39 protein-coding genes and 1 pseudogene are annotated in these 44,213 nt (G+C 44.2%); 11 read left to right on the forward strand and 29 right to left on the reverse strand.

Features of this window, described 5'->3' with window-relative positions; all coding sequences use genetic code 11:
* Window positions 1-271: 271 nt before the first annotated feature.
* From E2L07_RS11705 to E2L07_RS11715, 3 genes are all read right to left on the reverse strand, one after another.
* Complete coding sequence (locus E2L07_RS11705; protein WP_134229640.1) at window positions 272-1,633, reverse strand: sigma-54-dependent transcriptional regulator; 1,362 nt, start codon at window positions 1,631-1,633, stop codon at window positions 272-274.
* Entirely contained in the window at window positions 1,611-3,614 is a 2,004-nt protein-coding gene (locus tag E2L07_RS11710) for a transporter substrate-binding domain-containing protein (RefSeq protein ID WP_134229641.1), read from the reverse strand. The genes E2L07_RS11705 and E2L07_RS11710 overlap by 23 nt, the downstream gene beginning before the upstream one ends.
* Window positions 3,615-3,793: 179 nt before the next feature.
* Window positions 3,794-4,366, reverse strand: a complete 573-nt coding sequence (locus tag E2L07_RS11715; protein WP_053430628.1) for a hypothetical protein — start codon at window positions 4,364-4,366, stop codon at window positions 3,794-3,796.
* A gap of 88 nt (window positions 4,367-4,454) precedes the next feature.
* On the opposite strand from E2L07_RS11715, the gene E2L07_RS11720 reads away from it, so the two are divergent.
* The gene (locus tag E2L07_RS11720; RefSeq protein ID WP_053430627.1) at window positions 4,455-6,233 is read left to right on the forward strand and encodes a B12-binding domain-containing radical SAM protein; all 1,779 of its coding nucleotides are present in this window, start codon (window positions 4,455-4,457) and stop codon (window positions 6,231-6,233) included.
* A 16-nt stretch (window positions 6,234-6,249) separates the two neighbouring features.
* Window positions 6,250-6,705: pseudogene (locus tag E2L07_RS21245) on the forward strand (nitroreductase family protein); the annotation flags it as partial.
* Between the two features lie 272 nt (window positions 6,706-6,977).
* Here E2L07_RS21245 and meaB read toward each other — a convergent pair.
* From meaB to E2L07_RS11750, 5 genes are all read right to left on the reverse strand, one after another.
* Entirely contained in the window at window positions 6,978-8,000 is a 1,023-nt protein-coding gene (gene meaB, locus E2L07_RS11730) for a methylmalonyl Co-A mutase-associated GTPase MeaB (protein ID WP_010899100.1), read from the reverse strand.
* Window positions 8,001-8,061: 61 nt separating this feature from the next.
* Window positions 8,062-10,188 carry a methylmalonyl-CoA mutase gene (gene scpA, locus E2L07_RS11735; RefSeq protein ID WP_053431941.1) on the reverse strand — a complete coding sequence of 709 codons (2,127 nt, stop codon included), beginning with the start codon at window positions 10,186-10,188 and terminating at the stop codon, window positions 8,062-8,064.
* A gap of 10 nt (window positions 10,189-10,198) precedes the next feature.
* Complete coding sequence (locus E2L07_RS11740; RefSeq protein WP_166740066.1) at window positions 10,199-12,244, reverse strand: methylmalonyl-CoA mutase family protein; 2,046 nt, start codon at window positions 12,242-12,244, stop codon at window positions 10,199-10,201.
* 52 nt (window positions 12,245-12,296) lie between these two features.
* A complete protein-coding gene (locus E2L07_RS11745) occupies window positions 12,297-13,847 on the reverse strand; it encodes an acyl-CoA carboxylase subunit beta (protein WP_134229643.1) in 1,551 nt (516 codons plus the stop codon).
* Between the two features lies 1 nt (window position 13,848).
* The gene (locus E2L07_RS11750) at window positions 13,849-14,499 is read right to left on the reverse strand and encodes a TetR/AcrR family transcriptional regulator (RefSeq protein WP_208402046.1); all 651 of its coding nucleotides are present in this window, start codon (window positions 14,497-14,499) and stop codon (window positions 13,849-13,851) included.
* Between the two features lie 260 nt (window positions 14,500-14,759).
* Between E2L07_RS11750 and E2L07_RS20815 the strand changes: the two genes are divergently transcribed.
* Window positions 14,760-14,933: a hypothetical protein gene (locus E2L07_RS20815; protein WP_166740067.1), complete on the forward strand. Its 174-nt coding sequence runs from the start codon at window positions 14,760-14,762 to the stop codon at window positions 14,931-14,933.
* Between the two features lie 68 nt (window positions 14,934-15,001).
* Here the strand turns inward: E2L07_RS20815 and E2L07_RS11755 are convergent, their stop codons facing one another.
* The 3 genes from E2L07_RS11755 to E2L07_RS11765 form a co-directional block, all read right to left on the reverse strand.
* Entirely contained in the window at window positions 15,002-15,295 is a 294-nt protein-coding gene (locus E2L07_RS11755; protein WP_166740068.1) for an IDEAL domain-containing protein, read from the reverse strand.
* 290 nt (window positions 15,296-15,585) lie between these two features.
* Complete coding sequence (locus E2L07_RS11760) at window positions 15,586-16,359, reverse strand: (2Fe-2S)-binding protein (RefSeq protein WP_134229646.1); 774 nt, start codon at window positions 16,357-16,359, stop codon at window positions 15,586-15,588.
* A gap of 6 nt (window positions 16,360-16,365) precedes the next feature.
* Window positions 16,366-16,587, reverse strand: coding sequence for a hypothetical protein (locus E2L07_RS11765; RefSeq protein ID WP_134229647.1), 222 nt, complete (start codon window positions 16,585-16,587; stop codon window positions 16,366-16,368).
* Window positions 16,588-16,706: 119 nt separating this feature from the next.
* Here E2L07_RS11765 and E2L07_RS11770 point away from each other — a divergent pair, with 119 nt between their 5' ends.
* On the forward strand, window positions 16,707-17,066 hold the full coding sequence (locus E2L07_RS11770; protein WP_134229648.1) for a YhjD family protein: 360 nt from the start codon (window positions 16,707-16,709) through the stop codon (window positions 17,064-17,066).
* 118 nt (window positions 17,067-17,184) lie between these two features.
* Here the strand turns inward: E2L07_RS11770 and E2L07_RS11775 are convergent, their stop codons facing one another.
* From E2L07_RS11775 to E2L07_RS11805, 7 genes are all read right to left on the reverse strand, one after another.
* Entirely contained in the window at window positions 17,185-18,351 is a 1,167-nt protein-coding gene (locus E2L07_RS11775; protein WP_134229649.1) for a cation:proton antiporter, read from the reverse strand.
* 5 nt (window positions 18,352-18,356) lie between these two features.
* Window positions 18,357-18,845 (reverse strand): cation:proton antiporter regulatory subunit, encoded by a 489-nt coding sequence (locus E2L07_RS11780; RefSeq protein ID WP_134229650.1) that lies wholly within the window; start codon window positions 18,843-18,845, stop codon window positions 18,357-18,359.
* A gap of 209 nt (window positions 18,846-19,054) precedes the next feature.
* Entirely contained in the window at window positions 19,055-19,417 is a 363-nt protein-coding gene (locus E2L07_RS11785) for a response regulator (RefSeq protein ID WP_010899113.1), read from the reverse strand.
* 23 nt (window positions 19,418-19,440) lie between these two features.
* The gene (locus tag E2L07_RS11790) at window positions 19,441-19,908 is read right to left on the reverse strand and encodes a chemotaxis protein CheW (RefSeq protein ID WP_010899114.1); all 468 of its coding nucleotides are present in this window, start codon (window positions 19,906-19,908) and stop codon (window positions 19,441-19,443) included.
* Window positions 19,909-19,923: 15 nt separating this feature from the next.
* Window positions 19,924-21,972, reverse strand: coding sequence for a chemotaxis protein CheW (locus E2L07_RS11795; protein ID WP_010899115.1), 2,049 nt, complete (start codon window positions 21,970-21,972; stop codon window positions 19,924-19,926).
* A 159-nt stretch (window positions 21,973-22,131) separates the two neighbouring features.
* Complete coding sequence (locus E2L07_RS11800) at window positions 22,132-23,763, reverse strand: putative bifunctional diguanylate cyclase/phosphodiesterase (RefSeq protein ID WP_010899116.1); 1,632 nt, start codon at window positions 23,761-23,763, stop codon at window positions 22,132-22,134.
* Window positions 23,764-23,801: 38 nt separating this feature from the next.
* Window positions 23,802-24,632: an HAD family hydrolase gene (locus E2L07_RS11805; RefSeq protein WP_010899117.1), complete on the reverse strand. Its 831-nt coding sequence runs from the start codon at window positions 24,630-24,632 to the stop codon at window positions 23,802-23,804.
* 257 nt (window positions 24,633-24,889) lie between these two features.
* Between E2L07_RS11805 and phnD the strand changes: the two genes are divergently transcribed.
* The 5 genes from phnD to E2L07_RS11830 all read left to right on the forward strand — a co-directional run bounded on the left by phnD (window position 24,890) and on the right by E2L07_RS11830 (window position 28,745).
* Window positions 24,890-25,831 carry a phosphate/phosphite/phosphonate ABC transporter substrate-binding protein gene (phnD, locus tag E2L07_RS11810; protein ID WP_010899118.1) on the forward strand — a complete coding sequence of 314 codons (942 nt, stop codon included), beginning with the start codon at window positions 24,890-24,892 and terminating at the stop codon, window positions 25,829-25,831.
* 118 nt (window positions 25,832-25,949) lie between these two features.
* Entirely contained in the window at window positions 25,950-26,726 is a 777-nt protein-coding gene (gene phnC, locus E2L07_RS11815; RefSeq protein ID WP_053430617.1) for a phosphonate ABC transporter ATP-binding protein, read from the forward strand.
* On the forward strand, window positions 26,719-27,510 hold the full coding sequence (gene phnE, locus E2L07_RS11820) for a phosphonate ABC transporter, permease protein PhnE (RefSeq protein ID WP_134229651.1): 792 nt from the start codon (window positions 26,719-26,721) through the stop codon (window positions 27,508-27,510). The genes phnC and phnE (E2L07_RS11820) overlap by 8 nt, the downstream gene beginning before the upstream one ends.
* The gene (gene phnE / locus E2L07_RS11825; RefSeq protein ID WP_053430615.1) at window positions 27,510-28,310 is read left to right on the forward strand and encodes a phosphonate ABC transporter, permease protein PhnE; all 801 of its coding nucleotides are present in this window, start codon (window positions 27,510-27,512) and stop codon (window positions 28,308-28,310) included. The genes phnE (E2L07_RS11820) and phnE (E2L07_RS11825) overlap by 1 nt, the downstream gene beginning before the upstream one ends.
* A 78-nt stretch (window positions 28,311-28,388) precedes the next feature.
* Window positions 28,389-28,745 (forward strand): SH3 domain-containing protein, encoded by a 357-nt coding sequence (locus tag E2L07_RS11830; RefSeq protein WP_134229652.1) that lies wholly within the window; start codon window positions 28,389-28,391, stop codon window positions 28,743-28,745.
* A 245-nt stretch (window positions 28,746-28,990) separates the two neighbouring features.
* On the opposite strand, the gene E2L07_RS11835 is transcribed toward E2L07_RS11830, so the two are convergent.
* The 8 genes from E2L07_RS11835 to E2L07_RS11870 all read right to left on the reverse strand — a co-directional run bounded on the left by E2L07_RS11835 (window position 28,991) and on the right by E2L07_RS11870 (window position 39,194).
* Window positions 28,991-32,380: a UvrD-helicase domain-containing protein gene (locus E2L07_RS11835; protein ID WP_134229653.1), complete on the reverse strand. Its 3,390-nt coding sequence runs from the start codon at window positions 32,378-32,380 to the stop codon at window positions 28,991-28,993.
* Complete coding sequence (locus E2L07_RS11840) at window positions 32,371-35,238, reverse strand: PD-(D/E)XK nuclease family protein (protein WP_166740069.1); 2,868 nt, start codon at window positions 35,236-35,238, stop codon at window positions 32,371-32,373. Before E2L07_RS11840 ends, E2L07_RS11835 begins: the two co-directional genes overlap by 10 nt.
* Window positions 35,231-35,698: a GNAT family N-acetyltransferase gene (locus E2L07_RS11845; RefSeq protein WP_053430611.1), complete on the reverse strand. Its 468-nt coding sequence runs from the start codon at window positions 35,696-35,698 to the stop codon at window positions 35,231-35,233. Before E2L07_RS11845 ends, E2L07_RS11840 begins: the two co-directional genes overlap by 8 nt.
* Before the next feature lie 146 nt (window positions 35,699-35,844).
* On the reverse strand, window positions 35,845-36,219 hold the full coding sequence (locus E2L07_RS11850; protein WP_010899127.1) for a YisL family protein: 375 nt from the start codon (window positions 36,217-36,219) through the stop codon (window positions 35,845-35,847).
* Window positions 36,220-36,352: 133 nt separating this feature from the next.
* Window positions 36,353-37,255 carry an arginase gene (rocF, locus tag E2L07_RS11855; protein WP_053430610.1) on the reverse strand — a complete coding sequence of 301 codons (903 nt, stop codon included), beginning with the start codon at window positions 37,253-37,255 and terminating at the stop codon, window positions 36,353-36,355.
* A 406-nt stretch (window positions 37,256-37,661) separates the two neighbouring features.
* Window positions 37,662-38,045, reverse strand: a complete 384-nt coding sequence (gene crcB, locus E2L07_RS11860) for a fluoride efflux transporter CrcB (RefSeq protein WP_010899130.1) — start codon at window positions 38,043-38,045, stop codon at window positions 37,662-37,664.
* The gene (locus E2L07_RS11865) at window positions 38,042-38,446 is read right to left on the reverse strand and encodes a fluoride efflux transporter FluC (protein WP_053430609.1); all 405 of its coding nucleotides are present in this window, start codon (window positions 38,444-38,446) and stop codon (window positions 38,042-38,044) included. The genes crcB and E2L07_RS11865 overlap by 4 nt, the downstream gene beginning before the upstream one ends.
* A 265-nt stretch (window positions 38,447-38,711) precedes the next feature.
* A complete protein-coding gene (locus E2L07_RS11870; protein ID WP_053430608.1) occupies window positions 38,712-39,194 on the reverse strand; it encodes a YusW family protein in 483 nt (160 codons plus the stop codon).
* Window positions 39,195-39,330: 136 nt separating this feature from the next.
* Between E2L07_RS11870 and E2L07_RS11875 the strand changes: the two genes are divergently transcribed.
* Window positions 39,331-39,777: a YusW family protein gene (locus tag E2L07_RS11875; RefSeq protein ID WP_053430607.1), complete on the forward strand. Its 447-nt coding sequence runs from the start codon at window positions 39,331-39,333 to the stop codon at window positions 39,775-39,777.
* A gap of 131 nt (window positions 39,778-39,908) precedes the next feature.
* Window positions 39,909-41,639, forward strand: a complete 1,731-nt coding sequence (locus tag E2L07_RS11880; RefSeq protein ID WP_053430606.1) for a methyl-accepting chemotaxis protein — start codon at window positions 39,909-39,911, stop codon at window positions 41,637-41,639.
* 19 nt (window positions 41,640-41,658) lie between these two features.
* Here the strand turns inward: E2L07_RS11880 and phoU are convergent, their stop codons facing one another.
* Genes phoU through pstA form a run of 3 tightly spaced genes read right to left on the reverse strand, consistent with a single transcriptional unit; the run spans window position 41,659 to window position 44,064 of the window.
* On the reverse strand, window positions 41,659-42,303 hold the full coding sequence (gene phoU, locus E2L07_RS11885) for a phosphate signaling complex protein PhoU (protein WP_041821728.1): 645 nt from the start codon (window positions 42,301-42,303) through the stop codon (window positions 41,659-41,661).
* 20 nt (window positions 42,304-42,323) lie between these two features.
* Window positions 42,324-43,160: a phosphate ABC transporter ATP-binding protein PstB gene (pstB, locus tag E2L07_RS11890; protein WP_010899135.1), complete on the reverse strand. Its 837-nt coding sequence runs from the start codon at window positions 43,158-43,160 to the stop codon at window positions 42,324-42,326.
* 19 nt (window positions 43,161-43,179) lie between these two features.
* Window positions 43,180-44,064, reverse strand: coding sequence for a phosphate ABC transporter permease PstA (gene pstA / locus E2L07_RS11895; protein WP_053430604.1), 885 nt, complete (start codon window positions 44,062-44,064; stop codon window positions 43,180-43,182).
* Between the last annotated feature and the right edge of the window lie 149 nt (window positions 44,065-44,213).

Consider the following 44,213-nt stretch of genomic DNA (forward strand, 5'->3'; position numbering starts at 1 on the left):
TCGCCCTTGATTGACCTCTGAATAAACCATTGGCGTGTTTGTCAAGAGCGATAGCGCGGCCTTTCCACCTAATAAATGGTAGGTAGTATGAACCGTGCTAGTTTTTCATAGAACTTTTGACACTACCTATGTTAGTCACTTTTTATAAATGCAATTTCTATGCCAACTTTAAAAAGCTCGTTTTTGTATGCGCTTTCAATTCGATCGGAACTGTTTGCCTGTTGAAAAACGGCAAAAAATGCCGCACCTGCAATTTTTGCCGTTTTCGTGATTAGTTTTTACCGACAAGATACTGTTTTAATTTATCCCTTAATCCCCGCTCACTAATGCCGAGCATTTCCGCTGTTTTCTTACGGTGATTGTCGTTGTGCTTCAAGGTTGCCAAAATGAAGTCTTTCTCTAATTCTTTTAGCGGGCGACCGATATAATCATCGAGTGAGCCTTTTTGTTTGGCGAATCCTTCCCCTTTTTCACGTATGAACATAGGCAAGTCCTCAAGCTCAATATACTCGCCATCTGCAATTACCATTGAACTTTCCACAATGTTAGATAGCTCGCGAATATTGCCAGGGTATTGATAGGCTAGTAACTCCCGTTGAGCATCAGACCGAAACCCTTTCATGCTTTTTCCTAACTCCTGATTAAATGTATGAAGAAAGTGTTGCAGCAAATACGGAAGGTCCTCTTGCCTTTCACGCAATGGCGGCAAATGGATATGGATGACGTGTAAACGAAAGTATAAATCCTCGCGAAACGTCCCTTCCTTTACTTGTTCCTGTAACGACTTGTTGGTTGCCGCAATCACACGTACGTCAAGCTTTTCCGTTTTGTTTGAACCGAGCTTGGTTACTTCTTTTTTCTGCAACACTCGAAGTAGCTTCGCCTGGAGTGCTAACGGCATGTCACCGATTTCATCAAGAAAAATCGTTCCTCGATTGGCGAGTTGAAATTTTCCTTCCTTTCTTGTCGCAGCCCCAGTGAAGGCCCCTTTCTCATAGCCGAAAAGCTCGCTCTCTAACAAGTGTTCCGGAATCGCTGCACAATTCACAACTTCAAAGTGTTCCTGTTTTCGTTTGCCTGAAAAGTGAATCGCCCGAGCGACGAGTTCCTTTCCTGTGCCACTTTCACCTGTAATTAAGACGCTTGAGTCAACATTTTTTACTTTTTCAATAAGATGAAACATTTGGGTCATCGCTTCACTTTTTCCGATCATACCTTCATAGCCGTACTTCTTTTCAAGCTCTTGGCTTAAATAAGCAACTTGTTCGTTCAGCTTTTTGTAATGTAATGCTTGCTCTAAAACCGAGAACAATTCTTCCATGTGGATTGGCTTTGTTAAATACGAATAGGCCCCTAATCGAATCGCCTTGACCGAATTGGCAATCGTTCCATAAGCCGTAATCATAATGACAATCGTCTCCGGCTTTTTCCTTTTAATTTCCTGAAGTACTTCAAGGCCATCGACTTTACCAATCTTTAAATCAAGAAGAACAACATCGATAGGTTCTTGCTCGATGATATGCAATCCTTTGTCTACCTCGGTTGTCGCCTCTGTCTCATAGTCATCCTCTAACGCAAACTGCAAAGAAGAACAGATGGAAGGTTCATCATCAATTATGAGAATTCGTTTCATCGGTTGTTCCCTCCCTTATCATTGGAAAATAAAGGCTTATCGTCGTACCAATCCTTGCAGTAGTTCTAATCACAAGCCTGCCCCCATTTTCCTGTACATACTGGTTGGCAATCGCAAGTCCTAATCCTGTTCCTTTTGCCTTCGTCGTAAAAAACGGCTCAAGGGCTTGCTTCTGTTCTACTTCTGTCATGCCAACACCTTCATCCTTAACTTCAAGAATATACTCCTGTTTCAACTGGTACACGCGGATGGATAGCCGTAAGCCTTCTTCATTTTTCTCCTCCATCGCGTCCAAGCTATTAATCATTAAGTTCATAACGACTTGTTTCAGCTGGTTAGGATCCGCCTTTACGAGAAAGGGTCCTTCGATCGCTCCGTCCATCGTAAAACCCCGATTGGTCACGGTTCGATCAAAAAGCAGCATACACTCTCGGGCGAGCTCTGCGAGATCGATCATCTCCCTAGAAGGTTGCTTCGGTTTTGCATAATCAATGAGCCCTTCAATCAACGTGCTAACCCGCTCAATTTCTTGTGGAACATAAGTGGAAATCTCCTTTTGGAATCGTTCGTTACAAAGCTTTTTCGGGATTAACTCGACAAATGTTTTAATCGAGGTGAGGGGATTTCGCACTTCATGGGCGATCCCTGCCACCACACGGATGAGAGCACGGCTTTTTTCTTGTTCGAATATTTGCATCCGCAGCTGCCGTTCTTCCGATATATCTTCAAACGTAACAATAGTTCCCGTTACGTTCCCTTCGACGTCAAATACTGGATATACATAATAGCGCAGGTAGATGGTGCGTCCATCAGCTCGCTCCCATTTGGTTTCCTCCCCTAAAAACCGTTGTTTTTCTGTAAATACCGTTTGTACTTTTCCGATTAATAGTTTTTTCAAAAGAGAAACTTTTCCAAAGTGAAGGCCAACGGTCTCTCTCGTAGTCCCTACAATCGCAGCCGCTTTCGGGTTAAAAGAAGTAATGATCCCTTCACGGTTAACCGTGGCAATCCCCCGCGGACTGCTATTTAAAATTTGGCGCTGAAACTCGTTGCTATTGCGTGTTTCCTCTATTTGTTTTTCTAACGTTCGATTCAACTCATGGAGGACAACGGTTTTTTTTGCTACTTCTTTTTGGAGCTGGCGATTCCAACGAATCCCTAGAAAAAACAAAATGAGCGCAATAAGCAATAGAACCCCAATAATTTGAATCGCTAGCCACAGCCTCTCGGTGACAAGCTGTTCTCCGTTAAACCAATGTCGATAAAGAGTGCTATACGTCCCATCGCTTTTCAACTCTCGTAATCCGTCATTGATGTCCATTAAAAGTGGGTAGTTTTCTTTTTGTACGGCTATCGTATAATCGAGAGGGAGCAAATAGTTTCCAGCTACACGATACTTATGAGACAGACCTTTTTGCTCCAGCAAATAGTTCGCCGTCAACACACTCCCAATAAACGCCTCAGCTCGATCGTTTTGCAACAGCTCAATCCCTGCTTCTTGATGACTTGTCACATGATAACGAATGCCGCGAATATTTCGTAAAAACTCGTACTCTAACGTATCTGCTTGCAGGGCAGTTACTTTGTTCGCCAAGTCTGGTAATCCTTGAATCTCCTCATTATTGGTCGCCACAATTAAGCCGATCGATGTTCCGAGAATTGAATCTGTAAATTCAAGTCGGTTCGCGTACGACTCTTTAAAAGGCAGGGAAAGAAAAATGTCCACTTTCCCTTGATCAATTGCTTCTATAGCCTGTCGCTGAGTCATTGGCACATAGTGAGCGTCCCATCCTTTCCTCTCAGCAACCTCAGAAAAGATATCAATAACAAACCCGTACGGTCCGTCACCTCCTTCCGCATGCAACGGGGGGAGATGAGGATCATAGGCCACCTTCACTTGCCGCTCAGCTAACGCGGGGGCGGGAAGCATCACGAACATAAAGACAAGCTTGATCATCAGGTAAAGCGGAAATCGTCTCATAGCTGTAACCCCTTACAAGTAGTCTCTTTTTTTCATCGTAGAGGAAAAGCAGCAAAATGCCAACCCTTCTAGTTTTTCCATTACAAGCTTGTTGGCTAATTGAACGTGTTGATGAGAGGGCCTTTCCCTTTTTCTATTGAAAAAAGCAAGACGCGATGCTTCACGTCTTGCCTCTCCTTCTATTGATTCAGGTTAGCTTCGTGGCCGGGAAGCCTGTCGTTGATCATTTCCTCCATTGCCGATAAGGATGGTGGTTCTTCCTCGAGAACATCCGTAACAACAGGCTGAACAACGGCTTCATAATATGCTTGAAACGGAAAAAAATGTGTACCTTCTGAGTGAAGCTCCATCGCTCGCTCATAGATTTCGGGATAATGGGTTACTTGCCAGTGAATGCGCATAGTCCCTAGTTCATTCGTTTCTATCGATTCATAATATCCGTGACGAAATAGATTCGCCACTACTAACGGACGCTCGGTTGACAAATAACGAGCAGTAGCGTCTTCCACTTCCCACGCTTTATCAGCAGTAAACAACACATCGCCTTCATATACTCGCTCGACAAAAGCCTCCGATGTGGCAATAACGAGCAAAATCGTTACAACAGCGGCTAGAAAGCCTGCCATGTTTTCCTTCCGCTTATCCCCTTTCTTCAAAAACTTGCTCATGATGACACTTAGCAAAAAAGAAACCCCGATCGTAAACAAAATGCTTACCATCATAAAGAGCCATGTAGGCATAATGATCGTCATGTGGCGTCACTCTCTCATTAATTCTGAAACTCCCTCTGAATATGGTATCATATTTTACGGAAGCAATTAAAGAATTGAGGGATTAACGATGAAAACCGTCGTGACGACTTTAAATGCAAAATACATCCATACGTGTTTAGCGCTTCGTTGTTTAAAAGCGTACGCCGAACCAGAGTTTCCTATTGAAATGGTTGAATATACAATTAAAGATCCTGCCATGAACATCGTTGCTGATCTTCATCAACGAAAGCCTGATGTCATCGGGTTTAGCTGTTACATTTGGAACATCCAAGAGACGATTCAAGTTATTGAAATGCTTAAAAAAGTCATGCCTTCCGTGAAGATCGTTCTTGGTGGTCCTGAGGTTTCATACGACACCCGAGAATGGATGGAGCGCCTCCATGCAGTCGATTTCATCGTGGTCGGCGAAGGGGAAGAAACGTTTAAACATCTGCTAGAGGAAATGAACACCACCGCAAAGTATCATCTCGTCTTTGGCTTAGCATACCGAAAAGGGGATGACATTGTTATCAATCCACCACGGCCGAAGCTTCCGTTAAACGAGCTCCCCTCTCCGTATCGCTTTTCAGAGGATGTGGCTAGCTTAAGTAAACGAGTGACCTATTTTGAGACGAGCCGTGGCTGTCCATACAGCTGTCAGTTTTGCTTATCCTCTATCGAAGTGGGCGTTCGTTATTTTGACTTAGAACGTGTGAAAGCAGATCTTCTTTATTTAATCAACAGCGGGGCCAAGCTGATCAAATTTGTTGATCGCACATTTAACATTCGGCGCGACTATGCCCTTGAAGTGTTTCGCTTCCTGATCGACAATCATCAAGGCTGCGTGTTTCAATTTGAAATCACGGCAGATATTATGCGTCCTGAGGTGCTTGCGTTCTTAAATGAGCATGCGCCGAAAGGGATTTTTCGCTTTGAAATTGGCGTCCAATCGACCAACGATTTAACCAACGAACTCGTACAACGTCGGCAAAACTTCGAAAAGTTAAAGCGGACCGTGACGATGGTGAAAGAAGGGGGAAAAATCGATCAACATCTCGATTTGATTGCCGGCTTGCCTGAGGAAGACTACCAATCGTTTCGGAAAACATTCAATGATGTATTTGCCATGCATCCCGATGAGTTACAGCTAGGTTTTTTGAAAATGCTTCGCGGAACAGGTCTTCGCCTTCGTGCGGAGGATCACAACTACCTCTTTATGGACCAAGCGCCGTATGAAATTCTCGGTAACAACGTGTTGTCATTTGATGAAATTGTACGGATAAAGCGAGTGGAGGATGTGCTCGAGAAATATTGGAATGCACACCGAATGGATACGACCATCCTCTATTTAGTGGAATACGAATTTGACAGCCCATTTGACTTCTTTCAATCCTTTGGCGACTATTGGGATGAAAAGGGTTGGGCCCGTATTGGTCACCAGCTTGAGGATTTATTTATTCGCCTTTTCGCCTTCCTTGAAGATCGCAGGACAGACAACTTACCGATCATTAAAGGACTCATGATGTACGATTATTTCCGCGGTCACAAGCATAAGCCGCGAAAAACGTGGTGGCCATTTTCGTTAACAAAGGAAAAACAGTCATCTCTTATTAAACGATTAGCAGCGACTCCAGAAGTGTTTTCTGAAGCGCTTGCCCGTCACCAGCTGTCAGAGAAAGAATTGCACAAACATACGATGCTAGAGGTGATTCCTTTCTCCCTTGCCGATTGGCTAAAGCGAGGGGTTATCGTAAAAGAAGATACATTATTACTAGCTCTCTACCAGCCGAAAGGAGAGGGGACGGAAGTATTTAGTGGCCCTTTACACAGCCTCACCAACCAAAAGGAGGAAACGATTCATGAATGAAGTGATTCAAACGATGATGAACCACCGCTCCTGTCGCCAATACAGTGACAAACCAGTTCCCGACGATCATTTGCAAGCGATTCTTCGCGCCGCCCAATGGGGGCCGTCGTGGATTCATGGTCAGCAAGTCTCGGTTATTGTCATTCGTGAGCCAAACGAGCGAGAGTTGTTTGCTGAGCTCGTAGGTGGACAGGCTCACGTTGCACAAGCACCGATCTTTCTCGTGTTTTGCGCAGATTTTCACCGTGCGGCGGTGGCGGCAGAAGCCCGTGGGAAATTCTTAGCAGCCTTGGAGGATGTAGATGCCCTTATGGTTGGTGCAACAGATGTTGGTATTGCACTCAGCAACGCCATAACAGCAGCCGAATCGCTCGGCCTTGGAACCGTACCGATTGGTGGAATCCGGCGCCAGCCTTTGCGCGTAATCGAAACGCTCCAATTGCCATCATATGTGATCCCGATTTCTGGGCTCTGTATCGGATATCCGGAGGAGACAGTCGAACAAAAGCCACGCCTCCCGTTGGATGTATTCACCCATGATGGCCGGTATGAGCCACTTAGTCAAAAGACACTTGCTGCTTATGACGAACTCATATCTGGTAATACGAAACAGCGGACAGGTGGAGCGACGACTACAACCTGGTCGGATCGCCTCATCAGCTTCTATGAACAGCCCTACTACCAAGAGATTGCCGCCATGCTAAAACAGCAAGGGTTCACTTGTAAAAGGTTGAGGGACTCTCCCTATCCTTCTTCTTTTCGTTTTTCTAACCCGTTCGTAAATGTCGTTAATAATTGGGAGGCGGCAACCGTCGGCACGACTTCTCCCTTTCTCATTTGCTCCATCAAAAGCGGGAGCTGTTGCTTGATGTCATCTTGCTGAAAAAACCATAGCTTTAATTCATCTTCAATGACAGCGTAAAACCATTCAAGGGCTTGCTTTTCTCGGCGTTCTTCAAAGATACCATTCTCCTTTGAAAACTGGAAAAAGCTATAGATCACATCCCACATCTCCGAAATTCCTTCACCAGTTAACGCCGATACCGTGTACGCTTTCGTTTCCCATCCTTCCGTCGCTTGAGGAAGAAAATGAAGCAGGCGATTGTACTCAGCTTTTGTTTTCAGTGCGACCTGACGATTCGGACCGTCCGCCTTATTAATAAAAATTGCGTCAGCCATCTCCATCACGCCTTTTTTTATCCCTTGCAATTCATCCCCTGCCCCTGTCAGCATGAGAACGAGAAAGCAATCGACCATGGAACGAACGACCGCTTCGCTTTGCCCCACTCCAACCGTTTCCACAATGATTACATCAAAACCGGCTGCTTCGCAAAGCAGTAATGTCTCACGGCTTCGCCTCGTCACACCACCTAATGTGCCACTAGAAGGGGAAGGACGGACATATGCATTTTTGTTGCGTGAGAGCTCTTCCATGCGCGTTTTATCCCCAAGGATGCTCCCTTTCGTCAGCTGACTGGATGGATCGACAGCGAGAACAGCGACACGATGTCCCTTGTCACAAAGCATCGTCCCGAGTGCTTCAATCAAAGTGCTTTTCCCTGCACCTGGGACACCTGTAATTCCGATTCGAATCGACTTCCCCGTCTGTGGGATGATTCCGTTTAACACTTCCGTTGCGATCGGCCTATGTCTCTCTGAATGACTCTCGATCAACGTGATCGCCCGTGCCAACAAAGCCCGATCCCCAGCCAATACTCCGTTAATATAATCTTCCACCGTCAGTTCCTTTCGTTTCGGTGGCTCCACACTTCCCCCTCCTTTCTTTCACGTCGGATCATTTTTCGCTTCGTTGTAGTAAAGGGAAGTGCTATGCTTCCCCTTCATAGCCTAGACGGCGGTTCATCTCATGAAGCACTTGCTGGGCGCATACAGGAATGATCGTACCTGGTCCGAAAACGGCTGCAGCTCCATGCGCTTTCAAAAAGTCATAATCTTGAGGGGGAATGACACCGCCGATGATGACCATAATGTCCTCACGACCGAGCTTTTTCAATTCATCTACCACTTGAGGGAGGAGCGTTTTATGTCCTGCAGCCAGAGAGCTCATACCTAGAACATGAACATCGTTTTCAACCGCTTGCAATGCTGCTTCCTCTGGAGTTTGGAATAGCGGACCGATGTCAACGTCAAAGCCCATATCAGCAAAAGCGGTTGCGATGACCTTTGCCCCGCGATCGTGGCCGTCTTGGCCCATTTTTGCCACCATGATCCGTGGCCTCCGTCCTTCACGTTCATAAAACGTGTCCGTCATTTCCCTCACACGTGCCATTTCTTCTTTCTCACCAAATTCAGAACGATACACACCGCTAATCGATCGAATCACCGCCTTATGACGACCTACCACCTTCTCGTACGCCATCGAAATTTCACCTAACGATGCCCGCGCCCGTGCTGCTTCTACCGCGCATGTAAGCAAGTTTTCTTTCCCTGTTTCTGCCGCCTTTGTGATTCGATTTAACGCCTGCTGTACCCGTTCCTCATCACGCTCTGCTTTTAGCTTTTCTAAGCGGCGAATTTGTGCTTCCCGAACCGCTGTATTGTCAATGTCGAGAATGTCAAGGGGTTCTTCTGTATCTGGGCGATATTTATTCACACCGATGATCGCTTCTTTCCCTGAGTCAATTTTTGCCTGACGACGCGCTGCCGCTTCCTCAATTCTCATTTTCGGCAATCCTGTATCGATTGCTTTCGCCATTCCGCCAAGCTCCTCGATTTCCTCGATATTGGCCCATGCTTTTTGCAGCAACTCGGCTGTCAGCGACTCGACGTAATACGAACCGCCCCACGGATCAAGGACGTTCGTAATTCCCGTTTCATCCTGCAAATACAGTTGCGTGTTACGAGCGATCCGGGCGGAAAAATCGGTCGGTAAGGCGATGGCTTCATCCAGTGCATTTGTATGAAGAGACTGGGTATGACCGAGCGCTGCCGCAAGGGCCTCGACACATGTGCGGACGACATTGTTGTACGGATCTTGTTCAGTGAGCGACCAGCCTGACGTTTGCGAATGGGTTCTTAAGGCGAGTGACTTTGGATTTTTCGGGTTAAACCGTTTCATGAGCTTTGCCCAAATGAGCCGAGCGGCCCGCATTTTCGCTACTTCCATAAAATGATTCATACCAATCGCCCAGAAAAAGGACAGCCTTGGTGCGAACGCATCAATATCCAATCCCGCCTTCATCCCTGTGCGCACATACTCCAAGCCGTCAGCTAGCGTGTAGGCAAGCTCGAGGTCAGCTGTCGCTCCGGCCTCCTGCATATGGTAGCCAGAAATGCTGATGCTGTTAAATTTCGGCATATAGTTAGACGTATATTCAAAAATATCGGCAATCACTTTCATGGATGCTTCTGGTGGATAAATGTACGTGTTGCGCACCATGTACTCTTTTAAAATGTCATTTTGAATCGTTCCCGTCAACTGTTCTTGCTTCACCCCTTGCTCTTCCGCTGCCACGATGTAAAATGCCATCACCGGCAGAATGGCTCCATTCATCGTCATCGAAACCGACATTTGATCAAGGGGAATACCGTCAAACAAGATTTTCATGTCTAAGATGGAGTCAACAGCCACTCCCGCTTTTCCTACATCACCGACCACTCGCGGATGATCAGAATCATAGCCGCGGTGAGTGGCAAGGTCAAAAGCGATCGAAAGTCCTTTTTGTCCAGCTGCTAAATTCCGTCGGTAAAAGGCGTTTGACTCCTCAGCTGTGGAAAACCCTGCATATTGCCGGATCGTCCATGGGCGTGTTTTATACATCGTTGGGTAAGGCCCGCGAAAAAAAGGGGGGATACCCGCGACGTAATTAAGGTGTTTCATGCCATGAATGTCTTCTTTTGTATAAAAGGTTTTGACAGGGATCTGTTCATTTGTTTCAAAGGCTACATTAGCTTCTTTGCTCTTTATAGACAAAGAACTTCGCGGAAATGACATCGTTGCAAAATCAGGTGTTTGCATCGCGGATCACCCCTCTTTTCATCAACACTTCGTTCATAAACTGGAAAACGTTCGTTCGAACATGGATCGTACCATACAATCCTTTTTGCTCGTATGCTTGTAAAGTTTCACTTGAAAGGTTACCCGCTAGTAAGATCATGGCGTTCGGATGCGCCTCGCGAACGGCTTCAATAAGAGAAGCAGCTAATGATTCGTAGTCTTCATCCCGGCCACATAAAACGATCGGGTTCCCCGTTTTTTCTTGCAATTGGCGTAATGCTTCATCGGTTGAGGTAACCCCGGTCGTCGTGTCCACTTGAAACCCACCAACCTGAAACAGTTCCCGGGCAAAATCAGCTCTAGGCTTGTGGGACGCGAGGGAACCTAGCGTTAATAAAGTCACGCGCGGACGGTCACCAGTCCTTTTCACCCATTGCTCGGTCGCCTTTCTTAGAGCTTCATAGCTCATGCTAAGGCGTGTTTCTTTTATAGATGCAATGGTTGGTACCGCCTCCTTTGTTTGTAGTGCCGTTAGTAGCTTACTAAAAGGGACCCCTTCCTTTACTGCTTGGAGGAGAGACGGATAATTTGATGCTTTTAGATGCTTTTCTTGCTTTGTCCGAATGGCTTTCCTGTACGGTGCTATTGGTTCTTCTTCCTGTTTTGTCAGTGGCTTTTCATCGATCGCCACATAACGATTCGTCCCGACCATCACAGTTTTTCTTACTTCCGCTGCTTGTTCCTGTCTTTGCCTTGATCGTTCTACCCATTGCTGTGGTAAACCTTTCTCTAAGGAGGCAATCATTCCTCCTTCAGATTCTATCGTTTGAAATAATGACCAAGCGGCTTCACCTAACTTTTCCGTAAGTACTTCTACATACCATGATCCTGCTGCTGGATCTTCCACTTGGCCGATGTGAGCTTCTTCTTGAAGGATTATGGACGTGTTTCGCGCAATCCGACGCGAGAATGGACTTGGCTTTTGAATCGGTTCATCAAATGGGCTGACATGAAGACTGTCTGCTCCTCCTACAGCGGCGGCAAACGCTTCACCTGTCCCACGTAACATGTTCACATACGGGTCATAGACCGTTTTTGTGTAAAAAGACGTCCGCGCATGGAGCCATATGTTTCGCCCTTCTTTCTCAGCACCGAACGCCTCCATAATGTTAGCCCATAGCAAACGTAGAGCACGGAGTTTAGCGATTTCCTTAAATAGATCAGAGCCGACAGAAACGCTCATGCAGAAGCTTCTACCGATGTCATCAATAGCGATGTCTCGTTCTAGGAGCGCGCGGACGTATTGGACACCTGTTGCGAGAAGGAAGGCAAGCTCTTCAGTCGCAGTAGCCCCACCATTATGATACACATGACTTTGAACAAGGATCGTTTTCAGATCAAGCGCTCGCTCATTTACCACTTGTACACTATGGGATAGCTCATCAAAAACTGTTCGCCATGAATATGACAAGGAGCCTTTTTTCACCCACTCATGAATCGGATCAGCACCAACCACACCATGAAGGGATGTGGGGGCAATCGCAAGTAAGCTAGCAAGAAACGGCGTTTGAACCGCTCCCCCATTTAAATGGATTGGTACGCTGCTGACATCGATTCCTTCTAGCGCTGTCTCCATATCCTCATGGTTGTATAAGAGGAGTCCTGTTCGTCCTGTCTCTCCTTTTTGATCCACGGGCGATAAACCATCCCGCACCGTTTGGTCAATAACCATATGAAGAGCGGTCTGTCCTCTTGCTAGATCGTTTTTAGCTGTACGGTTAAACGATTCTGGTGTCCCTTGATTGAGTTCTTGGCTGACGAGCCATTTCCCGTTTTTTCGTTTGACTGGATGAACATGGCGCTCATTTATATGAAGATCATCAACATCACGCTGCTGATACATCGGTTCAAGGGTGAGCCCCTCTAACGTTTTCGTCAACAGCTTTTGATCAAAGGCCGCTCCCTTCAACGATGCCTCAGCTACCTTGCGCCATTCATCGTACGTAGGGATCGGAAACTCTGCAAAAAGATCTAAATCTACTTGCTTTGTCATATTCATTGCGGCCGCAGGGCCGCTTCCCTCCTTCCCAATTCCGGCCCACTCACTATAAAGGAATGTTGCCGTGCTTTTTCTTTGGAAGAGTTTTCTTTTTATTTTTTAACATCGCAAGGGCACTCACTAGGCTTTTTCGTGTATCTCGTGGGTCAATCACATCATCAATCATTCCATTGGCAGCCGCTACATATGGATTAGCAAACCGCTCGCGATACTCTGAAATTTTCGCTTGCCGAGTGGCTTCAGGGTTGGCACTTTCTTTTATCTCTTTAGCAAAAATAATATTGGCCGCCCCTTCCGGTCCCATAACAGCTAGCTCTGCATTCGGCCATGCGAAGACTAAATCGGCTCCAATCGCTTTACTATTTAATGCGACGTACGCTCCGCCATATGCCTTCCGCAAAATCACGGTTATTTTCGGCACCGTTGCTTCAGAATAGGCGTACAAAATCTTTGCTCCGTGGCGAATAATTCCCCCATGCTCCTGCTGAACACCAGGTATGAATCCGCTTACATCCTCAAATGTAATGAGGGGAATATTAAAACAGTCACAGAAGCGGATAAACCTTGCGCATTTGTCTGATGAATTAATGTCTAAACCACCCGCCATCATTTTCGGATTGTTGGCAATGATTCCGACCGTATCCCCGTTGATTCGAGCGAAACCAACGACAATGTTTCGGGCAAACTGAGGCTGGACCTCAAGGAACTGTTCATCATCCACTACTTTTTCAATGACGTGGCGCACATCATATACTTTCGTTCCGTCAACAGGGACAATGTCAAGCAATTCCTGCACCCGTTCGTCGAGGGGAACAAAATGCTTCGCTCGTTGATGTGGGGGCTTTTCTTCAAAACTCGAAGGCAAATAGGAAAGGAGATTCCGCACCTGTTGTAAAACCTCCTCTTCAGAAGCGGCAGTGAAATGGGCGTTTCCGCTTATTGTGGAATGAACCTTGGCCCCGCCTAAATCTTCGCTGTTTATTTTTGCCCCTGTCACGCTTTCAATCACCTTCGGGCCTGTGATAAACATTTGACTCGTTTTTTCGACCATGAACACAAAATCAGTGATTGCTGGAGAATAGACAGCCCCCCCAGCACATGGACCTAAAATCACTGAAATTTGCGGGATGACACCTGAATAAATCGAATTCCGATAAAAAATTTCCCCATATCCATCAAGGGAGCGAACACCTTCTTGAATTCGTGCCCCTCCCGAATCATTTAGACCAATAATCGGGGCCCCATTTTCCGCGGCAAGGTCCATCACCTTTGTGATTTTCCTCGCGTGCATTTCCCCTAACGCGCCCCCAAAAACCGTAAAGTCTTGAGCGAAAAGAAACACGAGTCGCCCATCGACTTTTCCATATCCGGTAACAACGCCTTCGCCAGGGGCTTCAGCCGTTCCAAAATCCAAGCCACGATGCTCGATAAATGGATTTAATTCGACAAACGTTCCTTCATCAAGGAGCAAGTCGATTCGTTCACGTGCCGTCAGCTTTCCTCGGTCATGTTGGGCATCGATCCGCTTTGATCCACCCCCGAGCTTCACTTTATCGCGACGTTCTTCCATTTCATGAATCCGATCAAACATATCCATTTTACACACTCCTTTCACCCGTCCTTAAACCATGCTGAAGAAACAGCGATTGATAATCAGGACGAGTCAATGCTTCTTGCGTCAACACTGCGTGCAATACTAAATCAGCATAAATGTCTGCAATCTCGGCCACAGAGTACTTTCCGGATGTTTTATACCATTTATATGTCCAGTTGATCATCCCAAAAATAGCCATGGATGTAATCGGGACAGGAATTTCTTCTCGGAACTCACCAGCGTCAATCCCTTCCTTGACTAAGCGAAACATTAATTGTTTATATTGATCACGTTTCTTTTTAATATCCTTAAAGTAATCTGAACTTAAATATAATGACTCCTGATAAAATACAGTTACATGGGGACGATAAAAATCAAACATCATGACAAACGAACGGACCGTAGCATGGAGACGTTCTGCTGGTGTTTCATACTTTTCATACGCTTCTCTCGCTTTTTCGAGCACATACGTAATGAACGAATCATGAATGGTGTACAATAGCTCATCCTTTGATTTAAAATTATGATAAAATCCTCCCTTCGACGTCCCACTTTCTTGCACGATTCGATCTACCGTTACGGCGTGAAACCCATGTTCCTCAAAAAGAAGGAGGGCCGTTTCGATAATTCGCTCCTTTGTTGATCTTTTCAATATACGTTCCACCCTTCTCCTCGATCAGACCGACTAGTCAGTCCTTTGTTTGTATCCGCTTTCATTTTATGAAACGTTCGCATCATTGTCAATGAATTCTGATGACAATCTCACTTAATCTACTTCTCCCGCGAAAAAAAGAACGATGGAATGGATTATCTCTCTATTATTTGGACATGCTAAAATTAATAGTAAAAGAGCTTGCACCCTTTGGCCAAAAGCTCATATTTTATCAAAGAGAGGTTGTAAAGGTGGGGGTCGTGGTGAAGTTTGAGAAAGCTAAAATGCAATCGTTGCTAGAGCATGACCGCTTTCTACGTGAAACGTACATTGATGCGATTCAAGTAATGGACGAAGAAGAAGCGTTGCGTTTGCTTTATGATGTGATGATCTTAAAGGAACCGCTTCAACAAAATGCTTACTTGCATTTAACTTAATCATTAAAGTGCTTTGGAATAGCCATTAAAAGAAATGCCCACCCGCCGAAAGGGTGAGCATTCTTTTGTTAAAAAAAGAGTAATTGGAGTTTATGCCCTTGCTCTTCAACTGTTTTTCCGTTTTTATACTCGTCTATAAATACTTGACGCTTGTTCGTAAGTGACATAAATGCGTCTTGATCCCGTTTTTCTAGCGCCTGATCGATCGCTTCGTCAATTTCCTTTTTTCGATATGCAAAGATCGCATATTCTAAAATGGCTTGAGCGTACAACGATTGTAAAACGGACTCAGGACGCTTTTCGACTCTCAACTTTCGCAATTGACGTAGTGCCTGCCGCTCCATCGCAAAATGTTGGCTCATCGTCCGCATCCCCTTTCTTATTAAATTTCCATTCTCCGATTGTTGCCGGTCATAGCGTTCATTCAACCAGATGAGTGCTAATTCTCTGGTTTACCTCTCTATTCCCCGTATAACTTAATCGAAAACCTTTTCATTCTTTCTTTTTTTCGGAAATTTAGTATCAATTGCGAGCACTTTTTATGCTCGTGACAGTAGGAGATGCTAACTATGATCAATCATCATCTGCAAAAAGTTGCGTGAGGAACCGTACTATTTTAGTGAAAATTCATTACTAATCAATTTATCCTCTTTTAGGATGACTTTTCCTGCTGGGCTGCCTGTTCTCGCAATTGCGCTGCCCGCACTTCCCGCTGCTCTGTGTTCATTTTCGGACAGGAGTAACAATAGTTTCCTTCTTCCTTTAAATAGCTTAAACAACAGGCAGGTTTGATTCGAACATGTTCGTTCGGGTCCGCCCAACTGCTGACATAACGAAACTTTACATCGAACGGATTCCGTTTTAAGCCAAATGCGTCTCCACTTAACTGCTTTAAAACCTCACCATCTGTCCGGATTCGCAGTTGGGTCGTTTGATCAGTTTCTTTTTTTAACCACGCACTTTGCTGTTGATAAAGGGGAAATGCTAGTAAACCGAAGGCATGGGTTTTCGGCAAATCAGCTACTTCTGCTATATTTTCAATGATCGGGGCGATTCGTTTAGCAAGTGCGGTAAAATATGAAGAAATGCTATTCGGTGCTAATGGTTCTAGTCTGGCTCGCCTGAGCTCAAAGCCTACTTCCTTGCCTTTAGAAAAAAACGCCAGTTCATCAAACAGAAGCCACTGGTTCTTAACAGACGCTAAATAGTAGTGGGCAGCAAATAGGAGGGAGAAGGGCTTGATCATGCTTGCGCCTCCCACTTTTAACTCTTTCCCTTTCAAAATCCCATTCCGCCATACCACCATTTTCCGTGCGCCTTCCTTACCAACAAGTCCTGTTTCTGTGATCATTAGATCTACCTTTTCCACAGGAAATGTATGGATGAAAAACATTTCCTTTAACTGGTGCTGAATCTTTTCATCCATCGACAATCACCCACCTTTTTTCATTCCATCTGTCCGTTTAATAGACTGAATTTCTGTAAGAGCTAGATGATGTACACTTTTACCATCATCATCGTAGACAAGACATGCCCTTTTTTTTGAATCATAATGTAATATTCGGCCGATGACTTTTTGGTCACCTTCGAGCAAGGAGATGACAACAAGCTGATTTTCGTCAATCCAACGCTGTATAATTTCTAATTGTCTCATCTTGACCTATCGCTCCGATCTTTCTTCTTGTTTTTTAAATGGTACTTGTCATTGTAGCAGAAAAGGGGTACAATAAACAACGAACACATGTTCCTATTTTGATTTTGGAGGTGACTGGCATGTTAAATGAAGTACAGCGAAACCTTGTGCAACGCTATATTATTTTAACACTAGTTCGCCAAGCACTAGAGAAAGATTTTAACACGTTACAGGCTTCCTCGCTCATCTGTCAGGAGTTGCTTCATTCGTTTCTAACGGAACGTATGCATGAAGTAGGTCGAGAAATCGGGGCTCTCCAGCGTGATTTACGTAAACAGAAATTAACGATCAAAAAAGAAAAGAACGACGGATTTTTCACAAAATACAGTTACTACTTTAAAGGATATGAAGGGACTTTCTCATTGTTGAATGCCAGATTAAAACACGACACTCTCACCTATATGAAGCGACACCTTTTTAAACTGGAGACTAAACAGTAGAAGCTTGGCTTTCCCCTAAGTCTTAATTTAGCAGCGCTCGGTTATCTTATATTTTTTTGCTAGAAAATAACGTTCTTACTCAAAACAAAAACAAGGAAGAAAAGCCTTCCTTGTTTGTTTAGCTAGGAACTTGCCATTTTTGCTCTGTCTGCTTCGTCTTAAACAATCGTTTGGTAATAGCAGGGGCAGACTGAAACAAAACGATTCCAAGCATTGCGGAAGCAAGGATAAAAATACTCCCAAACGCTTGAACTGTACCTGTTGCTAAGGCTGCAATAATAATGGAAAACTCGCCCCGCTGTGTCAAAGACAGCCCTGCACGTAGAGCTACTTTTTTTGATAGACCGTACAGTTTACCACCAACCATTCCAACAATAATTTTTCCAACAATGGACCAAACAAGCAAGGTTATTAATAATCCAATCATCGGAACCCCTTCAGAAAAGGAAATGGTTGTCCCGAAGTAGAGAAAAAAGATTGGGAGGGTTAAGTCACGAAGCGGGACAACGAGACCTTCCAGCTGGTGGGATCGCTTCACTTCTGCCAGCATAATTCCTGCTAAAAACGCACCCAACACTTCTGACAATTCTAAGTAAAGGGCAAACCCTCCATAGGCTATCGCCACCCCCACGACAAAAAGAATAAACACATCACTGGATAAATGGCGATCAAAAAAAGGTCCCAACTTGCTAAATAAATATCTGCCTAACACAATAGCCACAATCGTCAAAAGAAAGACTTTACCCATTAACAATGCCAAAGCCCCACCAGTAATTTCTTCTCCTGCCGTTAGCCCGACTAAAACAGCTACAAGTACAGGAGCAACCAAATCTTCAAAAATCAGCAATCCGAGAATAAACTCTGATTCAGGGTTCGCCATCCGTTTAGAGCTTTCGAGCATTTTCGCTGTAATCGAAGAGCTAGTAGCATAAACAACCCCACCAATAAGAAGAGATGAGATGAGATCCAGCCCGAAAAGTAGGCAAATTCCTGTTGCAATTCCGAAGTTCAAAACGACATCGATCGATCCTGCTGGAGTCACTTTTTTCGCAACCCCAACAAGTTGCTTTAAAGGAAATTCCATGCCGAGCATAAAAAATAACAGAACGATTCCTACTTCACCTACAAAGTGTACCATGTGAGAATCTGTCAATAGTCCGCTGACAGCAATCCCGAGCAATATGTAAACGATCACCTCTGGTATTTTCCATTTTGCTCCTAGAAAACCTGTCACAAACAAAAGTAAGAGTACGAGGCCAGCACCAAGTAATTCTGGAATATCCAATAGACTTACGCCTCCCCTTCACAGAGACGCTCGAACCGATCAATTTGTTCTTGTTTTCCTACTGCAATTAAAACATCCCCTTGATAAAGAACTTCGTCAACTTCTGGGCTCGCCTGTACCTCACCCTCTCGTACAATTCCAATAACTGATACACCCGTTTTCTTACGAATGTTCGCCTCTCCTATCGTCTTATTGACAATGGGGGAATTCTTTTTCAATTCAATCCATTCCATCACCATTTTGTTTTTAATCATCTTCATTTTGTCATTATCCACCGGCTGAAACACAGCCCCAAGTAACTGTGCCCCTAACTCTCGTGTTTCATCAGCTGTTAAATTGATGGCAAAATCTGGTTCATCGTTGTCTTCATGGGCAAAAAAATAGAGCTCTCGCTTACCAGTATGATGAATAATGAGAACAATCATATTTCTTTGTGCTGTCATAAATGTCATTTTCTTACCGATTCCCGGTAAGTCAGCCATTTTCACTTCCATTCGTCACTACATCCTTTCTTTTTCCTAGATTACATTTTAACTACTCTACATCATTATAGTATACAAGCGTAGAAGCGTGCATTTATTTGGAACGTAAAACAAGAATTCTATAGCACCTTCTTTTTCTCATCTTTTAGGAAGGCAATCTTTCTTAAAGTTGAACAAAAAAGAAAACCCACATGAACAGCGAGTTTTCTTTAAGGTAGCTCTTATTTTCCTAGTACTTTGTTAATCGCTTCAATGACGCGATCTCCTTGAAATGGTTTAACGATGAAATCCTTCGCCCCTGATTGAATAGCGTCAATCACCATCGCCTGTTGTCCCATCGCCGAGCACATAATGACTTTCGCATCTGCATCATAAGCTTTAATTTCTTTCAATGCTTGAATGCCATCTTTTTCAGGCATCGTGATATCGAGTGTGACGAGGTCAGGTGAATGCTCTTTATATAATTGAACGGCTTCTTCTCCGTTCGCTGCCTCTCCTACGACCTCAAAATCGTTTTTCGTTAAAATGTCTTTAATCATCATTCTCATAAATGCCGCATCATCCACGACTAATACGGTTGCCATGTTTATCTACCTATCCTTTCATTCTACGTTGAGAGTTGTCCCTTTTTCCGTTGGATTACTTTTTCTAAGTTTAACAAAGTGAATAAACGATCTTCTTCTTTTACAACACCTCGTAAGTAATCTTCCTGTACACCACCAACCACTTCAGGAGTCGGCTCGATTTTTTCAGCAGGAACGTCGACGACATCATTAGCTCCATCTACAACAAAGCCAATTTCAACCCCATCATCGGCAATAACAAGTATCCGAGTGGAATCATCGTGCGCCTTTGCTGGTAATCCGAAGCGGGCTCGTAAATTAATGACTGGTGTAATCACCCCGCGGAGGTTCATGACACCTATAACATATGAAGGGGTTCCTGGGATTCGCGTCACTGGTTGCATCCGCTCAATGGACTGAATATAGTCCACTTCAATCGCATACTCTTCATCCCCTAATTGAAAAACAATAAGCTTTAAATCGTTTTTTGTTGCCATTTCGCTGGACACCATTTAACTCCCTCCTTGCTATTTGATAAGCGCATTTGTATCCACGATGAGTGCCACTTGGCCATTTCCAAGAATCGTTGCACCAGAGATTGCAAAAACATCAGTCAAGTAATCCCCAAGTGATTTAAGAACGATATCGTGTTGGCCAATTAATGAATCAACAACAAGTCCAGCAACCTTCTCCCCTTTATGTACGATCACAAGGGAATAGAGTTCATCAGCCTCACGTTTTTCTGGAACAGCAAAAATGTCCGAGAGGAAGACAAGTGGAACGACTTTCCCTCTAAAGTCAATCACCTTTTGGTTGTGGGCACTATACACTTCATTTTTGTTCACAATGGCAGTCTCCACAATCGAGGAAAGTGGAATCGCATATTTCTCATCCGCAACCTCGACGAGCATCACATCAATGATGGACAAAGTGAGCGGCAATTGAATAGAGAAAAGAGAGCCTTTTCCGAGTTTTGAGGTGACACTCACAACCCCTCCAATCGATTCAAATGTGCTTTGCACAACATCAAGCCCTACGCCTCGACCAGAAATGTCTGTAATTTTTTCAGCCGTGCTAAAACCTGGAGCAAATAATAGCTGGAACACTTGGGAATCGTTCATTTTGGCGGCGTCCTCTTCTGTTACGACACCGTTTGTCAGCGCCTTTTGTAGCACTTTATCACGATCGATGCCGGCTCCGTCATCCTCGATTTCAATAAATACATTGTTCCCACTATGGAATGCTCGGAGAATGACCGTCCCTTCCTCAGGCTTTCCTGCCGCACGCCGAACCTCAGGTGTTTCAATGCCGTGATCAATTGAATTTCGAATGAGATGGACGAGGGGATCACCAATTTCATCAATAATTGTTCGGTCCAACTCTGTCTCTGCGCCAACAATTTCTAAGTTTACTTTCTTGTTCAATTCTTTCGACAAGCTACGAACCATCCGCGGGAAGCGATTGAACACTTGCTCCACTGGCATCATTCTCATATTTAAAATGATTTCTTGCAAATCACCAGAAATTCTGGACATTCGCTCCACTGTTTCATTCAATTCATTTTGATTAAGTTCGCTCGCGATTTGCTCTAACCGCCCCCGATCGATGACTAGTTCTTCAAACAAGTTCATCAATACATCAAGCCGCTCAATATTGACCCGAACCGTTTTATTTACTTCCACGCCTTTTTTATCAGAAGGAGTCGTAGTTGCCGTTTTTTTCTCCGTCTGTTCTTCCGCTTTTTCAACGTCTACCTGCTTGTCCGATTGGGTGTGTTGCGTTTCTTTTAATGCTTGTAAGGCCTGTTTGTCGAGAGAGCAAATGTCGACAGCCGTAATTTCTGATACTTTTAAAATTCGCTGCCTCACTTCCTCGCCGTCCACTTTCGTAAGTAACGTTACTAGAAAGCGCTCATCAAATTTTTCCTCTTCTAGCTCTTCCGCAGAAGGTGTAGATTTGATCACTTCCCCCACTTGCTCAAGAACTTCAAACACCATAAATACTCGTGCTGCTTTAAGCAGCGTTTTCTCATCAAGAGTCACTTCAATTTGATAGGCTTGATACCCTTGTTCGAACGATTGATCCAAAACCGTCATTTCGAATTCATCGTACGACTCAATGATGGAACTACCTGAAAGCTCTAGTTGACCGGCAGCAGGACTCGGTGTGTGCACAGCTTTTCCAGCATCAGGAGTTTCCCCCTTCTCAATCTGCTCAAGCATCACGACGACTTTTGTAACATCTCGCTTTCCGTCTCCACCTGAAGCGATGTCACCAACCATCGCTTCTAAGTCGTCGACAGCCTCAAATACCACATCAAGTACTTCTGAGGTTGCGTCTAACTTTTGATTTCGAATTAGATCGAGGACATTTTCCATGTTGTGTGTCAAGTGGGCTAAATCCTCAAAGCCCATCGTAGCAGCCATTCCTTTTAACGTATGAGCCGAACGAAAAATTTCCCCGACAATTGAAAGATCGCTAGGTGAAACTTCCAACTTCAATAAATTGTCATTGATTGCCTGTAAATGCTCCTGACTTTCATCAATAAATACTTCTAAATATTCAGAGTGACTCAAGATTTTTCACCTCGATACGTATAGTCCTAGAAGACATAATACCATTTTACTAGATTATACATGAAACTTCTTTTATATTACCATAAATTTTGCGATTTCGAACGGTCACTCTCCATAAAAATAAGAAAAATAACCTAGGATCTTTGGCATTGTCTTATTTTAGCTCAATAAATATTTTTTAAATTCAGAAAAGGTTAACGGCTTCGCATGATAATAGCCTTGGACAGTGTCACACTTTTTCTCCTTCAAAAAAGAAAGCTGTTTTTCCGTTTCAACACCTTCCGCAACGACAGTTAAATCGAGCTCATGACCTAGGTGAATGATCATTGAAATGATGGCTTCCACTTGAGAGTTCACGCCAATCTCTGCAATAAAGGATTTATCAATCTTTAACTTTTGAATAGGTAACTGGCTTATATATTGAAGCGAGCTATACCCTGTACCAAAGTCATCGAGGCTTACTCGGATCCCTTGTGCCCTTAATTTTTGGAGTACTTTCATCGCACGATTCATATCTATTGTAATTCGCTCAGTGACTTCGACCTCTAACAAAGAGGGGTCTAAACCATATTTGTTTAAGCTATCTAAAATCATATCGACAATGTCTGGTTGTAAAAACTGCCTTAAAGAAAGATTGACTGACATTGGGACCGAACTAGCTTCTTTTTCAATAAGGAGCGCCTTTTGCTTACAAGCCTCATCCAACACCCACTTGCCGACAACTCCAATCAAACCAATTTCTTCAGCTACTGGGATAAAGAAATTTGGCCCTAACACTCCTAGAGCTGGATGATTCCAACGGACCAACACTTCTTCGCCACAATGCTCTCCCGTTGTCGTTTCAAAGATTGGTTGAAAGTAAAGCTCAAGCTCCTGATTTTCAACAGCTCGACGCAAATCATTTTCTAGCCGAAAAGGATGAATCCATTCGTCTTTCAACTCTTGGCAAAACCAGGAGACACAATTACCGCCTCGCGCTTTAGCATGTCGCAATGCGCGTTCTAATGAATTCCAGATCATCTCTACACTTTTTCCATCCATTGGATAAACCGCTGCCCCGATGCTGGCGGTCATCGTAAACTGCACTTCATCCACTTGAAATGGCTGCTGAATGATAGAGGAAATATAAGTTGCCAACGTTTCCTTTTTTGGCAGCTCCCCTTTGATCGCAGCACAGGCAATAAATTCATCTCCACTCACCCGTGCGATCCATTGCTGATTCGGTAGTTGCCAAAGCAACCTCCTAACGAGTGTTTGCAACACTTGATCACCATAACCTTCCCCTAACGAATCATTGACGAGCTTAAAACGGTCCAAATTAATAAGGAAAAGCACATACGTCTCTGCCTGATTTTCCTGAAAGGTACGTTCCATTAGGCGTGGAACTTCTTGACGAATCGGCACCCCTGTTAACGGATCCATCCCCTTGTCGATCAAAGGAGCAATGAACGCAATCACCTGCTTGTCAGGAAGAAGCTGCAAAGAGAGGCAAAAGGTTTCAAAGGTTTCTCCATTTCGTTTAATGAGTTCGACTTTCTCCACCTGCGATATTTTATTGACGGTAGCCAATGCTAAATAAAGAGATTCTCGACACTCTGATTCAAACAGTTGAAACACACTGCTTCTCTGATTTTGCTCCCAGTCAACACGAAGGGTTTCCATCGCACCTTCATTCATATTTAATAAGGCTCCCTCTTCATCCATCGTAAACATCGGTAACGGGACGTGGGCATATAAAATCGACTCTAGGTCTTTATGGAATGGTCTTGATTCGTTGGATTGGTTAGGCATACGTGCATCCCCTATCGTATGTATTGGTTTCTAAAGCTCTAGTTTTTGAACAATTCAACAACTGAACGAATGACAGTTAAATGGTCATGAGCAACTTCTGACGCTCTTTGGGGATGGATGTAAATGCCTTGCATGCCTAGTGTTAACGCTTGAGCGATCTCATTCATAAAATTATCCCCAACAGAGACAACTTGACTCATGTCCACTTCATACTGATGCACCACCTCTTTAAATATATCGGTCGTTCGCGTCGGTTTTTTTGCTGATGTTATAATATGGTTAAATACATCATGTAAATGAAGCTCATGTAGCAAGCGCTGAACATCTTCTCGGTCACTGTTCGTCACAAGGACGATTTCTTTTGTCGCCTTTAATTCAATCAATCCTTCACGCAAACCAGGAAGAGGAGTTAACTCAAACTCATCCGTCACCATATATTCTTTTGTCGCAACATAGCTTGCATAACAATCTTCGACACCATAATGCTTTGCTGTGACAAATGGATACCACCAGCCATCACCAACTGCAATGATGGTTTCAAAATCAAATGAAACAGGATCAGAATAAAGCGTCTCCCATTCTTCAGCTGGTACGTATGAGCCATCCCATGTTTGAACTGATTGGACAGAGATCGTCATTGGGTCAATCGTCAAAATATAATCACGTTTCACATCATATCCTTTTCCGATTTGAACAGGATGATGCCCATCTTTCATCGCCGTATAATCGCGCCAAAAATCTAACTGCTGGCTCTGCGGGACGTTTTGCTTTAAGTGGTTCGCATAATAATCAAAATGGTCTGTTCCTTCATATAATGTGCCATCCAAATCAAAAATGACAAGCTTACTTGACTTCAACACTGGATTCATATCTTTTGTTCCCTCACTTCATCTAAAAGTTCCTTATTAAGATCACTATAAGTTTTTACGACAAATCAAGCAAATAACTTTATCAAAAAAACGAATTTACGAATTACTTTATTAAAATAATGTAAAGTTAACATGTGAAAACGATGAACTTTGTGAATTCCGTAAAGTTACAAAATTCGCTAGCAATCTATTACACAATCTTATATAATTCAACTGTAACAAACTTTAAAAATACATAAAAAAAGGGGTTTTACAAAATGAAAAAAATGCTTTACTTTTTGGGAGTAAGCATGCTTGTTTTTGTCCTTGCTGCATGTGGAACTTCTGACGACGGCGACACAGCAGGATCTGGAGAGGCAGATGGCGCCGATGAAGCTGGTGAAATGCCGTCAGAGCTTATTATGGGATTTGTTCCATCCAGCGAATCTGATCAAATTGCCGATACTGTAGAGCCACTTGCTGAGCGTCTTTCTGAAGAGCTCGGTATTCCAGTTAGTGGACAAGTCATGACAAATTACACTGGCCTTGTTGAAGCCATGGGCAACGATCAAGTACACATTGGTTTCATTCCTGCATTCGGTTATGTCCTTGCAACCGATCGCTATCCTCAAGTCGAAGTCATCCTCAAGTCTGTCCGTAACGGCAGCGGTACATACCGTGCACAATATACCGTTCTTGCAGATTCCGATATTGAATCGATCGAAGACCTTGAAGGAAAAGTTTGGGTGTATAGTGACCTTGCATCAACGTCAGGATACTTATTCCCTGCCGCTCAATTAGTGACAGAATACGATGTCCCTGCTGATGGAATTGATTCATTTTTCGGTAATCAAATTCAAGCGGGTAGCCATGACAATGCCCTCATCACTGTTTTAGAAGGCGGTGCTGATGTGGCGACAACGTTTGAAGACGCCCGTGAAATCATCGAAGGCGACTATCCTGAAGCGATGGAAGATCTTCGTGTTATCGGATATACAGAAGAAATTCCAAACGACACTATTTCTGTTCTGAATACACTTCCTCAAGAGTTAATCGACCAAATTCGTGACGTATTCCTTTCATTCAATGAAGATGAAGACATGATCAAGATTTTGAATGACGTTTATCGTTGGGATGCTATTGAAGAAGCATCTGATGATGAATACGATATCGTTCGCGAAACGTATGAGCTATTCTCTGACCAAGTGTCATTAGATTAACGATCCAGCTCAAAGCTGCTTTTTAGACAAAGAAGAAGGGGAGTGGGTACCTCCCCTTCTCTTTTGTATGTAGGCGTTTGTCACTTTACTAGCATTTATGAAATGAGGGAAATGTCCGATGATAGAGTTTAAAAATGTGTCTCTCGTCTATCCAAACGGAACACAAGGGTTAAAAGGTGTAAACTTAAAAATTAACGAAGGAGAGTTTGTCGTCATTGTTGGCCTTTCTGGTGCCGGGAAATCCACGCTCATACGCAGCATGAATCGACTTGTCACCCCAACCGAAGGCGAACTTCTTATTGATGGTGAAAACATTCTTCCCTATTCTTCAAGACAGTTACGTAAGCTTCGCACAAAGGTCGGCATGATCTTTCAAAACTACAACCTTGTCAAACGTTCATCTGTGATGAAAAATGTCATTTCTGGCCGCCTCGGTCATGTTGGAACGTTCGCAAGCCTTTTAAACCTTTATCCGAAGGAAGATGTGGCACTTGCGTATCGCAGCTTGCAACGGGTTAACATTGCCGAAAAAGTGTATCAACGGGCCGATCAACTGAGTGGTGGTCAACAGCAGCGTGTCGCAATTGCTCGCGTGTTGACCCAGCAACCAAAAATAATTTTAGCCGACGAGCCTGTGGCAAGTCTTGATCCGCCGACTTCTCATCAAGTGATGACCTATTTACGCAAGATCAACAAGGAAGATAAAATTACAACGATTGTCAATTTGCATTTCATCGACATGGCGATGGAATATGCGGATCGAATTATTGGTATGCGTGCAGGTGAGGTCGTATTTGATGGACCTGCTAGTGAAGTGAGCGAGGAAACGTTCGAGGAAATTTACGGTAGAAAAATTCGTGAAGATGACCTAGTAGGAGGTCAGGACAATGAGTAAGCAAGAGGTTAAAGGAGTCATCTCGTCCAAGGCGAAGCTCCGGATGACCGTGCTCCTCGTTGCCATCGTCGGCATGTACGTGTTTACATCGGCACGAACAGGGTCTTCGATCCCTGATTTAATTTCAGGCTCTCCGCGTATTTTCTCTATGTTCGCAGAGTTGTTCCCACCGAACTGGGGATATGCCTCTCAAGTGTGGGGGTACTTGGCAGAGACTGTGCAAATGGCAATCATCGCGACAACCGTGGCAGCCATCATTTCCATTCCGATTAGCTTGCTATCAGCGGCAAACTTGTTTCCAAATCGGACCATTCATATGCCCGTTCGCTTTATTATGAATGTCTTACGGACGATTCCTGACATCTTATTAGCGGTCATTTTCGTTGGCATTTTTGGAATCGGTGTCTTTTCTGGAATTATGGCCCTTATTATTTTCTCGCTTGGCTTATTAGCGAAGCTCTTGTATGAGACGATTGAAGCGATCGATCTCAATCCGCTTGAGGCGATTCGTGCATCAGGAGGCAACACCATTCAAGTCATTTGGTATGCTGTCATGCCACAAGTCCTCCCTCAGTTTGTTTCGTTTAGCTTATATGTATTTGAAGTCAACGTGCGGGCGTCGGTTGTGCTTGGATTCGTTGGTGCTGGTGGAATCGGTTTGATTCTTCAACAGCAGCTCGGTTTTTTCAATTATCCAAACGTTTCCACGATCATTCTCATTATTTTCGCCGCCGTCGTTGTCATTGATTACATTAGTAATAAGATTAGGGAGGGACTTGTCTAATGAACCTTACGTTACCTCCAAAAAAACCGCGTTCTGCTGCGAAAACGATTCGTAACATTGCCGTTGCGATCGCGGTCATTGCGATTTATACTTGGACGTTTACCTCTATTAATATTGATTGGGGACGCATCTTTAGTGAACGAACAATCGAAAACATGGGGCGAGTGATTCCGCAACTATTTTCTCCTGACTGGCTCACCTATTCCAAGGTATTAAACGCGATGATGGAAACGTTGGCAATGGCTTATACCGGAACGTTGATGGCTGCCATTCTAGCAATTCCATTTGGCTTTTTTGCAGCCAGTAATATGGTAAAAAATAAGTTTTTCAACACGTTATCGAAGTGGGCTTTAGATGCAATCCGTGCATTTCCAGAATTAATGCTCGCGATCATTTTTATCGCAGCCGTCGGTCCATCGCCGTTTGCTGGGGTCTTAGCCATCGCGATTGGCTCGATCGGGATGCTCGGGAAGCTTTACTGCGAAGTGATTGAATCGATTGATATGAACGTCGTCGAAGCTCTTGAGGCCAACGGTGCAAATAAGCTACAAGTTCTCGTGTATGGGATCGTTCCACAAATCCTTCCAGAATTTCTATCCTACGCGATTTATCGATTTGAAATCGATGTTCGTGCCTCCACGATCTTAGGGATCGTCGGTGCCGGGGGGATCGGGATGCTCGTTTCGATTGCGACGCAAAACCGAAACTGGGATGAAGTCGGAATGATTCTTCTCGTCATCATCATTGTCGTCACATTGATTGATTACATTAGTGCGGCGATCCGTAAGCGAATTGTTTAACTTAACATCCGTGCATCACGAAGCTAGGCATCGGAATCTTCCTTTGCCTGGCTTCTTCTTTCGAAAGGAGGACTTTTCATGCTTTATATCGTAAAAAAGAGACATCGCACGAATTACCCAAACCCGATTACGCTTGTGAAGGGACAATCTGTCCATATAGGCGAACAATATAGCGGCTCTGAGCCTTGGGAACACTGGTATTTCTGTCAAACAGCGGATGGTAGTTTAAAAGGCTGGGTTCCGAAGCAACTGCTTGCGATCGAAGGCTCAAAAGGAGTAGCATTGGACGACTATACAGCGACAGAACTAAACGTGGACGTAGGAGAAATCGTAGTGAAGCTAAAAGAGCTAAACGGCTGGATTTGGTGTCGTCAGCAAACGAGCGGTGAAGTCGGCTGGATTCCGAAAGAAAACGTGGAGAAACGAGTTAAATAATGAGAGTTTTTTCTTTTCTGTCCTCACTATATGCATTTAGAACCTTTTAAGGATAAGACTCTACTGAAGCTAAACCTGAAATCTACAAATGGTTGTTTCTATACTAAAGGAAACTACTACTAAACTCGAGCTGTTTCACGACCTCACTTCATTTTTTACTAGACCATTAGTACCCTTTCCAACTCTATTTATTATGGCAGCACCTTGGCTACGGATGCTGCCTTTGACAGTTTCACTGAGGCGGGTTATTTTTTCACGCCAAGTTGTTCGTAGTCGAAGCGATTCGCCTTCCTCTTTCGTAAATCGACGAGCTGCTGAACATGCTTTCGCACTCTTGCGATGACACCGGAGCGGTCCGTTAAAGAATGAAGAGGCTGCTGTTGGTCCCGTACAACAAAGAGCGAAGCCGACTTGACGGGAACATGACATAGCTGCTCGTAGGCCTCTGCATACAAAGCAAGCTGTGGTTCATAAAATCGAAGTAATTCTGCCCCGGAGCGACGAATTTGATTCGTTTTAAAATCAATGATATGGTACTCGTTTTCGTTCTTCACGATTTTATCTATTTCCCCTACAATTTCAGCTCCTTCAAAGGAAAAAGAGAACGCCCATTCATTCGCGACAGGTTCACCCAACCATTGTAGGGAATGTTGGTTCACTCCACGAAACAACCTTTGAATATGTTCCTCGTAATGCTTTCGTTCATCTTGGGTCCAATCATGCGCTGCAAGGGTCATCTCTATACTGCCAGCAAGGGTTACTCCTTGATCTACGAGTTCAAACACTTTATGAGCCAAGCTTCCTACCTTAGAAGGATCAATATTTGAATCTTCTTGTTTCGTTTTTGCTTCGTGTTGAACGCTCGTCTCTATTCCGAGAATGTAGCGCTCGTAATAGGCGACCGGGTCTTGGATAAATGTCATCATTTCAGTTACAGACAATGGTACAAGTTCCGGCTGACGGGGAACGATTGGCGGAACCTTGTATGTCTGAATGTCTTTTTCCCAACGATCATGGGATGCAACGTCTTCTTCGATCTTTAAGTGAGACCTAAGTTCAGGCATTTCCTCTAACGCTTCTTCTACTTCGTATAGCCATGACGAGGTGGAAGGTTGTTCCTTACCTGTCATCCATAAGTAGTCACGTGCACGAGTAGCGGCCACATAGAATAGCCGTTTATTCTCTGCCATTGTAGCAAGATCGGCTTGCTCTTTAACAAGCGCAAAGGCAGGCGTCTCTAGTTTCACCACTCCATCATCCTCTTCCCATTCATGACGAAGGACAATGCCCATTTCTCGGTCGTAGCGAACCTGTCCTTTGTCCCGTTGCGGAACACGGTCAAGCTGTGGCAAACAGACGATCGGGAATTCAAGACCTTTCGAAGCGTGAACGGTCATAATATGGACGACGTTTCCTGCCACTTGCTCAACTTCGGCTTCTCCTTCCTTTTCCACCTCTGCTTGAATCAAGTCAAAACGTTGGAGCAGTTCTTCCAACACGTTCGTCTTCCAACCGCTCATCACATCGATGAGCTTTTCTACATTCCTCACTTTTTGCATTCCGTTTTCCTGAACAAAAAGAGACATCTTTAATCCTGTTTGGTCGAACAACTCATACAGGTGATCGATTAATGAAGGGACTGGACGGAACGGAACCCACCGATCAAGCCATGTACGCAACCTTACGAAAGCGTCCGTAACGACGGGGCGTTCAGCAAAAAGACTGGCCATCTCCTTATCAACGACAATATCAAACCATGTTAGTTCATCGGAAAAACGTTCCTTGACAAACATTAGATCATCGAGCGTTAGTCCGAACATTGGACTTCTAAGCAATGCAAAGAGATAGAGCTCTTCAAACGGGCGGTCAAGCCACCGTAGCAGTGTCACGAAGTCTAGAATTTCCTGTCGTTCGTAAAAGCCAACACCGCCATAGACGTGGTACGGAATACCTTTATCGCTTAGCGCCCGTTCTAAGGCTAACAATTCCGTCCGCACAGGAATCAAGATCGCCATATCTCCCCAATTCGGTGAACGCCACGATTCACCGTTCCATACCGTCGGCTCCCCTGTTCGCACCATCTCTAGCAAGCGATCGGCAATATGGTGATAGGGTACCTGATCATTATCCTTTTCTTTCTCCGTTGTTTTTGTTATGTGCAAGCTCACCCGGATGTCATCCTCTTTTTCTGGTTCTCTCGCAGGAATGAGAGAGGCGTAAGGGACTGAATGAACGCTTACGTCTTTCATTGCATGAGCAAACAGTCCGTTTACTACATGAATGACAGGGGCGGTTGTTCGGTAGTTCGTATTCATCTCAATAAATTGCGCCTCTTTCTCATCCCGTGCCTGTTCACTCATTTCATTCATCAGCGTTACATCGGCTCCGCGAAAACGGTAGATCGATTGTTTTCCATCACCGACAAGAAACTGATAGGAAGGGTTGATCTTTGTGAGCACATCCATTTGCATTTGATTCGTATCTTGGAATTCATCGACCATCATATGTTTGAACTGGTCATGGCAGCTTTTCTGCACGTCCTCCTGATCCAACAAACAAACAGCATTCCTCTGCAAATCAGAAAAGTCGAAAGCACTTAAAAGTTGTTTCCGTTCTTTGTAGCGAGCCGCAAAATATTGCAACAAGTCGATAAAGGCTGTAAGAACCTCCTTTGTTATTGGTTGTACCTCTACCGAAAAAGAGGTCCATTGTTTTTTTAACCCTTTCCACTCATCATAGAGTTGTTGAAAGGCTGGTGCTTTCTCCCCCCAGCTTTTATGCCCTCGTGCTGGCATGGCTGCTGTCAGCGTTTGTACATATAAATCTGGCGCTTCAGGATTAAGCTGATGAAAACAGCTGAGTAGATTGTGAATGTGATCTTTGAGCGCTTTCGTCAAGCTTGGATCATTTCCATCGATCCGATCCACTAAACGAGACGCTTTTTCATGAAACACCGCGATCTGCTGTTCTTTTTCGAGAAGGAGTGCATGGGTTTGCACATTGAGCATCGCATCACCATCCAAGCGTTTAAATACGTCGTCATCGGCATGAATGTCTCGAATGTGTTCGTATACTTGGAGTAGAGAAGACTCAAGGGAACGCTTCGTATAGCATTCAAGGAGCTTTGCGAACAAGGGACGTAAAAGTGCGTCTTGGAATAGATCGTCAAGTATCTCTCGTTTCATGATCGCTGCTTCCACTTCATCTAATACGATAAATGTTGGCGGAATGCCCGCTTCTTGCGCATACTCTAATAAGAGCCTTTGACAAAAGCTATGAAACGTACTAATTCGTGCCCGTTCCAACCCTTCTTTTTGCTTTTGCCAAAAAATCATCTGCCCCGCATCACCGTGGGCCTTCGCTTCTTCTACTTTTTCGAGCAACCGTTGCCGGATTCTTTCTTTCATTTCACGTGCTGCCTTCTCCGTGAATGTGATCGCCACCAGCTCGTCCACCTCAGCACCAAATGAAGCCTCTAGATCATTTTGTGTTTCCTGCCATTTTTGTTCACAAATGTGGACAAAGCGCTCTGTCAGAACGCGAGTCTTCCCTGAGCCGGCTCCAGCCGACAGAACGACGAGCGGAGCCCGGCTAAAAATCGCTTGTTCTTGCTCCTGGTTAAATGTTATTGCCATGAAGTTTCTCCCTCCTCTCGCTGTTCAGGGGTTACGCGACAGACTGCATGATAGGGGCAGCTTTTACTGCAATCTAGCGGCATCACAGAAAAGTCTTCATGCATCCCTTGCCAGAGCTGTTCGATTCTCTCATCCAAGTTGAACGCATGAAGAAAGTCAATCGTTCCAAGCTGCTCGTGGCGATTTTTGCAAAAAGCCGATACGCGAAAACGCGAACCTTTTCCCACATGTTCTGGCTTCCAAAGCCCATTGTTTGCTCGTTTTTCTGGTTCCTTAAGCGAGATGTAGGACGCCCCATACGCTTTTTTCTCCTTCAGTTGCTGTCCAGCAGCAATCATGTACAAAGGGAGCTGTAGCTTTAATCCAGACGGGACATCTTCCTCCATCTTCAAATGGGCTTGTCCTGTTTTATAGTCGTAAATCGTAAACCCTTCATGATCCACATCGATTCGGTCGACTTTTCCTGTAAGCGTAATGGTCGTCCCGCTTGGTAACCGAATCGGCAATGACACTGATCGTTCCAAGGAATAGATGGCCATCTCCTTGACCGGTTCATGATCCCAAAAGTGTTTTCGCTCCGCTTTCCACCACTTTCTTAACCGTTTCAGCCATTCACGTTTTATGAGCTCAAGCTCTAGTCGAGATAAGCTGAGATACCGCTGCTCTATTTCTTCCCAAAGAGCTAAAAATACCAATTCTACTTTTTGGCCGATCCGCCCTTTATCTGTCTCAGATAAGCGATGAAATGGTTGTCCGATCAAGTCTTCTTCCTCATAAATGCGCTCGATGACTTGATGAATCAAATAGCCAAGATCGAGCGGTGAAACGCGTACTTCTTTTTTCATTGGTTCCTTAACATTGAAGATTCGCTCCATTCCGAAACGAAATGGACATCTAGCATATTGTTCAAGGGCGGTCACGGATAGGGTATACTGGGCGGAGAGCGGCTCTGATAAAGTTTCCTCCCCTGTTTTCAACCGCTCGACGTGTTGATGGATACGCTCTATTTCAGGAGATAATCCATTGATGACGTAGCCTTTCCCTAAAAAATGCGCAGCTTTTTCTTGTTGTTCTCCTACCGTCAATGCAAAAGGGGCCTCCATTCGTTTTTCAAACGTCCATTCATACGTCTCTGTCGCCACATACCGATCCAAAAAGGGCGAAGGTAAGAACGGTTCGTTCGGATTCATCCCCTTAATATAGGAGAAGACAATTTCTGGAGCGATATAAAAGAGCTGGTCAAAATACGCCTCTTGCTTCATTTTAAACACGTGTTGTGTTGGAGCGCCGTACGGAATTGGCAAAGAATATAAATCTCGCTCCTGCACATAACCTTGGAGTGAATGGGGAGCTGGAAACGTACCTTCATTCATACTTGTCACATACAGTTTATCCCCTTGAAACAGCGGCACGTCTCGCCACGTATGGATGGAAACACCGCGCTCTCGTCCTTTCTCAATCGTGAACTTTTTCCGCTCGAGCTGATAGTGAAGCCATTCCCTAAACAGGTCAAGGCGAATCGTAAATGCCATGAGACCTTTTTCTTCTAATTCTTGTCGCTTCTCTTGCACCAATGACTTTAAATAGGTCATGACGTGTAATTCAAATGCGATTTCCTGCGCTCGCCACGTCTCATGGCTCTCTCGCATGCGTTGCTCATAAAGGGAAGACAGTTCACTATCGTCCAGTAATCTTTCAAGCTGATGCAAATAAGCTAAAAACGTATCTCGCTTCCGCCAAACATTCCCGCGTACTAGCTCAATCAACCGTCCAATCCCCTCATCCGCTACATCCCCCGTTGCCAAAAACGACTTTTTAGCCAATGCAAAGCTCGCACCGCTCGTAAACGTGAGCTTCATGATTAGTTCTAGCAGTGGCAGCTGCTCCCAGCTTGTAGCTGCGCGGCTCGGCATGCGGAGAACGTAATCAAGCCAATGGAGAATAGCTGAATCTCTAGCCGAACGTCGCTTGGAACGTTGCAATGGCACACCTAAAAATTTCGCCACTCGAAAAAGGACTGCTTCATCCGCCTTTTCATCTGCTAGTACAATTCCAAACGCATCATACGGCTTTTCGCTCAGTATAATGTCTTGCATCAATCCATAATATTGTTCTTCTGTCGTCGAGGCCGCCTTTACGGAAATACTTTCTGTCATAAGGTCGTTCCGATGATGGACCGTTTTCTGTTCAAACCCTAACGAAAGTAGATCGTTTAACGTTTGTTTGGCAATCGCAAACGTAGCTTGCGGGAGGTAAACATGAAAGGGAACATCCGCTTTTTTCAAGGCCGTGATCAATCGATATTGCAACGGACTGAAATCATAAAAGCCGTCCACGACAACAGCTCCTGTCATGAGCGATGGACGTTTACTCAAGCGATTCGCTGCTACCAGTATTTTTTGTTCGGGGTCAAGTAGCCGATTTTCGTTAACGGTTGCTTGTTCATATCGTTTAAATAGAGGCTTTAACGACTCAAGTCCAGCGGTATATTCCTCTACCTCTAAGCCTAACCGTTTGATTTGACCATATGTATCAGCATAGGCTTTCGCCTGATGTCGATCATGTGTACCACCTAGTGCGTCTTCCTCTAAAAATTGCTGAAAAAACAAATGCCGGTCTTCTTCCCCAATCGCAACATAGGATTCTTTTGTCTCGTCTAAAATGAGCTCCGCAAGATCATCAAACGTGATGTAACGAATGCCTGGCTGCCGTTTTCTTCCGAGAGATAACCATTTTGCCGATGGAAGAATGTAATAGAGAGGCGTCCCCGTCATTTGCTGCCACTGAAACCAGTGCGTAAGACGTTTTCTGTTGGCAATCTCCTTCACTGTTGATTCATAGACTACTTGTTCAGCCACCGTCATCCTCCTTCCTGCTTGGACGAATCATTTCTACGTGTGGAATGCCATCTTCCACGTATTCTTCTGAGCACGCATGAAAACCGTGCACTTGATAAAAAGCTTGTAAATGAGCTTGGGCCTGTATTTGAATCGAAGGTGCACGTTCGAATGTATGTAAAAAACCGATGGCTTGCTCCATTAATGTATGCCCAAGTCCTTTACCACGTCCACTTGGAGCGATAATGACTCGTCCGATGGAGGCATGCTCATCGTATTTGACACCTGTTTGAAAAAGGCGAGCGTAGGCCAGTATCGTTCCATGATCAATCCCAAACAAATGACTCGCTTGTTGATCGTACCCGTCAAGTTCAGAGTAAGGACAAGCTTGTTCTACAACGAACACGTCAACCCGTAACCGCAAAAGCTCATACAATTCATCTTTCGTTAACTCTTGAAACGTTTTGCAGTGCCACTTCAACGGACTTCCTCCCTTGCTATTTGTACTCCTAGTGTATCACATTCAAACATACGTTTGGTTATTTAGAAAAACTTGGCTTGTTGCCCCGATCATTAGGCAAACATGCAAAAAGAGAGCAGCGTTTAGGAAGCGCCACTCTCCATGTCTTAAAACGAAATCACATTATAGCCGATCAATGCGACGAGCACAAGACAGGTGATGAATACAATCCAATAGATACGAGCCTGCTGGCCGATCGTTCCTTTGGACGTACGTGTCAACAACATCTCCATCGCATAGATAAGCACGATTGCAAGAACACCTTTTACGATAAACAAGAAAGCAAACTGCCAGTAGACGAGCATGCCAGCCCCTGTGATTAGCATGATCACAAAGAATAACCGGACGATCATATGAAGGATTTTTCCAGCCTTCCCTTTCCCTGCTTTGATCAAAAAATAGCTAACGAGAAAGAGAATAATTAAAATGGCCCATGATCCGCGGTGAGATTCATAGAAAATGTTATAAAGTTCTGGTGACAATTGTTACGCCTCCTTTCCCAATCTAAATCTTCCCGTTTCTTGTCCATTATAAAGGATTGAAAACGGATTTACCAAAATCATCTCCTCCCGTCACAAAACTGTTAGATTAAAAAATCTACTTTTTATGAACCCGCTACAAAAGTTTTTCTCCGAACAATGAGCCCATCAGTTCAACAGCAACCTCCGCCGTCTTATTTCGCTCATCGAGAATCGGGTTTACTTCCACAAATTCTGCTGAGGTCACAATCTCGGCTTCGGCTAACATCTCCATCGCCAAATGGCTTTCCCGGTAGGAAATTCCACCGAGCACCGGCGTGCCGACACCAGGGGCATCATTCGGATCAAGTCCATCTAAATCAAGGCTCAAATGGACACCATCCGTCCCGTTTGACACGTGGGCAATCGCTTCCTCCATCACCCTCGTCATCCCTAGTCGGTCCACTTCATGCATCGTAAAAATTTTCATCCCATGTTCGCGAATATATGCCTTTTCCCCTTCATCCAATGAACGGGCACCGATAATGACAACGTTTTCTGGCTTTATTTTCGGTGCAAAGCCGCCGATTGATGTAAGTTTTTCATGCCCGATGCCTAAGCTTACGGCCAGTGGCATACCATGAATGTTCCCAGATGGGGAGGTTTCTGCCGTATTCAAGTCCCCGTGGGCATCATACCAGATGACCCCTAGTTGGTGTCGGCGCTTTGCCACCCCGGCTAACGTACCAATGGCGATGCTATGGTCCCCCCCTAGAACGAGCGGGAAGTATCCTTTCGCCACAGCTTTCTCCACATGGAGGCAGAGCTGCTCGTTCGCCTTGATGACCTCGCCTAAATTTTTTAAATTTGTTTTTTCCTCGCTTACTTCCCCGGGGCGATCAATCGGAATATCCCCCATGTCATCCACATGATAGCCAATTGATTGAAGCCTCTCAATTAATCCAGCATAGCGTAACGCACTTGGCCCCATGTCAACCCCCCGACGATTTTGTCCTAAATCCATCGGTGCTCCAATGACAGCAATTTTCTTTCGATCCATGTCTCTTCACCTCAGCTGTAAAGTCAAAGTTCCCTTATTTACTAGCAAAACATTTGTTCATCGCCTACTCTAGCTCTTTCTCTGTAATCACGAGAGTGGGGGTTGGTGACCTTGCTTGACTGCTGAATAGGCACTCAACATATTCATGTAACGATTTCCTTTAGGGCTCCCTCCTCAAACCCCTTCTACTTGCCCCATATTTTTCTGTTTGTTTTTTAATGGCTGCACTGTTCAAAACCGATCGCCTCCTTTAAGATTGACTGCCGAGAACGTTTACATAAAAATATACATTAATGAATAAAAATACTTTTTCTTCCATCCTTAGATTAATTATAACAGATCGACGTGGTCAACAGTATGATTTCTCTAAAAGGCAAAAAGGGAGATCACAATTGAGTGACCTCCCTCACCACGAACTCGTTCCATAAAAACCGAGAAGGAACGCGGCGATCGAACCGACAATGCTTAACAACACATAGGAAAAAAGCTTCTTCCACTCACGCTCCCTTATGAGTAGCACCGCCTCCACACTAAACGTCGAATACGTAGTAAAGGCACCAAAAAAGCCAATTCCACCGAAAAGATACCCTATATCATCATAAGATGCAGCAAACAGTTCATGATAATAAAGTCCGAAAAAAGCTCCTAACCCGAATGAGCCAAGCAGATTGACAACAAGCATAGCTATAGGAAAAGGCGGGTCTGGGAACCGCTTCATCATCCATTGACCGACAAGATAACGGGCAATAGCGCCGATGCCTCCACCAATCGCCACAATCAAGAGATTCATGAGCCTGCCACCTCTCGTTTCCGTCTCGTAGCAATCTTACTAGCAAGCAAATAGCCTAAGAGCGCGAATCCGATTCCGCCAAATAAGGACGCAGCCACATATATAAGAAAACTGAACGGATGGTGACTGTATAACAACACCGAGTCAGCCGCCAGCGTTGACATCGTTGTAAATCCTCCGCACAAGCCGACACCCAGTCCTTTCTTCAGCCATTCTTTAGGAACAATGACGAGAAACCAAGAAGTTAAAAAGCCAAGCAAAAAGCTGCCTACTATATTTTCAATGAGTGTTCCATACGGATAGCCAGTTGTTAACATCCACGTGTTGAGGAGAAAGCGAAAGTTCGTACCGATCGCTCCACCGATGCCGATGGCGACAATTTCCTTTACAGTCTGTCGCATGCTGAAAAACTCCTCCCAAAAGCAAACCTCTTCCTCCATTAAAAACGTTTTTCGTTCAGTATTCAACTGTGATGAAAAAAAGAATCCCGACCATGCTGATACACAAACTAAAATGCCGTCAATACAATGAACTACCGACTGACACATCTTTTAGAACAAAAGGTGATTGCGTCTAATGCCTTGAGTAGATGTCTGAGTCTAAAGTAAACGAAAACCAATAAAAAACCCTACGGCTATGAAGAACCGTAGAGTGTCTCATTCTTTTTTACACTTGATCCCGGTCAATTTCTAAGCGATCTTGTCCGGCAAAGGCAACTTCCATGTCAAATTCGACGACATTTTCTCGATCGAGATTGAAATAATCAAGGACTGCATCAATTACTTGATCTTCTTCCATATCTGGCGTGAGCTCTAGCGTATTGATCAATTCATCAATTCGCTCTCTAGCCTCTTCTCCTCTAAATGATTCTCCGGCTGCCACGTATTTGGCTTCCGTCTCATCCCATTCTTCCTCAAATTCGATGTCTACGACTTCATCATCTTCAAGCTCAATTTCTAAATCAAGCTTGGTGACCTCCCCTTCATCGCCTACTTCCCCTTCTTGTTCGGTCTCATCTACGGGGGTCTCATCCATCATCTCTTCGTCCTCTACAGGTGCTCCCGGCTGGTCTGCCTGTGGCCCACACGCAATGATCATGACACTTAATAACATCATTGAGAGGAATAAACCTAGTCGCTTGGACAACATTTTCATTAACCTCCTTTATGTATGTTCAATAAAAGCATGCCCCAGTCATCCACAAATTATGAACACGAATAAAGGCAAGTAGAGGGGGAACGGTATGGACAAAGGATGATAACAAAGAAAAAGGAGGCGCTTCCTCATGAAGTGGATGCTCAAATCTTTCGTCTTACTTTTAGGCTTCTCTTGTTTTTTCATTTCAATGAACCAATCGATTAGCTATGCAACTCCTAGCATCATTGATTTCGAACTTGAAATGGTTTTAAAGGATTACTCAACATATGACATTGAATACGAAATGAGTGAAAATGTACTAGACGCCACCTATAACGTCCCAAACGAACCGACCATAAAGGGGCAAGAAGCAGTTGAAAAAGTCCAATCGTTTATCGGAACATTGCAATTGCTGCCGAGCACGAGTAACATGCAAGCTGTTCAAAACGTTCTAACTCAGCTTCAGTTATCAAAGGACGATATTCACTTCTTTAAGTTAGAAGCTACATTTGACGGTGGAGCTACGCTTAATATCCACTGGGCAGGAAAGAACTGCTGTTGCAATGACTGTCAGCACAACAATGGACGCGATTAAAAAAACCTATAAACACGAAATGATTACCATTAAATGATAAAATTATAGGTATTTTTATGCGTCATTTACATTCCCTTAACAATTCATTGTTATGATCAAGCTTGACAGTACAATGAATTGGGGGTCTCAGCTTGAAACAAACGTTATCAAACAAACATAAAGGAAGTAGATGGGCAACAACAATTTTGGAAAAACTAAACTTGCGCCTCCGTCTCCTTCTTCTTTTTATCTCCGTTATGACTTTTTCAATTAGCATTGTCGGTCTTAGTTCATATTTCCAAGCGAGGGATGTGACGATGAAGACAATCGAAGACCGACTCGTTCGTGAAACAGAGTTAATGGAGTACCTTTCCGAAAATTTGCACTTTCTTTATGTTAGCGATCCAGAATACTTTATGCAGCAGCTCACGAGCAACGTCCGTTCACAACAGGCAACTCTTTTTGATGATGGGATCGCGTCAGATTATTTTTCCATCGTTCATGGTGAAATCAATCCTTTTATTGAACCGAACCATCTAACAGCACCATGGCCCGAATCCCTTGTGGAGCAAATCATTGACATGGGCCGTGGCCAAATTCATACAACGATTGCTGGTGATTCCTACACAATCTCGTTTCAAGAAATGGAGGCCATCGATGGAATTTATCTTTTAGCCGTTCCTACCGATACATATATGCACGAGATTAATCAAATGGCTTTGTATTCTCTCGTAATCGCAGTTGTTAGTTGTCTAATGGCTAGTCTGCTAATTCTGTTATTTGTTCGCTCCATTACAAAGCCATTGATGGCCTTACGCACATTAATGAAACGCGCTCAACTTGGTGAACAGAAACAGACCATTCCTGACACAACGATTCCTGAGCTTATCTCTCTTTATGAAAGTTACCATGCTCTAATGTCACAAATGACCCGAATGTTACAGGAGTTAAAGACAACAAGTCACGAACTTGAACGAACAGGCGCTAGACTGGAGGCTTCGTCAGAAGAGGCATTAGCATCTAACAGCCAAGTCGTACGAGCGATTCAGCTCGTGCAACAAGGAGCTGAGCAAACTGCAAGCCGTTCTGAACAAAATGCAGACAGATTTCACATTTTGAGTGATCAGCTCATGGACATGGTGAACAAAACGGACCATCTTTTTCAAAAAGCAGCAGCAATGAATGTCTCTGCTAAAGGAGGCGAAGCGAATATGCAGCAGCTGATTGAAACGATCCATACGTGCAAAGAAGATTTTCACCAACTGACAAAAACGATGAATCATGTAAGCGATCATGCCCTTTCGATTTCGGATCTCGTACAATTAATTCAAAGAATATCAGAACAGACGAAGCTCTTGGCGCTGAATGCATCTATAGAGGCGGCGCGAGCTGGAGATACGGGCAAAGGTTTTGCTGTTGTTGCCACAGAGGTTCGGAAGCTAGCAGAACAATCCTCCCAAGCAACAGACCAAATCACTCACTCGATTGCTTCGCTAGAAACGGTCACAACGCAAGCCTCGGAAGAATTTAAACACGTGCTTGAAAAAATGATGACACACCTGACAATTGCTTTTGATTCTAAAAACGCCTTTGATAAGTTAATGACCGATATTTCCGAGGTAGGTTGGAGTCTAACAAGCACTCAGGAAGATCTACACTCCATTGAACGGATCATTCCTGAGCTCGAAGAAACATTTCAACAGTTCATGACCGTCTCACAAGAGACGTTAGCAAGCACAGAGGAAATGATACATACAAGCAGCATACAAAGTGAGCAAGTAGCCAGTACGCACGCGATTGGCTTAGAGCTTTCAACACTAGCAAGCGCTCTTTCAACTAGGACAGAGCACTTTTCTCTACATGCAAAAAACACGTCGGCTTGACGTGTTTTGCTTTTAGTCTCTAATTTAAATCAAAGTGTTTCCCATTCACCTCATAGACGACCCACTCTGATACGTTCGTCGCATAGTCGGCAATACGCTCAAGATAACGGCCAACGAAAGCCATTTGTGTCACCTGATCAATCTCGATACTTTCTCTCGGCAGAGCGAACAGCTCACGAATAAACTGACCATACATCGTATCCACTTTATCATCTAATAGCGCCAATTTTTGCGCCATAAGCACATCAGATTTCTCATAAGCAACTAGGGCTTGTTGAATCATGCTTTGAGCAATCTGAAACATGTCAATTAATTGCTGTTTATAGTCGGGTAGACTGTCTGATTTAAGCCGACTCGATTGCTTGGCAATATCGACGACGAGGTCTGCAACTCGTTCAAGATCACCGGAAATTTTCAATGCGACAATCAATTTTCGTAAATCGGTCGCCACAGGCTGTTGTTTGGAAATAAGCAAGGTGACCTGATCGTGTAGGTCAAGTTCAAGCTGATTGATTCGCACATCCCCTTCAATAATGCTGTCCATCCGCTCAAGATCGAAGGTTTGAAAGGCAACCATCATCTCTTCGATAACAGTTTCCACTTGATGGCCCATCATTAAGATTCCTTGCTTTAAATAATCCAATTGGGAATGAAATTTACGCATTGACACGCTTTATCGCTTCCTTACCCGAAACGTCCGGTAATATAGTCTTCCGTTCTCTTATCAGAAGGATTGGAGAAAATAATATCCGTACTATCATACTCGACCACTTCTCCGTTTAAAAAGAATGCTGTTTTGTCTGAAATTCGAGCCGCCTGCTGCATATTGTGGGTCACAATAATGATCGAATACTCTTTTTTCAATTCTTGAATCAATTCTTCGATTTTTAACGTAGATTTCGGATCAAGGGCTGATGTCGGCTCATCCATTAAAATCACGTCTGGTTCGATCGCTAAACAGCGGGCGATGCAAAGGCGTTGCTGCTGACCACCAGAGAGACCGTAGGCATTTTCATGAAGACGGTCCTTTACTTCATCCCAAATCGCAGCCCCGCGCAAGCTCCGTTCGACAATCTCACTCAAAATTTTCTTGTTGCGGATGCCGTGAATTCTTGGTCCATAGGCTACATTATCAAAAATGGATTTTGGAAATGGATTGGGCTTCTGAAACACCATCCCTACACGAGTGCGCAACTCCTCCACTTGAAAGGATTTATCAAGAATGTTACGGCCACGATACGAAATGTTCCCAGAAATTCGCACGCTAGGAACGAGCTCAACCATACGATTTAACGTTTTAAGATACGTTGATTTTCCGCATCCTGAAGGACCAATAATCGCGGTCACTTCTTTTTCATAGATCGAAAGGTTGATATTTTTTAATGCATGATCCTTTCCGTACCATAGGTTCAAATCCCGCGTTTCATATGCAACGGTAGGTTCCCCTTGTATAACATGCTTTTGACGAGGTTGTGGTACAACAACCTCCACATTCTTCTTTTCCTTCACTGTTAATGCCATAATCGGTTCCCCCTAAACCTTAATATCGTTTTTGAAACTTGTTACGAATGATGATTGCCGTGGAATTGAGCAAGAACAAGACAAGAAGCAAGATGATGATGGTTGCCGCTGCCAGGTTGGCATATTCAGCCACTAATGCTGAGTCGATCGTCCAATAGTAAATTTGCACAGGCAAAATCGTAAAACGGTCCATCAAACCGCCCGGAAACGGAATAAGCAAAGCTGGGATGCCTAGAACAATTAACGGAGCTGTTTCTCCAATCGCACGTGAAAGCGATAGAATAGCCCCTGTTAAAATCCCTGGTAATGCTGCTGGTAGAATAATATTTTTAATCGTTTGCCACTTCGTTGCCCCTAAGCCGAAAGATGCTTCACTCAAATGGGACGGTATCGCCCGAATCGCTTCCTGACTCGCCACGACCACAATCGGTAAAACGAGTAAGGACATCGTCAATCCACCGGCGAGCACGACACTTCCTAAATCCATTGTGCGGACAAACACCGTAAGGCCTAATATCCCAAAAACAATGGAAGGTACCCCCGCCAAATTGGAAATGTTCGTTTCAATCAAAGATTGCAGTCGTCCTTTTTTTGCATAACACTCGAGATAAATTGCTGTCCCAACGCCTAAAAACATCGTAACTGGGGTAACAACCAGCATGAGCCATAACGTCCCTAACAACGCCCCCATAATCCCAGCTTTTTCAGGGTCTGATGAATGCCGTCCTGTGAGAAAGTCAAGATTGATCCAACTAGCGCCATCAGCAAGAACACGAGCAATCAACACAGCGAGCACAACCAAACCAAAGATCGTCGCAAGAAAAAATAGTCCTTTAGCCATTTGGTTGATCAGTACCCGACTGCTCATCTTTTTTTGAACGACGTTTGCATCAACATATTTCATCTTAATACTCCTCCCTAAATCTGCGTATTGTCAAAACTTTATATAAAAATAGGTTATTAAATCCTATATTAGAGGGCTTTATAAGCAAAAAAATTGCCACCCCCTTAAATTCTGTAGATAATTGAGGTTACCACAACACCCAATTCCAG

The organism is Halalkalibacterium halodurans (assembly GCF_004376175.1).
Taxonomy (GTDB): domain Bacteria; phylum Bacillota; class Bacilli; order Bacillales; family Bacillaceae_D; genus Halalkalibacterium; species Halalkalibacterium halodurans.

Bases quoted from the DNA above. Each gene is read 5' to 3' on its own strand.
- E2L07_RS11865 (WP_053430609.1), bottom strand. From the start codon at position 38,446: ATGCGACAGACTGTAAAGGAAATTGTCGCCATCGGCATCGGTGGAGCG.
- E2L07_RS11705 (WP_134229640.1), bottom strand. From the start codon at position 1,633: ATGAAACGAATTCTCATAATTGATGATGAACCTTCCATCTGTTCTTCT.
- E2L07_RS11830 (WP_134229652.1), top strand. From the start codon at position 28,389: ATGCTTTATATCGTAAAAAAGAGACATCGCACGAATTACCCAAACCCG.
- E2L07_RS11710 (WP_134229641.1), bottom strand. From the start codon at position 3,614: ATGAGACGATTTCCGCTTTACCTGATGATCAAGCTTGTCTTTATGTTC.
- E2L07_RS11790 (WP_010899114.1), bottom strand. From the start codon at position 19,908: ATGGTGTCCAGCGAAATGGCAACAAAAAACGATTTAAAGCTTATTGTT.
- E2L07_RS11870 (WP_053430608.1), bottom strand. From the start codon at position 39,194: ATGTTGTCCAAGCGACTAGGTTTATTCCTCTCAATGATGTTATTAAGT.
- scpA (WP_053431941.1), bottom strand. From the start codon at position 10,188: ATGTCATTTCCGCGAAGTTCTTTGTCTATAAAGAGCAAAGAAGCTAAT.
- E2L07_RS11770 (WP_134229648.1), top strand. From the start codon at position 16,707: ATGTTAAATGAAGTACAGCGAAACCTTGTGCAACGCTATATTATTTTA.
- E2L07_RS11745 (WP_134229643.1), bottom strand. From the start codon at position 13,847: ATGGATATGTTTGATCGGATTCATGAAATGGAAGAACGTCGCGATAAA.
- rocF (WP_053430610.1), bottom strand. From the start codon at position 37,255: ATGGATCGAAAGAAAATTGCTGTCATTGGAGCACCGATGGATTTAGGA.
- phoU (WP_041821728.1), bottom strand. From the start codon at position 42,303: ATGCGTAAATTTCATTCCCAATTGGATTATTTAAAGCAAGGAATCTTA.
- E2L07_RS11760 (WP_134229646.1), bottom strand. From the start codon at position 16,359: ATGGATGAAAAGATTCAGCACCAGTTAAAGGAAATGTTTTTCATCCAT.
- E2L07_RS11835 (WP_134229653.1), bottom strand. From the start codon at position 32,380: ATGGCAATAACATTTAACCAGGAGCAAGAACAAGCGATTTTTAGCCGG.
- phnE (WP_053430615.1), top strand. From the start codon at position 27,510: ATGAACCTTACGTTACCTCCAAAAAAACCGCGTTCTGCTGCGAAAACG.
- pstB (WP_010899135.1), bottom strand. From the start codon at position 43,160: ATGGCATTAACAGTGAAGGAAAAGAAGAATGTGGAGGTTGTTGTACCA.
- phnC (WP_053430617.1), top strand. From the start codon at position 25,950: ATGATAGAGTTTAAAAATGTGTCTCTCGTCTATCCAAACGGAACACAA.
- E2L07_RS11755 (WP_166740068.1), bottom strand. From the start codon at position 15,295: ATGAGCCAACATTTTGCGATGGAGCGGCAGGCACTACGTCAATTGCGA.
- E2L07_RS11765 (WP_134229647.1), bottom strand. From the start codon at position 16,587: ATGAGACAATTAGAAATTATACAGCGTTGGATTGACGAAAATCAGCTT.
- E2L07_RS11875 (WP_053430607.1), top strand. From the start codon at position 39,331: ATGAAGTGGATGCTCAAATCTTTCGTCTTACTTTTAGGCTTCTCTTGT.
- E2L07_RS11720 (WP_053430627.1), top strand. From the start codon at position 4,455: ATGAAAACCGTCGTGACGACTTTAAATGCAAAATACATCCATACGTGT.
- pstA (WP_053430604.1), bottom strand. From the start codon at position 44,064: ATGAAATATGTTGATGCAAACGTCGTTCAAAAAAAGATGAGCAGTCGG.
- E2L07_RS11780 (WP_134229650.1), bottom strand. From the start codon at position 18,845: ATGGAAGTGAAAATGGCTGACTTACCGGGAATCGGTAAGAAAATGACA.
- phnD (WP_010899118.1), top strand. From the start codon at position 24,890: ATGAAAAAAATGCTTTACTTTTTGGGAGTAAGCATGCTTGTTTTTGTC.
- E2L07_RS11740 (WP_166740066.1), bottom strand. From the start codon at position 12,244: ATGACAAAGCAAGTAGATTTAGATCTTTTTGCAGAGTTTCCGATCCCT.
- E2L07_RS11785 (WP_010899113.1), bottom strand. From the start codon at position 19,417: ATGGCAACCGTATTAGTCGTGGATGATGCGGCATTTATGAGAATGATG.
- phnE (WP_134229651.1), top strand. From the start codon at position 26,719: ATGAGTAAGCAAGAGGTTAAAGGAGTCATCTCGTCCAAGGCGAAGCTC.
- E2L07_RS11715 (WP_053430628.1), bottom strand. From the start codon at position 4,366: ATGACGATCATTATGCCTACATGGCTCTTTATGATGGTAAGCATTTTG.
- E2L07_RS11800 (WP_010899116.1), bottom strand. From the start codon at position 23,763: ATGCCTAACCAATCCAACGAATCAAGACCATTCCATAAAGACCTAGAG.
- crcB (WP_010899130.1), bottom strand. From the start codon at position 38,045: ATGAATCTCTTGATTGTGGCGATTGGTGGAGGCATCGGCGCTATTGCC.
- E2L07_RS11805 (WP_010899117.1), bottom strand. From the start codon at position 24,632: ATGAATCCAGTGTTGAAGTCAAGTAAGCTTGTCATTTTTGATTTGGAT.